This is a genomic window from Stutzerimonas chloritidismutans AW-1 (assembly GCF_000495915.1).
GTDB classification, from domain to species: domain Bacteria; phylum Pseudomonadota; class Gammaproteobacteria; order Pseudomonadales; family Pseudomonadaceae; genus Stutzerimonas; species Stutzerimonas chloritidismutans.
Window position 1 is genome coordinate 1 of sequence record NZ_AOFQ01000066.1, and the last position, 45742, is coordinate 45742.

General features: G+C 65.8%; 37 protein-coding genes and 2 pseudogenes. 18 read left to right on the forward strand and 21 right to left on the reverse strand.

Annotated features, from left to right (window positions below):
• Nucleotides 1-284, reverse strand: a pseudogene (locus F753_RS49875) (signal recognition particle-docking protein FtsY); the annotation flags it as partial.
• 229 nt (nt 285-513) lie between these two features.
• Between F753_RS49875 and F753_RS46185 the strand changes: the two are divergent.
• From F753_RS46185 to rsmD, 3 genes are read left to right on the forward strand one after another with little or no spacing between them, the layout of a single operon-like run.
• Nucleotides 514-1866 (forward strand): M16 family metallopeptidase, encoded by a 1353-nt coding sequence (locus tag F753_RS46185; protein WP_023446893.1) that lies wholly within the window; start codon nt 514-516, stop codon nt 1864-1866.
• Nucleotides 1859-3391: a M16 family metallopeptidase gene (locus F753_RS46190; RefSeq protein ID WP_023446894.1), complete on the forward strand. Its 1533-nt coding sequence runs from the start codon at nt 1859-1861 to the stop codon at nt 3389-3391. The genes F753_RS46185 and F753_RS46190 overlap by 8 nt, the downstream gene beginning before the upstream one ends.
• Entirely contained in the window at nt 3391-3993 is a 603-nt protein-coding gene (gene rsmD / locus F753_RS46195; protein ID WP_023446895.1) for a 16S rRNA (guanine(966)-N(2))-methyltransferase RsmD, read from the forward strand. Before F753_RS46190 ends, rsmD begins: the two co-directional genes overlap by 1 nt.
• Before the next feature lie 11 nt (nt 3994-4004).
• Here the strand turns inward: rsmD and F753_RS46200 are convergent, their stop codons facing one another.
• Entirely contained in the window at nt 4005-4409 is a 405-nt protein-coding gene (locus tag F753_RS46200) for a hypothetical protein (RefSeq protein WP_023446896.1), read from the reverse strand.
• A 172-nt stretch (nt 4410-4581) separates the two neighbouring features.
• On the opposite strand from F753_RS46200, the gene F753_RS46205 reads away from it, so the two are divergent.
• Nucleotides 4582-5559, forward strand: a complete 978-nt coding sequence (locus tag F753_RS46205) for a hydrolase (protein ID WP_023446897.1) — start codon at nt 4582-4584, stop codon at nt 5557-5559.
• Between the two features lie 2 nt (nt 5560-5561).
• Here F753_RS46205 and pelG read toward each other — a convergent pair whose 3' ends face one another.
• From pelG to F753_RS46245, 8 genes are all read right to left on the reverse strand, one after another.
• The gene (gene pelG / locus F753_RS46210; protein WP_023446898.1) at nt 5562-6932 is read right to left on the reverse strand and encodes an exopolysaccharide Pel transporter PelG; all 1371 of its coding nucleotides are present in this window, start codon (nt 6930-6932) and stop codon (nt 5562-5564) included.
• A gap of 1 nt (nt 6933) precedes the next feature.
• Entirely contained in the window at nt 6934-8445 is a 1512-nt protein-coding gene (gene pelF / locus F753_RS46215) for a GT4 family glycosyltransferase PelF (RefSeq protein WP_023446899.1), read from the reverse strand.
• Between the two features lie 5 nt (nt 8446-8450).
• Nucleotides 8451-9440 carry a tetratricopeptide repeat protein gene (locus F753_RS46220; RefSeq protein ID WP_023446900.1) on the reverse strand — a complete coding sequence of 330 codons (990 nt, stop codon included), beginning with the start codon at nt 9438-9440 and terminating at the stop codon, nt 8451-8453.
• Complete coding sequence (locus F753_RS46225) at nt 9418-10791, reverse strand: PelD GGDEF domain-containing protein (protein WP_023446901.1); 1374 nt, start codon at nt 10789-10791, stop codon at nt 9418-9420. The genes F753_RS46220 and F753_RS46225 overlap by 23 nt, the downstream gene beginning before the upstream one ends.
• Nucleotides 10791-11309: a hypothetical protein gene (locus tag F753_RS46230; protein WP_023446902.1), complete on the reverse strand. Its 519-nt coding sequence runs from the start codon at nt 11307-11309 to the stop codon at nt 10791-10793. Before F753_RS46230 ends, F753_RS46225 begins: the two co-directional genes overlap by 1 nt.
• A 22-nt stretch (nt 11310-11331) precedes the next feature.
• Entirely contained in the window at nt 11332-14853 is a 3522-nt protein-coding gene (locus F753_RS46235; protein ID WP_023446903.1) for a tetratricopeptide repeat protein, read from the reverse strand.
• Nucleotides 14831-17680, reverse strand: a complete 2850-nt coding sequence (locus F753_RS46240; RefSeq protein WP_041207390.1) for a bifunctional glycoside hydrolase/polysaccharide deacetylase family protein — start codon at nt 17678-17680, stop codon at nt 14831-14833. The genes F753_RS46235 and F753_RS46240 overlap by 23 nt, the downstream gene beginning before the upstream one ends.
• 126 nt (nt 17681-17806) lie before the next feature.
• Nucleotides 17807-18499: a TetR/AcrR family transcriptional regulator gene (locus tag F753_RS46245; RefSeq protein WP_023446905.1), complete on the reverse strand. Its 693-nt coding sequence runs from the start codon at nt 18497-18499 to the stop codon at nt 17807-17809.
• 130 nt (nt 18500-18629) lie between these two features.
• Here F753_RS46245 and F753_RS46250 point away from each other — a divergent pair, with 130 nt between their 5' ends.
• From F753_RS46250 to ggt, 6 genes are all read left to right on the forward strand, one after another.
• Nucleotides 18630-20042 (forward strand): coniferyl aldehyde dehydrogenase, encoded by a 1413-nt coding sequence (locus tag F753_RS46250; RefSeq protein ID WP_023446906.1) that lies wholly within the window; start codon nt 18630-18632, stop codon nt 20040-20042.
• Between the two features lie 15 nt (nt 20043-20057).
• The gene (locus F753_RS46255; RefSeq protein WP_023446907.1) at nt 20058-20588 is read left to right on the forward strand and encodes a hypothetical protein; all 531 of its coding nucleotides are present in this window, start codon (nt 20058-20060) and stop codon (nt 20586-20588) included.
• 16 nt (nt 20589-20604) lie between these two features.
• On the forward strand, nt 20605-22200 hold the full coding sequence (locus tag F753_RS46260) for a GMC family oxidoreductase (protein WP_023446908.1): 1596 nt from the start codon (nt 20605-20607) through the stop codon (nt 22198-22200).
• A gap of 105 nt (nt 22201-22305) precedes the next feature.
• Nucleotides 22306-22788, forward strand: a complete 483-nt coding sequence (gene coaD, locus F753_RS46265) for a pantetheine-phosphate adenylyltransferase (protein ID WP_014818712.1) — start codon at nt 22306-22308, stop codon at nt 22786-22788.
• Nucleotides 22789-22895: 107 nt separating this feature from the next.
• A complete protein-coding gene (locus tag F753_RS46270) occupies nt 22896-23147 on the forward strand; it encodes a YfhL family 4Fe-4S dicluster ferredoxin (protein ID WP_003303200.1) in 252 nt (83 codons plus the stop codon).
• Nucleotides 23147-24880, forward strand: coding sequence for a gamma-glutamyltransferase (gene ggt / locus F753_RS46275; protein WP_023446909.1), 1734 nt, complete (start codon nt 23147-23149; stop codon nt 24878-24880). The genes F753_RS46270 and ggt overlap by 1 nt, the downstream gene beginning before the upstream one ends.
• Here the strand turns inward: ggt and F753_RS46280 are convergent.
• The 4 genes and pseudogenes from F753_RS46280 to F753_RS46295 form a co-directional block, all read right to left on the reverse strand.
• Nucleotides 24864-26651, reverse strand: coding sequence for a Na/Pi cotransporter family protein (locus F753_RS46280; protein WP_051375911.1), 1788 nt, complete (start codon nt 26649-26651; stop codon nt 24864-24866). The two genes, ggt and F753_RS46280, sit on opposite strands and share 17 nt — an antisense overlap.
• 148 nt (nt 26652-26799) lie before the next feature.
• Nucleotides 26800-27141 (reverse strand): hypothetical protein, encoded by a 342-nt coding sequence (locus F753_RS46285; protein WP_014818709.1) that lies wholly within the window; start codon nt 27139-27141, stop codon nt 26800-26802.
• A 118-nt stretch (nt 27142-27259) separates the two neighbouring features.
• Nucleotides 27260-28094, reverse strand: a pseudogene (gene mutM / locus F753_RS46290) (bifunctional DNA-formamidopyrimidine glycosylase/DNA-(apurinic or apyrimidinic site) lyase).
• Between the two features lie 57 nt (nt 28095-28151).
• The gene (locus tag F753_RS46295) at nt 28152-29018 is read right to left on the reverse strand and encodes an HDOD domain-containing protein (RefSeq protein ID WP_014818707.1); all 867 of its coding nucleotides are present in this window, start codon (nt 29016-29018) and stop codon (nt 28152-28154) included.
• Nucleotides 29019-29147: 129 nt separating this feature from the next.
• On the opposite strand from F753_RS46295, the gene F753_RS46300 reads away from it, so the two are divergent.
• Together F753_RS46300 and F753_RS46305 are read left to right on the forward strand one after the other, a co-directional pair.
• Nucleotides 29148-29687 carry a type 1 glutamine amidotransferase domain-containing protein gene (locus tag F753_RS46300; RefSeq protein ID WP_023446912.1) on the forward strand — a complete coding sequence of 180 codons (540 nt, stop codon included), beginning with the start codon at nt 29148-29150 and terminating at the stop codon, nt 29685-29687.
• 101 nt (nt 29688-29788) lie between these two features.
• On the forward strand, nt 29789-30985 hold the full coding sequence (locus F753_RS46305; protein WP_023446913.1) for a class I SAM-dependent rRNA methyltransferase: 1197 nt from the start codon (nt 29789-29791) through the stop codon (nt 30983-30985).
• Between the two features lie 76 nt (nt 30986-31061).
• On the opposite strand, the gene F753_RS46310 is transcribed toward F753_RS46305, so the two are convergent.
• A complete protein-coding gene (locus tag F753_RS46310) occupies nt 31062-31910 on the reverse strand; it encodes a poly(ethylene terephthalate) hydrolase family protein (protein WP_023446914.1) in 849 nt (282 codons plus the stop codon).
• Nucleotides 31911-32408: 498 nt separating this feature from the next.
• On the opposite strand from F753_RS46310, the gene ilvD reads away from it, so the two are divergent.
• On the forward strand, nt 32409-34247 hold the full coding sequence (gene ilvD, locus F753_RS46315) for a dihydroxy-acid dehydratase (RefSeq protein WP_023446915.1): 1839 nt from the start codon (nt 32409-32411) through the stop codon (nt 34245-34247).
• Between the two features lie 67 nt (nt 34248-34314).
• Here the strand turns inward: ilvD and F753_RS46320 are convergent, their stop codons facing one another.
• Both F753_RS46320 and F753_RS46325 read right to left on the reverse strand, forming a co-directional pair.
• A complete protein-coding gene (locus F753_RS46320; RefSeq protein ID WP_023446916.1) occupies nt 34315-36048 on the reverse strand; it encodes a DUF4153 domain-containing protein in 1734 nt (577 codons plus the stop codon).
• Between the two features lie 98 nt (nt 36049-36146).
• On the reverse strand, nt 36147-37265 hold the full coding sequence (locus tag F753_RS46325; RefSeq protein WP_023446917.1) for an NAD(P)/FAD-dependent oxidoreductase: 1119 nt from the start codon (nt 37263-37265) through the stop codon (nt 36147-36149).
• A gap of 97 nt (nt 37266-37362) precedes the next feature.
• Between F753_RS46325 and F753_RS46330 the strand changes: the two genes are divergently transcribed.
• On the forward strand, nt 37363-37818 hold the full coding sequence (locus tag F753_RS46330) for a metallophosphoesterase family protein (protein WP_023446918.1): 456 nt from the start codon (nt 37363-37365) through the stop codon (nt 37816-37818).
• Here the strand turns inward: F753_RS46330 and F753_RS46335 are convergent.
• Nucleotides 37811-38458, reverse strand: a complete 648-nt coding sequence (locus tag F753_RS46335) for a YitT family protein (RefSeq protein ID WP_014818699.1) — start codon at nt 38456-38458, stop codon at nt 37811-37813. The genes F753_RS46330 and F753_RS46335 overlap by 8 nt on opposite strands.
• A gap of 87 nt (nt 38459-38545) precedes the next feature.
• Nucleotides 38546-39064: a dihydrofolate reductase gene (locus F753_RS46340; RefSeq protein ID WP_031298386.1), complete on the reverse strand. Its 519-nt coding sequence runs from the start codon at nt 39062-39064 to the stop codon at nt 38546-38548.
• 149 nt (nt 39065-39213) lie between these two features.
• Between F753_RS46340 and F753_RS46345 the strand changes: the two genes are divergently transcribed.
• The 3 genes from F753_RS46345 (at nt 39214) to F753_RS46355 (ending at nt 43182) form a co-directional block, all read left to right on the forward strand.
• Nucleotides 39214-40329, forward strand: coding sequence for a glycerophosphodiester phosphodiesterase (locus F753_RS46345; protein ID WP_023446920.1), 1116 nt, complete (start codon nt 39214-39216; stop codon nt 40327-40329).
• Nucleotides 40330-40421: 92 nt separating this feature from the next.
• A complete protein-coding gene (locus tag F753_RS46350; protein ID WP_023446921.1) occupies nt 40422-41816 on the forward strand; it encodes a DUF2868 domain-containing protein in 1395 nt (464 codons plus the stop codon).
• Nucleotides 41809-43182: a DUF3482 domain-containing protein gene (locus F753_RS46355; protein ID WP_023446922.1), complete on the forward strand. Its 1374-nt coding sequence runs from the start codon at nt 41809-41811 to the stop codon at nt 43180-43182. The genes F753_RS46350 and F753_RS46355 overlap by 8 nt, the downstream gene beginning before the upstream one ends.
• A gap of 30 nt (nt 43183-43212) precedes the next feature.
• Here the strand turns inward: F753_RS46355 and F753_RS46360 are convergent, their stop codons facing one another.
• Nucleotides 43213-44124, reverse strand: a complete 912-nt coding sequence (locus F753_RS46360; protein ID WP_031297159.1) for a DMT family transporter — start codon at nt 44122-44124, stop codon at nt 43213-43215.
• Nucleotides 44125-44212: 88 nt separating this feature from the next.
• Between F753_RS46360 and F753_RS46365 the strand changes: the two genes are divergently transcribed.
• A complete protein-coding gene (locus tag F753_RS46365) occupies nt 44213-45127 on the forward strand; it encodes a LysR family transcriptional regulator (protein ID WP_023443976.1) in 915 nt (304 codons plus the stop codon).
• Between the two features lie 118 nt (nt 45128-45245).
• Here F753_RS46365 and phoU read toward each other — a convergent pair.
• A partial coding sequence (phoU, locus tag F753_RS46370; protein ID WP_023446923.1) for a phosphate signaling complex protein PhoU occupies nt 45246-45742 on the reverse strand: 497 nt, incomplete at its 5' end.

Genomic DNA, 45742 nt, shown 5'->3' on the forward strand with positions numbered 1-45742 from the left:
GGCTCTGGCTCTGGCTCTGGCTCTGGCTCTGGCTCTGGCTCTGGCTCTGGCTCTGGGAGTATTTCGGCTTCGACGGGCGGTTCGGGCAATAGCTCGGGGGTGGTGATTGCCGGTTGCTCGCTCTCGGCCTCAGGCTGCTCGGCGTGCGGCAGGCTGTCTTCCTGCGGTTCGGCGGCAGGCTGCTCGGCCACCGGCTGCTGCGGTTTCTTGCGCAGCCAGCCGAACAGGCCTTTCTTTTCGCCGGGCTCGGCCGGTGTCTTCTTGTCGTCGTTGGAACCAAACATGGAGAAGGTATTCTCAAGGATGCGATACGCCGGCAGCCACGCTGCCGGCCAAACGGGCTCTATCCTAGCACCTCGCAAAGCGGGTGCGCTAAGCACGGGCTCCGGCATCAGGGCCGGTTCGGCTGCGGATATCCCGGCTTTGCCTGATTCGCACGCGCCAGTACCATGGCTGCCGTGTTGCCGCCCTGCCAGTCTGCCGTGGCGGACACCAACTGGACGAGTCCCGACTATGCCTCTGATGTTACGCCGCGCCGCCGCCCTGCTGCTCGGAGCGTTCTATCTGCCCCTGCTGGCAGCAGCAGACAGCCAGCCCACCCACGAGTTCTTCCTCGACAACGGCCTGAAAGTGATCGTGCGCGAGGATCATCGTGCGCCGGTAGTGGTATCCCAGCTCTGGTACAAGGTTGGCTCCAGCTACGAGACGGCTGGCCAGACCGGCCTCTCCCACGCGCTGGAACACATGATGTTCAAGGGCAGCCGCAAGCTCGATGCCGGCGAAGCCTCGCGCATCCTGCGTGAGCTGGGCGCCGAGGAAAACGCCTTCACCAGCGACGACTACACCGCCTATTACCAAGTCCTGGCACGTGACCGCCTGGCCGTTGCGTTCGAGCTCGAAGCCGATCGCCTGGCCAGCCTCAAGCTGCCGCCAGACGAGTTCGCCCGCGAGATCGAAGTGATCAAGGAAGAGCGCCGCCTGCGCACCGATGACAAGCCGAGCTCGCTGGCCTACGAGCGCTTCAAGACCATCGCCTACCCCGCCAGCGGCTATCGCAACCCGACCATCGGCTGGATGGCCGACCTCAACCGCATGCAGGCCGACGAGCTGCGCGCCTGGTACGAGCAGTGGTACGCGCCGAACAACGCTACCCTGGTGGTGGTCGGCGACGTGACCGCCGATGAGGTCCGCGGACTGGCCGAGCGCTTCTTCGGCGACATCGAGAAACGCGAAGTGCCAGCAGCCAAGCGGCCACTGGAACTGGCCGAGCCGGGCGAGCGGCGCCTCAAGCTGCACGTGAAGACCCAGCTGCCGACGCTGCTCATGGCCTTCAACGCACCGAGCCTGGCGACCGAGGAGAACGCCCGCCAGGTGCACGCGCTGCGGTTGATTTCCGCCCTGCTCGACGGCGGCTACAGCGCGCGCCTGCCGGAGCGGCTGGAGCGCGGTGAAGAACTGGTGACCAGCGCTTCGGCCTGGTACGACGCCTATGCCCGCGGCGACAGCCTGTTCGTCCTCAGCGCCGCGCCGAACATGCAGAAGGGCCGCACGCTGGAAGAAGTCGAAGCCGGCCTGTGGCAGGAACTCGATGCGCTCAAGCAGACACCGCCCTCGGCGGACGAACTCGAGCGCGTGCGTGCGCAGGTCATCGCCGGCTTGGTCTACGAGCGCGATTCCATCACCCAGCAGGCCACCACCATCGGCAAGCTGGAAACCGTCGGCCTGTCCTGGCGCCTGATGGACGAGGAGCTGAGCGCGCTGGAAGCGGTCACGCCCGAGGACATCCAGCAGGCCGCCAGCACCTATTTCACCCGCTCCCGCCTGAGCGTCGCCCATGTTCTGCCCGAGGAAGCCCGTGATGAGTGATTGCAAAGCGCTGCGCAACGGCCTGTTCGGCCTGCTGCTGGCAGCCGGTTTCGGCCTGGCGGGCTGCGATGAAGGCTCCACCGCCCTGCCACAACCCGGCGAGCCGGCGAAGCAGGATGTCGCCCGCGAGGCGACCCAGCCTGCCGTGCCGACCGCAACGCCGGAAAAACCTCGTCTGGAGTCGCTCGCCGAGCTAGGCGATCAACCCCTGGCCCGGCGCAAGCTGGACATCCAGAGCTGGCAGACCGCCGAAGGCGCCAAGGTACTGTTCGTCGAAGCCCGCGAACTGCCGATGTTCGACCTGCGCCTGACCTTCTCCGCTGGCAGCAGCCAGGACGGCGACGTACCCGGCCTGGCACTGCTGACCAACGCCATGCTCAACGAGGGTGTCGAGGGCAAGGACGTCGGCGCCATCGCCCGCGGCTTCGAAGGCCTGGGCGCGGACTTCGGCAACGGTTCCTACCGCGACATGGCAGTGGTCAGCCTGCGCAGCCTCAGTGCGCCGGACAAGCGCGAACCGGCCCTGGCGCTGTTCAATCAGGTCATCGGCCAACCGAGCTTCCCCGAGGACTCGCTGCAACGGATCAAGAATCAGCTGCTGGCCGGCTTCGAATTCCAGAAGCAGAACCCCGGCAAGCTCGCCAGCCTCGAGCTGTTCGAGCAGCTCTATGGCGATCACCCCTACGCCCACCCCAGCGAAGGCACCCCAGAGTCGGTGCCGACAATCAGCGTCGAGCAGCTGCGCGACTTCCACGCCCGCGCCTATGCGGCAGGCAACGCGGTGATCGCGCTGGTCGGCGACCTCTCCCGCGAAGAGGCCGAAGCCCTGGCCGCCGGCGTCTCGGCCGCCCTGCCGGAAGGCCCGGCGCTGCCAACGACGCCGACACCCGAGGCTCCGGTTGCCGGCAAGCACCACATCGACTTCCCCTCCAACCAGAGCCATCTGATGCTGGCCCAGCTCGGCATTCCGCGCGGTCACCCCGATTACGCGGCGCTCTATCTGGGCAACCAGATCCTCGGCGGCGGCGGTTTCGGCACGCGGCTGATGGAAGAAGTGCGCGAAAAGCGCGGCCTGACCTACGGCATCTATTCCGGCTTCAGCCCGATGCGTGCCGAAGGGCCGTTCATGATCAGCATGCAGACCCGCGCCGAACTCACCGATGGCGCATTGGATCTGGTGCAGCAGCTGGTCCGCGACTATCTCGCCGAAGGGCCGACCGAGGCCGAGCTGGAGCGCAGCAAGCGCGAGATCGCCGGCAGTTTCCCGCTGTCTACCGCAAGCAATGCCGACATCGTCGGTCAGCTGGGCAGCATCGGCTTCTACGACCTGCCGCTGACCTACCTGGAGGATTTCATGGGCGAGGTGCAGGCGCTGACAGTCGAACAGGTCAAGACGGCGATGAACAAGCATCTGCAGCAAGACGCCTTCGTCATCGTCACCGCCGGCCCCAGCGTCGAGCAGCAACCGCTGCCACCGCCCACCGATAAACCAGTCGAACAGCCCAGCGGCGTTCCGGAGCACTGATGGCCAATCCACCCATTCGCCCCAACGCCCACGGCGGCCAGGGCCAGTTGCGCATCATCGGCGGCGAGTGGCGCTCGCGCCGCTTCAGCTTCCCCGATGCCGAAGGCCTGCGCCCCACGCCGGACCGGGTGCGCGAAACCCTGTTCAACTGGCTGGCACCCTACCTATCCGGCGCGCGGGTGCTCGATCCGTTCACCGGCAGCGGCGCGATCTATCTGGAAGCCCTGTCGCGCGGCGCCAGCATGGCCCTGGCGCTGGACGTGAACGCCAACGCCATCGCCAGCCTGCGCAAGCATCTGGACACGCTGAACTGCGGCCACGGCCAGCTATTGCAGAGCGATGCCCTGCGCTATCTGGAAACCCAGACGCCGACCGCCTTCGACCTGGTATTCCTCGACCCGCCGTTCAACAAGAATCTGTTGCAACCGGCCTGCGAGCTGCTGGAGACAAAGGGTTGGCTGGCCGAGCACGCCTGGGTCTACACCGAAAGCGAGGCACTGCCGTCCAGCCTCGGCCTGCCGGGGAACTGGCGACTGCATCGGGAGAAGCAGGCTGGCAAGGTGCACTACGCGCTCTGGGAGCGCCACGCACCCGCCGCTTGAAGTCGGCGACTTCAGTAGAAGTCGACGGTCTGACCGTTGCGATCGAAGGCCAGAAAGCGGCCGACGTTGCCGGTCTCGATGGCGCTGACCATCATCTTCAGTGGCTGCTCGGCCTCGTCGGCGTTCGGCGTGATGCCGGCCTGGCCGGGCAGCGCCGCGGCGAACAGCAGATCCCAGGCCACGCCCGTGCGCTCGGACTCTTCACGCAGCGCGGCGAAGTCGCTCAGCTCCTCGGGCAGCTTGTCGACGCAGAGCACCGGTTTCAGCGAGCCGCCGGCGTTTTCCTCGAAGCGCTGGCGCTCGGCCTCGGTGGCATCCTCGGGCAGTTCGGCGCTGACGAAGACGAACAGCAGGCGCTGGGGTTCGCGCTCATGGCGCGCGGCAGCCAGCAGTTGATCGAAGGGTGTAAGCGTCATGGGCAGGGTTCCGGATAAGACTATCGCGTCACTCTCCACCCCTAAGGCGGCGCTGACCATATCCCCAAAGACATAAGTCGCCAGGCGGCCAGCATCATTCAACGCCTGCATCGTGCTTTTCTTCCCGCCGCCGAGGCTCTAACGTCGGAGCAAACGAGGAACCCGAGCAACCGTGTCAGAATCCTTCCAACCCGCCTGGTGGCTTCCCGGGCCGCACCTGCAGACCCTGTGGAACGCATTCTTTCGCAAGGCGCCGCGCCTCGAACGCCGGCGTGAGCGACTGTGGCTGGCCGATGGCGATTTCATCGACCTGGACTGGCACGGCCCGCATGAAGCAACAGCGCCGCTGGTTCTGGTGCTACACGGGCTGACCGGCTCGTCGAATTCGCTTTACGTGCTCGGTCTGCAGCAACAACTGAGCGCGCAAGGCTGGGCGAGCGTCGCGATCAACTGGCGCGGCTGCTCGGGCGAACCGAACCTGCTGCCGCGCGCCTATCATTCCGGCGCCAGCGATGATCTCGCCGAAGTGATCGGACATCTGCAGGCCTGCCGGCCCATGGCGCCGCTGCATGCGGTCGGCTACTCGCTGGGTGGCAACGTACTGCTCAAGTACATGGGCGAAATGGCAGCCAGTTGTCCGCTGCGCAAGGCCGTGGCGGTGTCCGTGCCGTTCCGCCTGGACCAATGTGCCGATCGCATCGGCCTCGGCTTCTCCCGCGTCTACCAGGCGCATTTCATGAAGGCGATGGTCGCCTACCTGAGGGACAAACAGCAGCGCTTCCAGCGCGAGGGGCTGCTGAACCACCTCGGTGCCCTGCAGAGCCTCGGACCACTGCACGGCATGCGTACCTTCTGGGATTTCGACGGCCGCTTCACCGCGCCGCTGCACGGCTACAGCGACGCCCAGGACTATTACCGCCGTGCCTCCAGCCGCTACTACCTGCCGACGATCACGACGCCAACCCTGCTGATCCAGGCCGAGGATGATCCCTTCGTGTTCCGCCACAGCGTGCCGGAACCAGGCGAGCTGTCTGCAACCACCGCCCTCGAGCTGCACGCCCACGGTGGCCACGTCGGCTTTGTCGAGGGCACGCCGCGTAGGCCTCGCTACTACCTGGAGCGGCGCATTCCGCAGTGGTTGGACGCCTAGTTTCAGCGGCCCAGCATGAAGGTTTCGTATTCCAGATCCTCGAGACTGCTGGACAGGCGAACCAGCCCCAGCAGAACACACGCCAGCACCGACAGCGTAAAGCCATAGCCGAAGAAGCTCGGGCCCATGTGCTGGCTGATCACCGTCAGCATCGCATTGAGCAGCACGAAGATCAGGCACAGCTCCAGCACGATCCGGCGCTTGTCCAAGTAGAAAAAGACGTTGAGCAGCGCCATGAACACGACCTGAATGCTCACGCCGATCAGGTCGACGTAGAACAGCGGCAGGTAATAGGCCGAAATCCCCAACCAAGCGAGCAGGTTGGGTGCAACGAGAAACAGCAGCACGACGGTCAGGCCCTGGACCTTGCAGATTTCCAGCAACCCCTGACGCACCGCCAGGATCATCTGCTGCTTGAGCTGGCCGATGTGCTGCAGCGTCTCGCCCCCACGAATGGCCGAGAAGAGCCGCTCATACCACTCCGCGAAGTCCGTCTCGATGCGCACGAGGAACACCGCCATGCCTGGAATGATCGCCAGGTAGGCCAGAAAGATCGGCAGGTCGTAGAGCATCGAAGCACGCAACGGCCCGATCACCTGACTCGACGTGCTGGGGTTGAACCAGAACAGGATCTTGTCGATCCAGATTCCCAGGTTGTAGCACAGCCCTGTGACCAGCAGGCTCAGGAAAACCTGCCGGCGCTCGAGGAAATCGAACGCCACCAGCCGCCGGGACGGATACTCCCGAAGGATGTCGAACAGGAACATGAAGAACAGACTCGCATGCCCGATCAGCAGGCCGAGGAGCAGCCCTTCGAGCTTCAAGAACCGGAGCAGATAGGCACACAACACCATCAGCGAATAGCCGATGACCATGACCAGCAGGATGCGGTTGTAGGCCTTCATGCCCGACAGGAAGATGATGGTCAGCCACAGGTTGCACAGCACGACGAAGTTGGCCAGCATCAGCAGCCGGTATCCGAACGGTTGATCGAACACCAGGCTCAGCAAGACGAATCCCAGCACACCCGAAGCCACCGTTACCATCAGCAGGATGCCCACCAGATTCGGCAGGATGCAGTCCTGTCGCTTCTCGAACAGCCGATCCGAAATGAACCGGGTGAAGAACAGCTGAGCGCCACCGGTAATGATCAGCGAAGCGGCCATCAGATAGGTCACGCTGACCAGGAACTGGCGAACCAGCAGCTCGGGCACGACGACCCCGAGGCTCATCACCCCGATCAGCATCACGCTGATGATCGACAGCACCCACGGGCCCGAACTGATCAAGCCGGCATAGACATAGGCGCGGAGCGTAGCCGTATAGGAATCGCGCGACAGGATTTTGCGCAGCTCGAAACCGATACCGGCCATGTCAGCGCCTCCCCGTGGCGTTGCGATAGAGATTGCGATAACGATCGAGCATCAGGGCCTCGGTGTAATAGCGATTCACCCGTTCGAGTCCCACCGCCTGGGCCGCCCGCCAGCGCTCGGGGTTGCCGAGCAGGCCGATGATCGCCCTGGCCGTCGCCTGGGGGTCGGCAATGGCGACCACCTCCCCGGCGCAACCCAGCGGTGGCGACTCGTCCGCCGCCCCGTCGATCAGCTCTCGGCAGGAACCGACATCGCTGCTGACCACAGGCGTTCCCGCTGCCCAGGCTTCGAGGATCACCAAGGGCTGGGCCTCGCTGATCGAGGTCAGCACCATGAGGCCGAGGTTGGGCAACAGGTCATGGATCTGCCGGAACCCGAGGAACTTCACCTTGCCTTCCAATCCGAGGCTGGCGACCAGACTCCGGCATTCGGCCGCATAGGCGCGATCCTCTTCCTCGGGCCCGACCACCCAACCCTCGGCCTCCGGTATGGCACTGGCCACGCCCCGCATCGCTCGGATGAAGGTCTTCACGTCCTTGATCGGGACCACGCGACCGACGAGCCCGACCACTGGCGCAATCCCCGCTGGGCGGCGCTGCAGGGCATCGATCCATGCGGCCATGGCGATGCCGTTCGGGATCACGCGGGTACGCGAGGGGTGCGCGCCATCCGCGATCTGGCGCTGCCGGTTGCCTGCGTAGAGCGAGATGATCGGGTCTGCCGCGCGGTAGGTCAGCAGGCCGATGCGCTCGAAAAAGCGGATCCATAGGTTGCGGATATAGCTGAACTCGGTGTCCAAGCCGGTACGCAAGGCCTCGTCCGGGCCTTCGGATATCCAGCTGGCCTGGGCCAGGTCGATCTTGCGTTCCTTGGTGTAGATGCCGTGTTCGCTGAGCAGGTACGCACACTGCCAGCGACGCTGCAGCATGGCCCCCAACAGCCCCGCATATCCGGTCGAGATCGAGTGCAGGGCCTGCGCCCTGGGTAGCCGGGCCGCGACCTGCGAGAGCATGACGAGTGGCGCGTGCATGGTGCGCAGTGTCCAAAAGTAATTGACGAACGAGGGGTCGCTGCAATGCCGGGTGTAACCCTCGGTGATGGCCTCCCAGCTCGATCGGCTGCGCAGCACATCCTCAAGACACAATCGACCGGAAGCCAGGGTGTCGAGCAGGCCTTCGCCAAGCGCTTCGTCCGGGGTGCCCGGGGCGTGGAGATAGCGGTGCATCTGCCGCATGGTCTCTGCCGCGCCTTCGTGCCCGACCCGGCCGAGCGCCTCGACCGGACGCCAGGCGCTTTCCAGGAAGTGCTCCTCGATATGCACGACGTTGGCCGGAATCCGGTACTGCCGTTCCCCGTACGCCTCACGCTGCCCGCCGATGAAAACCACCGAGAAGGTAAAGTCCGGCAGCCCCAGGATCAGCTGGTTCACCCAGCTGGACACGCCACCCCGCACATAGGGCCAGGTGCCCTCGAGCAGCAGGCAGATATCGGCGATAGGCGTTTCGGATCGCATGAGGGTCACAACCAGTACTTCGCAAGGGCAGCGAAAGGCGGACGCTGCAGGGTTTCGGACGGGAGCGCGGCCAACTGCTGGCGAACCTCGGCATAACGTCCCTGAAGAAAGGCGATTTCCGCACGGAAAGGAGCCAGCGTCGGCACCCCGACGCCGGCCGCTTCTGCGTGAGAGAAGTGGTCGGCCGCGGCTTCGAGCCGCCCCTGCTCCAGGGCGATCCGCCCCGCCAGGACATGCGCATAGGGATTGCCCGGGACGTCGAGCGTGCGCTGCGCATGCTCGCGTGCCTGCTCCAGGACATGGTCCAGGACGCTTCCCTGGGCCAGCCCAAGATAGGCCAGCTCCCAATACCAGCGCGCCAGGGCATCGTGCAATGCCGTACGGTGGGCGCCCTCCGCCACCGCAAGCTGTCGCAGAGCCGTCTCGATCCGCAGGTTGATCTCACTTTCCTGTTTGTCGAGCATCGAATAGGCCAGAAGCCGGACATCATCAGCCGAATCACGCAACGCCAGCTTGAGGATGGGGATGGCTTCGCGGGACGGCATGCGACGCGTAGCGAACAGCGCGGCCATCCGTTTCTCCGTATCTGGAGCATGACGCAGCACGTCCTGCAGGCCGCCGTCGTTGAACATCAGTTCCTTGCCGCGCTCCTGCGGTCGGAAAGGCAACTCCGGAAGCCCCATCGAGTCCCAGCTCTTCTCCTGCCGACGCCGGGGCAGGTACAGCGCCGGAAAGAGCGCAGCCGCCACCCCAACCGCGCCCAACACCGGAACGAAGAACGCCAGACAGAAGATGAATAACGGGCTCCAGGGCAGCGGAAGCTTGTAGCGACGCGGCAGGAGCAGCCAGATTCCGGCCGCCAGCAAGGCGCTGCTCGCGGCATGCGCACCCAGATACAGCGATGTCGCCTGCGCAACGGTCAAACGCTCGTGGAACGCCGCCCAGCTGCTCAGCTCGAACAGCAGCGCGCCACTAAACAGCCACTTGCTGATCATTCAAGCCACACTCGCTGTAGAGGAAATGACGCAAGGCTTCCTGCCCGTATTCCGCGCCGATGTCGTGCGCCAGCACCCGAACCTGCAGGCTGTCCAGCGTCTGCCCCTGGCCAAACCGCTCGCCCAGCAGCGTATTGAGGCGTAACAGATAGCCCTGAGCGCCTTCGGCGGAGGTCAAGGGCAGCAGCACCAGCACGCAGGTGTCGCCGTCCTGGTCGGTCAGCCTGAGCTGCAGATCCAACCCGCGACGGCTGTCCTCGATCAGGCGCAACAGCCTGTCGCTGTTGGTCGACGCCTTCACCTGCAGTGCGAACAGGCTGGCATCGAGCCCGTGAAGCCGTGCATCGCTGGCCGAGCGCTTGAGGTTCTGGCTGAAGTGCTGGCTGTCCATGTCCTGCAGATGGAGCAGCTCCGGATCGCTCAGGATCAGGTCCGCGATATGCCCAGCCAGGATGGCGAGCAGGCCGAACACCCGGTCGTTGAACGAGAAGAACGGCATCTGCTCGATGGCAAGCACTGCCAGGAAGCGTCCTTCGGTGTCGATCAGCGGGACGCACAGCTGGTAACGCGAATGTTGCCGATGCTCGCCTCGCTCGATCAGTTGCTCCCGGATGCTGACAAGCTCGCCGCGCTGCAGGCACATACGCATGAGCAAGTCGTCGTGGTCGAGCGGGGCGACATCGCCCATGGCACTCAGCGCGCCGGGCAGCGCAACGCCGTCGCGCACCCGATAGAGCGCCGCGGCGCGGAAGGCGCCGTACTGGGCCAGCAGACCCAGCACCGGTTCCGCCAGGGCCCGCAGCGCATCGTCGCCACGAGGCAGGTCGCGCAGCTGGTTGCGCAAGCCAAGCAGCGAGCTGCGCAGGCTCTGATCGTTACCCGCGACCCGCTGCTCCAGACGGTCATGAGAGATGCGAAGGATGTAATGGGCCCGGGTGAACTCGTCGAGCCGCAACTGGCGGTAGTCGTTGGCCAGGTCGAGCCGTTCCAGGCGCCGCTCCCAGATATCACGAAACTCCCCGACCAGCATGCCGCTGACGAGCACACCAACGATGAAGGACGCCGGCATCTGCGGGTACAGCCCGTCGCCGTAGCGGTGATAGGCGATAAGCGCGAGGATCAGCAGCACCGCGCTGACCATGCCCCGCATGAAGCCGTAGCGCATGCCGAGCAACAGGGGCGCCATCAGCGGCCAGGGAAACGAAGCCTGCACCATGAGCGGGTCTCCGGGGGACAACCAGTAACCCAGGCCGATCGCCAGGCCGGTGATCACCCAGGTTTCCAGCCACGACACAGCCGCGCCGGCGCGCGGCGCCAGCGTGAAGTCCTTGTGTGCCGACCCCACGGACATCATTCGAGCCGCAACGCGCCGGCCAGCTCGCGCAACACCTTCTGACCGGTGCCGGCGAGGCTCTCGCGTGACCAGCCGGCACGTGCACCGCTCTTGCTCCAGACGACCCGTCCCGTCGCCGGCTCGATCACCTGCAGGCTGATACCGACCGCAGGCTCGCCGTCCAGGCCGCTTTTGTACTGCCACTCCTCGACGCTGCCGCTGATGACATAGTCGAGCCGCTCCGACGCTGCCCAGGCCAGCGCATCGGCTAGCCGACTGCGGTCGTCGAGCATGGGCAGGTCCGACCGAGGTGCGGTCGGATAATGCCGCGGCTGCAGGCCCTGCTCGGCCAGCACGCTGAGCAGGATCTGCTCGACCCGCTCGCCCGCCTGCGGGGCCTGCGAGAAATTGACGACCGGCACCAGTCCCCACGCCGCCTCACGCGGCAGGGTCGCCGTATGGTGGTCGGTGAAGGTGCTGCAGCCGGTCGCCAGCATGGCCACGGCGAGCACGGCCAGATAACGAATGAATGACATGGATCGGTCTCCCTGTGAGAAATCAGCGCCCGAACCGGGTGCTGTAGGTCAGGCTCAGCGTGCCCCCTGGCTCGCCGTCGCCGTTGCGCGGCGCCGACTGATACCCCAGGGTGAACGCCAGTTCGTCGTCACCGAGCAGCCGCGTCCCGACACCCGCATTGATCGCGTAGCCGACCTGCTGCTCGGTCCACTGCCAGCCGGCAAGCACGTCGACCAGCCAGCTGTATTGGGGGGTTTCGCGGTTCAACGCACCGGGAAAGCCACGGCGCCAGGTGCTGGCGACATAGACCTGACCGAAGCGCTCCTGCAGGTAATCGGCCGGTTCTTGCAGGACTGAATGCAAGGGCCCGTCCGCCAGCTGATAGGCCGCATGGGTCAGGCCGCTGCGAAGTGTCCAGCTAGGCCCCTCGAAGAACAGTGCATGACTGAATTCCAGATTCAGCTGGCGCCCGTGGCCAAGCGCTTCGCCGTCCAATGTGCTGAACCGCTGCTGCGCGAGCGACCAGCTGAACTGGTCACGGGGTGTAAGGCCATGCGTCGCACTGACGCCCACCGAGTCGCGACGGGCGAGTGCACGAGCCAGGCCGCTCTCCTCAGCCTGGCGATGCCAGTCGGCGTGAAATTCAAGCGAATCGGTATCGGTGAGTTGAAGGCCGCCAAAAACACCAGCGCCCTGGCGATCGCCTTCGTCATGGTCGCTGATCTCGAGCGCCGCGCCGAGCCAGGCCGGCCCGAGCTCGCGGGTCAGCTGGAGCTCAGCGGACCGCTCGACACCGGGGCTGGCGTCAGAAAGGCCCGGCCCCGAATACCGCTGTCTGCTGAACAGGGCGCTGGCATGCCAGTCGCGCCCGAACTGGCGGGCGATCTCCGCCGTCTGACCACGCAGCTCCAGGGTGCCGAAATCCTGCCGGCGCAGGCCGATCTGCAGGCCTTGCGGGTGGCGCGCCTGGAGGGCCAGCGCCTGGCCCCGCAACTGGTGTTGCAACGCGTCCGGTTGGTCCGGCGAAAGCGCCGCCAGACTTTCGCTCAGCGCCCGATGGGACGCACCGAGCTGTTGCAAGGCTTCGACTCGTTGCGCCGGATCGAGCCCGCCGCCGGCGAGCAGGCGCTCCAACGCGCTGGCATTGTGGGCGCGCAATGCGTGTTGCAGCTCGGCATACCGATCGATGCGCAGGCCATTGCGACGCGCCCAGCCAAGCCATTCGTCCTTCAATGCCGGCTGGTTGAGCCGCTCGAGCTGCTCGCTGAACTGGTCGAACCAGATCTGCAGCATGGGGCGGGCATCGGGCCGCTCCAGGCGCAACACCATCTCGATGCCGGCCCCACCCGCACTGAGCAGGCGCAGGTAGGTCCGATAGGTGTCCGGCTCCGCCGTCGCAGGCCGGCCATCGAAGAGCCCAGCCAGATGGCGTCGCAACCGCAGCGCTCGGTCGAAATAGCCGGCGTTGTCCAATGCATCGGCGTAAGCGGCCTGCACCAGCAGGTCCTCGGGGTTGCGTCGCAGGAAGCGGTCGAACCACTGCAGCGCAAGTTCGTTGCGATTGAGCAGCAGGTAACCACTCGCATAGGGCAGCCACAGGCTGCTGCGCTTGTGCGCGAGCGGCTCCCAGCGCTGCAGCAGCGGGGTCAGGGCCGCCTTGTTGCCCGTGTCGATGTAATGCCAGAGCAACTGCTCCTTGACCGCGTCGGCGTGCGGGAAGCGCGCAACGGCCTCGACCAGCAATCGCTCGGCCTCGGCCTGTTCACCCGCCTGCACCGCGAGCCTGGCGCGGGCGCTCCATAGCGCGCCGACTCGTTCGCCTTCAGGTAGCTGCAGGCCTTGCTCGACCAGCAGGCGCAACCGTGGCAGGTCATCCAGCTGCATCGCCCATTGCAAGGCGCGGGTCAGATTCGCCGGGGTCCGCTTGCGCTCCCAGCTGGCCATCATGACGTCCAGCGCCCGCGCCGGAGCGTGACGCTCGTAAAGGGTGATGAGCCGCTCGTCGGCAGTATCGCTGTTGGCGACCCCAAGTTCCTGGAGCCGCTGATAGCCCTCCATTGCATCCTCATCACGCTCCAAGTCCCACGCCAGTTCGGCGCGCAAGAGCCAGTAGGCGGGTTCGCTGACCTGCTGCCGGTCGGCTGCATCGAGCACGGCCCAGGCGGCCTGGAAATCGAACAGCTCCCAATGCACGTGCGCCCAGGCCAATCGTTGCTCGAGGCTCACGCCGAACCTGCGGTCGCGCTCAGCCCAGAGCGCGACCTGCGCCTCGAGTTGCTGCGTCTGTTCCAGCAACTGCTGGAGGCGCTCCCAGGCCAGGCTGTGATCCGGATGGGCGCTGAGATACTGACGCAGCCAGCGCTCGGCCTGCTCTGGCGTGCCGCGCTGGCCATGGCTGTAGACCAGGGCGTCGAGCTCGGCATCGGACAGTTGACGGCTTTCGCCCGCACCGGCCAGCAACCGGATGGTGTTATCGAAATCGAACAGCTGGGCCGCCAGACGCCAGGCGTGCTCCCGCACCTGCGGACCATCCTGCTGCTGCAGCAACTTCAGCCAGTACTCCAGGGCCTCGCTGGGCCGCCCTGTCCATTCGCCGAGCTTGGCCATGGTTTCGAGCGTCTCGGCGGGCTGCGGTGCGACATTCGCCAGCTGCTGGCCGACCTCCCAGGCCTGCTCGAGCTGACCCGACGCGAGGCGCAGCTGCATTTCGCTGCGCAGCGCGGTCACGCCTTCGGGATCGAGCAGCCGCCAGCGTGCCAGGATTTCAGCGGCCAGGTCGTACCGCTGGCTGCCGATACCCGCCTTTACCGCCGCTTCAAGCAGCGCACCATCGGCTGCGTCCAAGATGTCCAGATTGGCATGCACCACGGTCGCTGCCTGTTCACCCTGGTCCGCGGCGAGGTATGCCGAAAACGCCTCGCTGACATAGCGCTGCCGGTCATCGGCACTGTCAACACGGGCGATCATTCCGCTCAGCAAGCGTGCGGCCGTTCCGGTTTCGCCAGCGGCGAGGTGGGCCGTTACCGCTTCGCCAAACCACTGCTGTCGTCTGGCCTCGTCTCGCTCAGCCAGGTCCAGGTAGACCTGCGCGGCCAGGCTCGGGTCGTTCACCGCCAAGGCATGGCGGGCAAGCCGGGCCAGTTGTTCGAGGCTAAGCCCTTCGCGCACCACGCCGCGTAGTTGGGCACTCAGCGCCGCGAGGGTCTGGGCGGAAACCGCTTTTTCAGTCGCCTGAGCCTCGAGTACGGCCAGCTCCGTTAGGAAAAAGCGGACATCGCCGGACGCCTCATTCAGCCTGAAGACGTGTGAGCGGGCGCGGACATGGTCGCCGAGGGCAATGAGCTGTTCGATGAGTTTGAGCCGCAAGCTGGTGTCATCAGGATGGGCTTCCAGCAGCAGTTCGGCGTAGCTGATCGAGACGGCATCAGGTTGCCGCTCGCTCGGCATGAAGACCTCGTCGCCATGGTAGGTGACGACCAGCAGGGTAACGACTAGCCCGCCGACGAGCAGCAGGGCCCAGGGACTGAGAAGCCGAACGGGTTCAGTGGCAGAGGAGTTGCGCATCGCTCACCCGCGTCTCTGCCAGCTCGAACTGCCACAAGCCCTGAACCTTCGCGCCCGCATGACGCTTGCCCGCAACTTCCAGCGAGCAGCGGCCGCTGGCGCGAACGGAAAACCGCAGCGGCATTTCTCCCGCGAAGGAAAGTTTCACTCGGTCGTCATCCAGATAGTCCCAGGCCAGCAGCGGCAGGTTCGCCTGCTCCAGGGCGGGCCTGGGGTCACGCTCGGGACGCAGCGCGAGCACGGCGTGCGCATCGCTCAGGTGCACGTAGCGACCCTGCGGCAGTTCGCGAACCCCGGCGACGCCCTGCGAGCGGCGCAGGTCCGGCCAACCGAGCGCTGGATCCAGTCGCAAGGTGCGGAGCCCATCCAGGCCACGAATCTGCCAGCGGCCATCGCCGAGCCGGGCCAGGCTCGACTGGTGCAAACCATTCATCCGTCGGATGTACTGGCTCATCCAGAGCGATATCGGCTGTTCGGCCTGCATCGATCGGTAGATGTCCTGCATGACCCGTATCGATGCCTGCTTGGTCGCAGAGTAAAAGTGGTAATACAGATGCAGGCCGCGCAGACGGCGGGGGGCATCGGTCAGCGCGAAGGTCTCGAGTACACCCCGGAAACCGTAATAGGGCCCCTGCCAGAGATTGGTATAGAGGTTCTCGTTGATGATCGGCGCGTAGTACTGGATGCCGCCGGCCGTCGGCCGGATTAGCGGCGATAGCCCGGTCAATGAAGGATGCGCGCGGGTCAGGATGGTCGTTCCGCCGTTGACGTTCTCCAGGCCGGCGTCATAAGCGAGCTTGATCGTAGCCGCATCCGGCAGTGCGTCGCCGGTCCAGAAGATCATCTTCACGGGCTTGTCGGCGGTGGTCAGCCGCTCGTTTATGTAGGCCGTCGAACCCACCACCTCCCGTGTGAAATCCAGCTTGTCATAGCCGGGAATGGCCATCGTCATGCCGTACTCGGCGGTAAAGCCTTCCCGGAGCTGGGCGCGCTCCGGCTGCCAGTAAAACGGATGGCTGAAACTGTGACTGGCCACCTCGACCTTACGATTGGCGAATATTTCACGCGCGATCGGCTCCAGCTCGCGGGCGAGATGGGGATAGCGGCCTTTGGGCCCGATTTCCCCTTCGATCACCGATACCGACGTCAGCAACCCATGCGGTTCGATGAACGCCTCGAGCACCTCGCGACCGGCATATGGGGAGCCGGCCACCTCGGCACGAGACAGAAAACCATCGCCATCGATATGCACCGTCGCGATACGCCGCCCGTTTTCGGTGGTCGCATCCGGGCGGGGCAACGGCGGCAACCGAAGGGCACGCTGCAAGAAGACGAACGGGTCGAGAATCCAGCGCTGGTAGTCAGGCCCCTCTTCAATGATGTAGGGCGTCAGCGCAACACCGCCGGCAGGCCCGGTCGCCACCGGCGTGTAACGGCGTTGCTCGCTATCGACCAGGCTCAGGCCTGCCTGTGCCTCGCCATCGATCGTGTCGAGCGCTACCAGCTCGCGAACTCGCACCGTAACCGGCGCTTCGAAACCGCCCACCAGGGTTTTGTCCTGCGCGAGGATAGTGACACCGGGCTTCGCCGGCTTGCCAACGTGGCGCATCCCCAACCGCCTGAGTACTGCCCGGCCGACCACGGGAACCCCTCCCATGATGGCCAGCGGAACGCCTTCGTCGAGCCGGGCCACGAGCCAGTCGTCGAAAGCGGCAGAATCGTCCGGCGGGCCATTGGTCATCCAGGTCACGATACCGGCATAGAGCCCGCCCATCGGGTTTGTCGGCAGCTGGTCAGCTGGTAGGTAGTCGACCCGATAGCCAAGGTATTCGATCAGCCCGCCCAGAAACATATGACCGCGGTTGCTCGAAAGCGGACCTTCCCGTGGGTCGTAGATCACCGCAACGCGTCGAGGCTGGACCTCCAGCGTGCTGATCCCGAGATAATCCAGCTCAGGCATGGTGACGAAGGGTATGAAACGCTCGCCACGTAGACGCTCGGCTAGCGCGCGCGCCTCCTCGCGCTGTGTGGATGGCAGGTAATCGATCGCGATCAACGGCACGCCTTGGGCACGCAATGGATCGAGGTGGATGTCGAGCCAGTCCCGGTCAGCTTGCGGCACTGCACGGTAACGTCCGCGACCGGCATCCCAGCCGGCGTGAATCGATTCGACCGCCACCGCGCTCGCCACGCCCGGCAATTCGGGAAGTACTTCGAACCCGCGATTGAAGATCAGCTTGAGCTCCGGCAGCTCCCGGTGCAGTTGCCGAAGAAAATCGCGCAGCGCGACGCGCTCGGCTTCGCGCCTGTCCTCGGGCAAAAGCAGGAAGCTGTCCAGCGTATCCAGGAAAAGACCGACGTAGCCCTGCTGCTCGAGGGCTCGGGCTTGAGCCAGCAGATGTTCGCGCCACGCCGGGGCACTCAACTGCATGACCTGACTGTTCCAGGCCTGGTTACGGACCTCGCTTGCGCTCCGGGCGATCTCGTCGCCACCCTCGGAGAGGTCGCCGTCGTACTCGCCAACGGAAAGATAGGCAAAGGGCGAACTGCCCTGAGCGCGAAGAAACGCCACGTCTCGTCGTGAGAGATGGCCAGATTCAAGAACCGCCCACTCGAACTGTGCCAGTTCTTCCAGCGGCGGAGAGGAGGCGTACCAGAAAGCGACACTGCCCGGACGGGCCGTCGAGCTAGCATCAGCGTGAACAGGCAGGGCTAACAGCAGACCATGGAGCAAAATGGCGTACGCCGAACGGTGCGGCCCTAATAATGCAAAAAATCGGATTGCCGTTGCCGTCAACCTACGGGCAAATACTTGAACGATCCACATGGATTCACCGTAATAAACGACCTACCGCCCACCGGTATTAATCCATAGCGTCTGGCTCTATACAAGCATAATGCCATCATCACCGATGAAAGGTTGACCCTGTCGGCAGATGGCGCCAATTAAATGTCAATCCAGCTCGAAATCCAGGTGCCATACTTCCCTTACAGTTACGTCTAACGGCACCCGAAACCGCCGACACAGCTCGCCATAATTCACCCGCGCAGCGTCGGCGACAACGCCCTCCTCCAATACCAGCACCTGATAAACACCCCGACACAGCAAGGCCTCGCTCAACCGGTCCGAACGAATGCCACTAGTGGAAAGGAAGCGCACCCAAGACGTGATTATGATCCAGGCGTTAAGCGCGATGTCCTCAACCTGGGCGGGATCCATCAGCAGAATGCCGGCATCGACGAACCCCTGATAGATCGCCCGGGCATGCCGCAGGCAACGGCCGGCGAACGCCTGGTAGCGCTGGGCGAGCTGCGGATTGGCATCCAGCAGGCCTTCCAGATCACGATGGAGAAATCGGTAATCCCACATCGCGCCCAGCAGCGCTTCGAGGTAAAGCGCCTTGTCCTGGACTTGCATTTCCCGCTCCGGCGGCAGGCGCAGGAACTGGTCGACACGCGATTCGTACTGCCCGAACAGCTCTGCGACGATCGCCTGCTTGTTGGGGAAGTGGTAGTACAGATTGCCCGGCGAGATGCCGAGATGGGCGGCGATGTGGTTGGTCGTAACGTTCCGCTCGCCCTGGGCGTTGAACAGCCCCAGGCTGGCTTCGATGATGCGGTCACGGGTCTTGGTGCGGGATGCCATGAGGCGGCGAGTTCTCGGCGGCGAAGCGAAGGAAGTAACGGTACACGCCAGCAGGCGGGTAAGCACGTCTCGTTGACAGTTTAGAGTAATTACTCTAGAAATCCTCCAGCACATCGCATCAGGAGCCCGCATGTCAGCCGAAATCCCGCAAGCGCTGGTCGCCATGGAGGCCCTGTTCGCCCGCCAGCGTTTGGCCTTCACCGCCGCACCGATGCCTTCGGAAGAGGATCGCCTGCGTTGGCTGGACGCCCTGCGCGATGTGCTGGCCAGCCATCAACCGGCGCTGATCGAGGCAATCGCTGCGGATTTCGGTCATCGTTCGGCCGACGAAACCCTGCTGGCGGAAATCATGCCCAGCCTGCACGGCATCCGTTACGCCAGCCGTCACCTGCGGCGCTGGATGAAACCCTCACGCCGGCATGTCGGCCTCGCCTTCCAGCCAGCCAGCGCACGGGTGGTCTACCAGCCGCTGGGCGTGGTCGGCATCATCGTGCCGTGGAACTATCCGCTCTATCTGGCCATCGGGCCGCTGATCGGCGCGCTCGCCGCCGGCAATCGCGTGATGCTGAAAATGAGCGAGTCGACGCCTGCCACCGGGCAGCTGCTCAAGGAGCTGCTGGCGCAGATCTTCCCTGAAGATCAGGTAGCGGTGGTGCTCGGCGATGTAGAGGTCGGGCAAGCCTTCGCCCGGCTGCCGTTCGATCACCTGCTGTTCACCGGTTCGACACACATCGGCCGCGAGGTGATGCGCGCGGCAGCGGAGAACCTGACACCGGTGACGCTGGAGCTCGGTGGCAAGTCGCCGGCGATCGTCTCGGCCAGCGTCCCGTTGGCCGATGCCGCCGAGCGCATCGCCTTCGGCAAGTGCATGAACGCCGGGCAGACCTGCGTCGCGCCGGACTATGTGCTGGTGCCGCGCGAGCGTGTCGAGGGCTTCGTCGGTGCCTACCGTGAGGCGGTACAGCGTCTGTATCCGAGCCTTGCGGACAATCCCGACTACACCGCGATCATCAATGCGCGTCAGCTGACGCGACTGCAGGACTACCTCGACGATGCGCAGGCCAAGGGCGCGCATGTCGTGCCGCTGTTTGCCGAGGCGCAGCAACGGCGCATGCCGCACTGCCTGCTGCTGAACACCACCGACGACATGCGCGTGATGCAGGAGGAAATCTTCGGCCCGCTGTTGCCGATCGTGCCGTACGCCGATCTGGACGAAGCGGTGGCTTACATCAATGCACGCCCACGACCGCTGGCGCTGTACTACTTCGGCTACGACCGCAGCGAGCAACAGCGCATGCTGCAAACCACCCACTCCGGCGGCGTGTGCCTGAACGATACCCTGCTGCACGTCGCCCAGGACGACCTCCCCTTCGGCGGCATCGGCCCGTCCGGCATGGGGCACTACCACGGCCACGAAGGCTTCCTCACCTTCAGCAAGGCCAAGGGTGTGTTCATCAAGCAGCGCTTCAATGCTGCCCGGCTGATCTACCCGCCCTACGGCAAGTGGTGGCAGAGGCTGATCTATGCGCTGTTCATCCGCTGATGCGTGGCTGAAGCAATGCACGACCTGTCTCTCAATCGCCGCGGCCTGCTCAAGGTCGGACTGCTCGGCGGCGCGCTCCTGGCCGGCGGTGGCTTGCTCAGCCGGACCCTCAGCGCCTCGGCGGACGGCGCGGCGAGCGGCTTCTCCGTGCTGCGTGACAGCGATCTGCCCATGCTGCGCCGACTAACGCCGTTGCTGCTGGAAGGCTCGACGGCGCCCAGTGACATGCCGCAGGCCGTGCAGACCACCCTCGTCAGCCTTGACCTGGGCCTGCACCACTTGTCGCCCGCGCTGCTAAGCCAGGTACGCCAGCTGTTCGACGTACTCAGCCTGCCACTGACCCGCGGGCCGCTGACCGGAATCTGGAGCGGCTGGGAGGTCGCCTCCGATGATCAAATACGCGCGTTCCTGCAGCGCTGGCAAAACAGCTCGCTCGCCCTGCTGCGCCAGGGTCATGCCTCGCTGCTGCAGATGCTCCTCATGGCCTGGTACGCCAGCCCCGCCGCCTGGGCGCACTGCGGTTATCCCGGACCGCCGAAGGTCTGACTGACAGGAGGCATTCGTGCCCGTTCCCGACTTGTTTGCTGCAGGCCTTGCCCGTGGCTGGACCACATACGACGGGTCGCGACTGGAGGACGATCTGACCCTGGAGGCCGACGTCGCCATCGTCGGCAGCGGCGCAGGCGGCGCCACAAGTGCGGAGGTGCTGAGCGCCGCGGGCTACAAGGTGCTGCTGATCGAAGAAGGTCCGCTGCGCACCAGCAGCGACTTCGACATGCAGGAGGCCCGCGCCTACCGCTCGCTCTATCAGGAAGCCATCGGCCGCACCAGCAAGGACGGCGCCATCACCATCCTGCAGGGCCGCGCGGTCGGCGGCACCACGCTGGTGAACTGGACCTCGAGCTTTCGCACACCGCCGCAAACATTGCAGCACTGGGCCAGCGAGCACGACGTCAGCGGGCTGTCGGTCGAGGCGCTGCAACCCTGGTTCGAACGCATCGAACAGCGCCTCGGCATCGCGCCCTGGGCCGTGCCGCCGAATGCCAACAACGCGGTGTTGCAGCGCGGCTGCGAAAGCCTCGGCCAGCACTGGGCGGTGATCCCGCGCAACGTGCGTGGCTGCTGGAACCTAGGCTATTGCGGCATGGGCTGCCCGACCAACGCCAAGCAGTCGATGCTGGTCACCAGCATTCCGGCGCTGCTGGATAAGGGCGGCGCACTGCTCTACCTCGCGCGCGCGGAACGCCTGTTGATGCAGGGCGAGCGGGTCGTCGGCCTGGACTGTCTGGGCATGGACGACCGCTGCGTGGAACCGAACGGGCGGCGCATCCGCGTCGTCGCCAGGCACTACATACTCGCCGGCGGCGGCATCAACACACCGGCACTGCTGCTGCGCTCGCAGACGCCCGACCCGCACCAACGCGTCGGCAAGCGCACCTTCCTGCACCTGACCAACTTCTCCGCGGCGCAATTCGACGAGCGCATCGACGCCTTCAGCGGCGCGCCACAATCGATCTATTCCGACCACTTCCAGTGGCGCGACGGGATTGCCGGGCCGGCGGGCTACAAGCTCGAAGTACCGCCCATCCATCCCGCGCTCGCGGCCACCCTGCTCGGCGACTTCGGCCCGGAGAATGCGCAGCGCATGGCCGAGCTGCCGCATACCCACGCGATGATCGCCCTGCAGCGCGACGGCTTTCATCAGGACAGCGCCGAGGGCACGGTCGAGCTGCGCAGCGACGGCAGCCCGGTGCTCGACTACCGCATGACCGACTATGCCTGGAACGGTATCCGCCGCGCCTTTCTGAGCATGGCCGAGATCCAGTTCGCCGCCGGTGCGCGCGCCGTGCTGCCCCTGCATGCCGACGCCCATTACGTGCGCACGCCCCGCGCCGCCCAGGAGCTGATCGAGGGTCTGGACCTTGCGCTGTACCGCACCCGTCTTGGCAGCGCCCACGTCATGGGCGGTTGTGCCATGGGTGATGACCCACGCTGGGCCGTGACAGACAGCCTCGGTCGGCACCATCAGCTGGCCAACCTGTCGATACACGACGGCTCACTGTTCCCCACCAGCATCGGCGCCAATCCCCAGCTGTCGATCTATGCGCTGTGCGCCAAACTCGCCACGGAACTGGGTGATCGCCTGCAGAAGTCCTGAGATTGACTGTCATTCACGACAGATCGCGGCATGGCATTCAGGCTTTACGCTGTCGACACCGAGCCGCTACCATCCACACCCCCACGCATGCGTCAGGACGCCGCGATGAATCGAGTGTTGTATCCGGGAACCTTCGATCCCATCACCATGGGCCACGCCGATCTGGTGGAACGCGCTTCGCGCCTGTTCGACGAGGTCATCATCGCCGTGGCGGCCAACCCCAAGAAGAACCCGCTGTTCCCGCTCGAGCAACGTGTGGCGCTGGCTCAAGAGGTCACCAAGCACCTGCCGAACGTGAAGGTCATGGGTTTCTCCACGCTGCTGGCGCACTTCGTCAAGGAGCAGCAGGCCAATATCCTGCTGCGCGGGCTGCGTGCGGTTTCGGACTTCGAGTACGAGTTCCAGCTGGCCAACATGAACCGCCAGCTGGCGCCCGATGTGGAAAGCCTGTTCCTCACGCCGTCGGAAAAGTACTCCTATATTTCCTCGACGCTGGTTCGGGAGATTGCCTCGCTCAAGGGTGACGTATCCAAATTCGTCCACCCGGCGGTGATGAGCGCCTTGCACGAGCGCTTCGGCCAGAACTGACGATGCCCGCCGGACCGCGTCGAGTGCACGCTGGCCGGCGATGCGGCACAATTGCCCGGTCGTAATATTGCTGTGCCGTGGTTCGAGCCACGGCAGGAGTTCGCTGGATGTCCCTGAAAATCACCGATGACTGCATCAACTGCGATGTGTGCGAGCCAGAGTGCCCGAACAGCGCCATTTCCCAGGGCGAGGAAATCTACGTCATCGACCCCAACCTCTGCACCGAATGCGTCGGCCACTACGACGAGCCACAGTGCCAGCAGGTCTGCCCGGTGGACTGCATCCCGCTCGACGAGAACAACGTCGAGAGCAAGGACGAACTGATGCAGAAGTACCTGATCATCACCGGCAAGGCGTGATGCTCTCGCGGCGACCGACCCGAAGGACCCGCCTGCTCAGGGGCCTCCAGGGTTGTCTCGCCGCCCTCCTGCTGCTGGCCTGCGCGGCCCAGGGCAACCCTCTTGCAAACGGCGCCGTCGCCACGGCCCATCCGCTGGCCAGTGAAGTTGGCCGGCGCATTCTCGAAGCCGGCGGCAACGCCTTCGATGCCACCGTTGCAGTCAGCGCCGCCCTGGCGGTGGTCGAGCCATACGGCTCCGGACTTGGCGGCGGCGGCTTCTTTCTGCTGCGCGAAGCCGGCGAATCCCCCCACCACAGTTTCCTCGACGCCCGCGAGCGCGCACCCGCCGCTGCCACGCCGGACCTGTACCTGCGCGAGGGCAAGATCCGGCGCGAACTTTCGCTGAATGGCCCGCTGGCCGCGGCGATACCCGGCACGCCGGCCGCACTGGTCGAGCTCGCGGAGAAGCGCGGCCGCCTGCCCCTGAAGACCACCCTGGCGCCGGCCATCGCCTTGGCCCGCGACGGCTTTGCGGTGGATTCCGTCTATCGCCAGCGCGCCGGCTGGCGCCTCGCGGCGTTGCGTGACGATCCGGAGAGCGCGCGGCTGTTTCTCCACGACGGCGACCTGCCCGCCGAAGGCCATCTGCTGCGCCAGCCGGAGCTGGCGCAAACCCTGGAGCGCCTGGCCAGGCACGGTCACGACGGCTTCTACCGCGGCGAGTTCGCGAAGAAATTGGTGCAAGGCGTTCGCGCCGCCGGCGGCATCTGGTCGCTGGAGGATCTGGCCGACTACCACACCGTCGAGCGCGAGCCACTGCGCTTCACCCTCGCCAATGGTCGTGAGCTGATCGGCGCGCCACCGCCGTCAGCCGGCGGCATGATCCTCGCGCAGAGCCTGGGCATTCTCGAACGCCTGGCCTGGCGCGACGCCGAACCGCTGCAACGCAGTCACCTGGTGGTCGAGGCGTTGCGCCGGGCCTATCGCGACCGAGGTCTGCTGGGCGATCCGGATTTCGTCGTGTCACCACTGCGACATCTACTTTCAGACCAGTATCTGGACCAGCTCGCCAGCTCCATCGCCCCTGATCGGGCCACGCCGAGCAGCGCATTGCCGCCAGCGCCACGCTGGCGCGAGGGCGAGCACACCACCCACTTCGCGGTGATCGATGCCGAAGGCAATGCGGTGGCGGCGACGCTATCGCTGAACATGATGTTCGGTGCCGCCTTCAGCGTGCCCGGCACCGGTGTGCTGCTCAATGACGAGATGGACGACTTCGCCGCCGACATCGACGGCAGCAATGCCTATGGCCTGAAGGGCAGCAGCGCCAACGCCATCTCCGGCGGCAAGCGTCCGCTGTCGAGCATGAGCCCGACTTTCATCGAAAGCGTCGAGGAGTTCGCCGCCTTCGGCACGCCCGGCGGCAGCCGCATCCCGAGCATGGTGCTGCTTTCGGCACTGTCTTACCTGGATGGCGAACCGGTGCAGGCCTGGCCAGCAGTGCCGCGCTATCACCACCAGTACCTGCCCGACGTACTGCAGTACGAAGCCGACGCGTTCACCCCGGCACAGCTGGACACCCTGCGCGCGCGCGGCCACCAGCCCAGGCTGATCGAACGCGACTACGGCAACCAGCAGGTGCTCTATTGGCACAAGCCGAGCGGCACGGTCGAGGCGGCCAGCGACCCGCGCGGCATCGGCCAGGCACTGATGGTGCCAGCACGCCGCGAGCCGGTTACAGCTGCAGAATGACCGGGCCTTCGTCCTCAGCGAGCTGACGCAGCTGCCGCGTCAGCTCATGGCCCTCGCCGAGCAGCAAGGCGTTGCGCAGGCTCTGGATGATGCGGCTGGCGTAGCCCAGGTCGTTCATCAGCGAACTGCTCTGCAAGCCGTCCAGCTTCTGGTTGCGGATCGACTCGAACAGTCGCCGGCGAAACTCAGCATCGAACTTCGCAGCGCGCTCGTCCAGCCAGTTCAAGCGCTCGCGCCATAGCTCATCGGGCAGCTCCGAGTGGTTGAGCGCGCGGATCTCGCGCAACGACTCCAGCAAATGCCAACGCAGCTCGACATACGCCTGGCGCGCCGCGGATTCGTCGGTGCGCAGGTAGTGTCCGAGGTTCTTCTGCAGGTGCTTGGCATCCTTGACCGCGTCCACCAGCTGCAGCGCCGCAACCTGGCAGCTCAGCCAGAACGCCTGGTGGCTCTCGTCCAGCGGCAGCTCCAGACGCCCCATGAAGGTCAGCAGATCGGAATACACGCCCTTTATGTGCCGCTGATACAGCCGCTCGGCATCCAGGGCCTGGGCGTCGGGCTTCGCGTTGATCAGCGCCTCGTCAATCCGTCCCTGCTGGCGCAGCTGGTCCACCGGCAGATAGGTGGCATGGCAAATCACCTCGAGACTCAGGCGCGCCAGATGCTGCAGCTCCTGCGCCACGGCGCTGGCGGCAGCATCCGCGGAGTCCAGCGCACGGTCATTCAGGTAGCGCGCGCGGGTCGGCTCCTCCGGTCGAGCAGGCGAAAGCTCGGTGATCAGCACCGTCGGTTCGACTCGCTCAGGCAACACGCGCAACAGCAGGTTTGCCAGCTGCGCCTGCCACGGCCAGAACAGCAGCACACCCATGGCGTTGAACAGCGTATGAAACAGCGCCAGCTGAATCAGACGGTTTTCAGCCAGGCCCAGCGGCGCGACCAGCCACTGGACCAGCCAGGTCAACGGCGGCAGCAGCGCGATGGCCAGCACGGCGGTAGTCACGTTGAACAGTACATGGGCCAGCGCCAGGCGCTGACCACTGCGGTTGCCGCCGAGCGAGCCGACGAACGCAGTGGTGACGCTTGTGCCGACATTGGCGCCGATCGCCGTCGCCAGCGCCTGGCCGAGATCCAGCTGGCCGGTAGCCAAAGCGGTCAGCGTCAGCATCAATGTGGCATGGCTGGACTGCAGCACCACCGTGGCAAACAGGCCGATCGCGACGAACATCAGCTGCCCGGCCAGACCGCCAGCGTGGTACTGCGACAGGTCCATGCCACCGAAGCTGGAGAAACCGGTCTTGATCTGATCGATGCCGAGAAAGATGAAGGCGATGCCGAGCACGATACGCCCGGCCGCCTTGCCCTTGTCGCCGGTGAAGCTGGCCAGCACGCCGAAAACCAGCAGCGGCAAGGCCAGCGGACTCAGGCTGACGTTCTGCCCGGCCAGTGCCAGCAGCCAGATACCCGTGGTAGAGCCGAGATTGGCGCCGAACAGAATGGCGATACCGCCGGCAAGCTTGATCAGCCCGGTGCTGATGAAGGCGATGGTGAGCAACGAGACCAGCGTGCTGGACTGCAGCAGCATGGTGCCGCTCATCCCGAACATCAGGCCCTTGAGCGGCGTCGCCGTACTGCGCGTCAGCAGCTGTTCGAGCTTGCTACCGGCCAGTTGGCGCAGCCCCTCTTCGAGGCATTGCATGCCGAACAGGAACAGGGCGAGTCCCGCGCACAGCTCGAGCCATCCGTCACTGGCCCAGAACGACCAGGACAACATCAGCAGGCCCACGATGGGCAGAAATGTCTTGAAGAAGCGGCTGTTCAAGGAGGGGGCTTCGCGGCGCGGGATGGGAGGCGAAGCCTACTGCAGCAACACCGCGACCGGAAGGCTCAGGCCCTGCCAGTCGCGATGCGGATGACGCCGATCAACGCTGGGCGTTGTAACCGCTGGTGGTGCAGCCCAGGCAGCGTACGAACGCCGCTTTGCCCGGCTCGACGACCAGCGCCTTGCCAGCCTCGCCGACGTTGCCGCCCAAGGCGGTGAACGGCAGGCTGACAACGAAAACACCGGCGCCGATGGCAGTCGCGGCGATCAGCAGCGGGCGGGCGATGATCAGGTCACCGACCATGGAGTAGGCCTTGGGCGCTTCTACGGAGTACATCGGATCACCACTGGCGTTCTGCGGGACCGACTCCGCATGTGCCGGCAGCGCCAGCAGGCCAGTGGTCAGTGCCAAGACAGCAGCGGTAGAGCGGAACAGATTCATGGTGTGGTCCTTCAGATGTGCGAAACGCGGCAATTTTTAGTTGTGGCGGCCACTATAGCAGTGGCCGGGGCACGCTGAGCGTGAACGCCGTCAACGCATGCACAGTTCCGCCAGCCGCTCAACGCTGGCAGCGAGCGCAATACACGCTGGCGCGCTGACCGAGGCGAATCTCACGCAGCGTGCCGCCGCAGTTCTTGCAGAATTCGCCGGCCCGCCCGTAGACGAACAGCTCCTGTTGAAAATAGCCGGGCTTGCCATCGCCGCCGACGAAATCGCGCAAGGTCGTGCCGCCACGCTCGATGGCCATCGCCAGTATCCGCCGGATTTCCTCGCCCAGTTTCAGGTAACGCGCTCGCGAGATGCTCCCGGCCGGCCGCCGCGGATCGATCCCGGCGGCGAACAGTGCCTCGCTCGCATAGATGTTGCCGACGCCCACCACTACCGCGTTGTCCATGATGAACGGCTTGACCGCCATGCTGCGCCCACGCGACAGCCTATACAGACGGTCACCGTCGAAATCCTCGCCGAGCGGCTCGGGCCCGAGACTGGCGAGCAACACATGGGCGAGCGGCTCGTGGCTCCAGAGCATCGCGCCGAAGCGCCGCGGATCGGTGTAGCGCAGCGCCTGGCCGGACTCCAGCAGGATATCGACGTGCTCGTGCTTGGCCGCCGGCAATGCCGCGTCAACCAGACGCAGGCTTCCGGACATGCCCAGATGAACGATCAGCGTGCCGCTCTCGGCCTTGATCAGCAGGTATTTGGCGCGACGCTCGACGGCTTGGATGCGTTGGCCGGACAGACGCACATCGAGGTCTTCCGGGATCGGCCAGCGCAACCGCCGGTCACGCACCAGCACGCGGCTGACACGCTGACCAACAAGGTATGGCTCCATACCACGGCGGGGGGGTTTGGATACCACGGCGGGTAGTTTCGACTTCGGGAAGTTCGGGCATGGCGGGACGTTGGATACAGCGAAGGGATGCCGACCTTAGCAGGCCGGCGCCGGGCCGTCAGCCCACGCCAAGCTCGCGGATGCTTTCCTTGAGGCAGACGAAATCGTATTCCGACAGCCCGACGTACTCGAGCACCAGCTGCGACACGCTGTCCCACTCGTGATCGTCCGGCTGCGCGCCGAGCACCCGATGACAGGCGCAGATGTGCTCGGCCATCTTGAGGATCGCCAGCAGCGTCTTGATCGGCGCGTCGCGCCCCGAGTCGTCGGCGAACAGCGACAGCGCGTTATGGTGATTGGCGATGGCATCGCACAGGTGCAGCGGCAGGTTCCACGATTTGGCGGTGAAGTAGCCGACCACCGCATGGTTGGTGCTGAGCACGCGATTCTCGATATCGACGATGCGCTGGCCGTCTCCGGTGCTGGCGTAGGCCTCTTCCAGCACACTCATGTAGCCGGGGAAGCGCTTGAGCATCAGCGGGATGCCGCAATTGTGGAACAGCCCGAGGGTGTAGGCCTCGTCCGGCGACTGGTAGCCGATGCGCTTGGCCAGGGTCAGGCAGGCCATGGCCACGTCCTGCGCGCTGTCCCAGAAGCGGCTGAGCGTGACGATGGTCTCGTCGCTCATCTCGCCCTTGATCGACTGCGCATTGATCAGGTTGATCACCGAATTGCAGCCCAGCAGGTTCACCGCCTGCTGGATGGAAGCGATGCGGTTGGCCAGACCGAAATGCGGCGAGTTGACCAGCTTGAGCAGCGCCCCCGAAAGCCCCGGGTCCTGACTGATCAGCCGGGCGATGGCTTTCAGATCGGGCACCGGCATGACCTGCTCCATCTGCAGGTCGACCATGATCTGCGGTTGCGGCGGCACGCTGATGCCTTGCAGCACCCGGCGGATCTGTTCGGCGGAGAGTTCAACGGCCATGAGGGGGACGCTCGACTAGAAGGCAAAGTGCCATCGGCACGAAAAGGCGAACTTTGGCTGAGATGCGGGTCCCATTTCAAGTGACTCGCATTCGGCGAGCGTTACCGACAGACAGACGGAGGCATGCTCATGACCCAATCCCTCAACGGCAAGCGCGTGGCAATCCTGGTGACCGACGGCTTCGAGCAGGTCGAGCTGACCGGCCCGCAGGAGGCGCTGGAAAAGGCCGGTGCGACCGCTCAGATCGTCTCCGCCAAGAATGGCGAAGTGACCGGCTGGAACCACACCACCCCGGCCAGCAAGTTTCATGTGGACAAGACCTTCGACGACCTCGATATGAATGACTATGACGCCGTGCTGCTGCCCGGCGGGGTGGTCAACTCCGACACCATTCGCACCGACGAAACCGCACAAAAGCTGGTACGCGACGCCGCCGCGGCGAACAAGCCGATCGCGGTGATCTGTCACGGCGGCTGGCTGCTGATCTCGGCCGGACTGGTCAAGAGCAAGCGCATGACCAGCTGGCCGTCGCTTACCGACGACCTGAAGAACGCCGGCGCCGATTGGGTGGACCAGGAGGTGGTGGTGGACGGTCAACTGATCAGCAGCCGCAAGCCCGATGACATCCCAGCGTTCAGCCAGGCGCTGATTCAAGCCCTGTCCGCCTGACCGGTGATGCGTGGCGGGCGCTGCGAGGAATTTCCGGCAGCGCCGGCGCGCGTGGCCTGCCGCTCGTTTAGAATGCCCGTCTTTTTCCCGGAGCCCCGCCGATGACCCTGCCCAGCCTGCGCCTCAAAGCCAATGCCGATCGCCGCCTGCGCGCCGGCCATCTGTGGGTCTACAGCAACGAGGTGGACACCGCGGCCACGCCGCTGGCGGGCTTCGTTGCCGGGGATCAGGCCGTGCTCGAAGCCGCCGGCGGCAAGCCGCTGGGCATCGTCGGGGTATCGCCGAACAACCTGATCTGTGCGCGCCTGCTGTCACGCGATCTCAAGCACAGCCTGGATAAGTCATTGCTGGTGCACCGCATTCAGGTCGCCCTATCGCTGCGTGATCGCCTGTTCGATCAGCCGTGCTACCGCCTGATCTATGGCGATTCCGATCTTCTGCCGGGCCTGGTGGTGGATCGCTTCCACGACCATCTGGTGGTGCAGCTGGCGTCGGCCACCATGGAGCGCAACAAGGATGCCGTGCTGGAGGCGCTGGTGCAGGTGCTCAAGCCGCGCGGCGTGCTGTGGAAAAACGACTCCAGCGCCCGCGATGCCGAAGGCCTGGAGCGTTACGTCGATACGGCGTTCGGCGTGGTGCCGGAGTGGGTCGCGCTGGAAGAGAACGGCGTGAAGTTCGAGGCGCCGGTGCTGCAGGGCCAGAAGACCGGCTGGTTCTACGACCACCGCATGAATCGCGCGCGCCTGGCGCCCTACGTGAAGGGCAAGCGCGTACTCGATCTGTTCAGCTACATCGGCGGCTGGGGCGTGCAGGCGGCGGCCTTCGGTGCCAGCGAGGTGTTCTGCGTCGACGCCTCGGCTTTCGCCCTGGATGGCGTGGAGCGCAACGCCGCACTCAACGGCGTGGCGGAGAAGATGACCTGCGTCGAGGGTGATGCCTTCGAGGCGATGAAGGAACTGAAGAACGCCGAGGAACGCTTCGACGTGGTCATCACCGACCCGCCGGCCTTCATCAAGCGCAAGAAGGACATCAAGAACGGCGAGGCCGCCTACCGCCGCCTCAACGAAGCCGCGATGCGCCTGCTCAACAAGGACGGCATTCTGGTCAGCGCCAGCTGCTCCATGCACCTGGAAGAAGATCACCTGCAGAACATCCTGCTCGGCAGCGCGCGCCATCTGGACCGCAATATCCAGCTGCTCGAACGCGGCGCCCAGGGCCCGGATCATCCGGTGCATCCGGCGATCCCGGAAACCCGCTACATCAAGAGCCTGACCTGCCGCATCCTGCCCAACAGCTGAGGGGCGGCACGCGCGCCTACCGTATCGCCATGAAACCTTCGCCCGGCAGTGCGGGCGAAGGTTTCAACGTGCGGTGCTACTCGATGCCCTTGCGCTGATCGCTCCACAACAGGCTGGTGCACAACCCACAGAAACGTCCGTAGAAGGTGCCACGCGCACTCTCGTCGTCCATCAGGTGATAACGGAACCAGGCCGTCGTCGGTCCGCGATAGGCCCCGCCATCACCCACTGGCTCGAAGTGGCTGACATAGCGCCTTTCCCCCCAGAAGATCGGCACATTGGCGCGGGTATAGACCGGCTGCGCATTCAGATAGGGGATGGCGATCGTGTCGGCACCGCCGGACATCAGGAACATCGGCCCGCGCTGATTGCGCTGCGACGACGAGTCATGGCCAAGACCGATGGTGTACGGCTGGATCGGCGCGGTGACCTTCACGCGATCATCCTGCCCGGCCATGATCGAGCCACCGCCACCCTGGGAATGGCCCGATGTGGCGACGCGTCCGGTGTTCAACACGCCGACGTAGGTGCCGTAGGTGCGATTGCTTTCCTGTACCAGGTAATCGAGGCAGGCCAGCATGTCGCGCCCGGTGCCGGCATTCGAGGTTTCCGCCGCGGCCACCACGAAGCCATGGCTGGCCCAGTGGGTCAGCAGCCCTGAATAAGTCGTCGGCCCGGTGCCGGTACCATTGCCCCAGAGGATGACCGGATGCCTGACGCCATCCTGGCCCAGCGTGCGTGGCCGGTAGATGCGGCAGCTCGGCCCTTCGCTCTGACTGGTGACGGCGTAGGGGCCGGAATTGTCGAAGCTCGAAACCGAGGGGAATGGCGCTCCGGGTGTGTCCGGCAGGGGTGCGGCGACGGCGGTTGCGGATAGGGCCACCAGAGCAGCGGCGCTCAGGTATAGACGTGTGAATTTGTGCATCTGCATTCCTCGTTCTTATCGTTGGTATAAGGACGCCTCGCCCATCATCGGCTGCCCGCTACTCCGCAGAACGCGCACCCATGGCGAGGCGACCGCTCGCTGGCCAGCGGCAAGACAAGGTGCAGTCACCAGCGAAACGGTCGGGTTTGGACTCTAGCGAGCGATCCTCGACCTGCCAGTCAAGGGGACCGGCGGTCATACGCCGAAAAAGGCGGCCGATGCGCAGGCCTCACGCCCTATCCAGCCGCTCCGGGCCGCTGGCATGCGGGATAGCGCAGGACCGGCAATCGTCCCGCCTGGCCCGGCTGCCGGAACGTGCGTAGAATCGGTGATATCTCGCCATTCACCACACGGCGGACTCTGAGCCCAGGCCCTACGAGCGTCTACCCGCCTCGACCCGGCCCCTTCCGAACGCACGGTCATCCTCCGTTGCATCCGGCACAGGCGTTGCTCACCATACGCAAACCTCCGATTACCTGATCAGCCGCAGGAACCGTCATGCCTGATTACCGCTCGAAAACCTCCACGCACGGCCGCAACATGGCCGGCGCCCGCGCGCTGTGGCGCGCCACCGGCATGAAGGATGAAGACTTCAAGAAGCCGATCATCGCCATCGCCAACTCCTTCACCCAGTTCGTGCCCGGCCACGTGCACCTGAAAGACCTGGGCCAGCTGGTCGCTCGCGAGATCGAAAAGGCCGGCGGCGTCGCCAAGGAATTCAACACCATCGCAGTCGATGACGGCATCGCCATGGGCCACGATGGCATGCTCTATTCGCTGCCTTCGCGCGAGATCATCGCCGATTCGGTGGAGTACATGGTTAATGCGCATTGCGCCGACGCCATCGTCTGCATCTCCAACTGCGACAAGATCACCCCCGGCATGCTGATGGCCGCCCTGCGCCTGAACATCCCGGTGGTGTTCGTTTCAGGCGGTCCGATGGAAGCCGGCAAGACCAAGCTGGCCAGCCACGGCCTGGACCTGGTCGACGCCATGGTTATCGCGGCCGATGAAAGCGCCTCGGACGAGAAGGTCGCCGAATACGAGCGCAGTGCCTGCCCGACCTGCGGCAGCTGCTCCGGCATGTTCACTGCCAACTCGATGAACTGCCTGGCCGAAGCCTTAGGGCTAGCCCTGCCCGGCAACGGCTCGACCCTCGCTACGCACAGCGACCGCGAACAGCTGTTCCTGCGCGCCGGCCGCACCATCGTAGAGCTGTGCCAGCGCTATTACGGCGAGGGCGACGAATCAGTCCTGCCGCGCAACATCGCCAGCCGCCGCGCGTTCGAAAACGCCATGACGCTCGATATCGCCATGGGTGGCTCGACCAACACCATCCTGCACCTGCTGGCCGCAGCTCAGGAAGCCGAGGTCGATTTCGACCTGCGCGCCATCGACGCCCTGTCACGCAAGGTGCCGCAGCTGTGCAAGGTCGCGCCGAACATCCAGAAGTACCACATGGAAGACGTGCACCGCGCCGGCGGCATTTTCTCCATCCTTGGCGAACTGGCTCGCGGCGGCCTGCTGCACACCGACGTGCCCACCGTGCATAGCCGGACGCTCGCCGAAGGCATCGCCCAATGGGACATCACCCAGACCCAGGACGAAGCGGTGCACACCTTCTTCAAGGCAGGCCCGGCGGGCATCCCGACGCAGACTGCATTCAGCCAGTCGACCCGCTGGGACACCCTGGACCTGGACCGCGCCGAAGGCTGCATTCGCAGCGTCGAGCATGCCTATTCCCAGGAAGGCGGCCTGGCCGTGCTCTACGGCAACATCGCGCTCGATGGCTGCGTGGTGAAAACCGCTGGCGTGGATGAATCCATCCACGTCTTCGAAGGCACCGCCAAGATCTTCGAAAGCCAGGACAGCGCCGTGAAGGGCATCCTCAATGACGAAGTGAAGGCTGGCGACATCGTCATCATTCGCTACGAAGGCCCGAAGGGCGGCCCGGGCATGCAGGAAATGCTCTACCCGACCTCGTACCTGAAGTCCAAGGGACTGGGCAAGGATTGTGCCTTGCTCACCGACGGCCGCTTCTCCGGCGGCACGTCGGGCCTGTCCATCGGCCACGCCTCGCCGGAAGCGGCTGCGGGCGGCGCCATCGGGCTGGTGCAGGACGGCGACAAGGTGCTGATCGACATCCCCAACCGCAGCATCCAGCTGCAGGTCAGCGATGAAGAACTGTCCCACCGCCGCATCGAGCAGGACAAGAAAGGCTGGAAGCCCGCCCAGCCACGCACCCGTAAGGTGACGACGGCGCTCAAGGCCTACGCCCTGCTCGCCACCAGCGCCGACAAGGGTGCGGTGCGCAACAAGGCGATGCTGGACGGCTGATCGCCAGGCTTGCTCGCTGTAAATGAAAAGCCCGACCTTCGCGTCGGGCTTTTTCATGCTCAGCAGACTATTCGGTAATCGCCGGTTCCAGACGGATGCCGTCGATTTCCAGCGCCTTGAAGCGCGGCGCTACCACCTGCAAAGCGCCACGCTCGATCTGCTGCTTGAGGGTCTCGCCGTCGAGGGTTTGCTGATCGGTCGTGCGAAGGTGCCCGATCCATCGCCAAGTACCGGTATCGCCACGCCCCAGCACCGTCACGATCCGCTGCCGCGCACCGCGTAGCAGCAGCACCTCGGGCTGGCTGTCGTCATCCAGATCGACGGCAAACAGGGCGCAGTCCCCGTCACAGCCCTGGGTCGCGATGGCCTGTGACAACGCGCCACCGGCATCCTCGAGAGGCTCGCCGATCCAGGGCACAGGTGCGGTGTTGGCCATGTCGTGCTCGTGTCGCCAGTTCCAGTAGCTGTCGGCCTTGTCCAGTCGCTGCAGGTCTGCCTGCAGTTGCTCCCGTCGCGCGTCTGCGAGACCAGGCTCGGCCACGCGTTGGCGCAGCTTTTCGAGATGGTCGCGACCGGGTTGCCCCAGCTGGAAGCGCAGCGCACCTAGATCGGTGCGTTCTGTCGGTACCTGCTCTTCGAGCAGGCGCTGGTACTGGTTGGCCGCGCTGAGCTGCAACGGGCTCAGCGGCGGCAGATGCATGAGCAGCAACAGTGCCACCGAAACCAGCGCCAGCAGCGGATTGCTCTGGCGCAGGCCGGCCAGCCATCCATCCCGCCGTTGCAGCACCGCTGCCATCAGCGCCAGCGCATGCAGCAGGGCAACCAGCGTCGCACCGACCGCCACCACCCGATCAGGCGTGAGCCCGTACTGGCCGATCCGCAGCCAGAGCGCGTAAATCGCAAGACCTGCCAGAAGCGGCAGGCACAGGGAGCTGGCGTCGACCAGCACGCGCAGCGCTCGCGGGTAATGCACCGCTTGCCGGCCATCCTGAATGACGCCGTTGAGCAGCGCGACATGGGCGAACACCATGGCCAGCAGGATCGGCGTCGCGTGGCGGGTCTCCCACAATGGCTGCAGGCCGGTAAAAGGCAGGCAGACCACGAACAGCAGCAGGATCAGCACCGTCAGCGGCAGCAGGAAGCGACACATGGCCTGCAGCACATTGCGCAGCGCATCGACCACCTGGCCGCGCTCCAGCCCGATCCACAGCCCGATGGCGACAACCGTCGCGCTGGCGATCCAGATAAAGCCGGAGGACTCGAACAGCGTTGCGAAAATCCTGATGCCGACCAGCTTGAACAGGCCGGCCCAGAGCCAGATCAGCAACCAGAACGCCGCCAGCATCAGCAGCGCCATGAACAGCAGCAGCCCGTTGTTGATGGCATGCCGATACAGCGCGGCGTAGTCGACACGCCAGCGATGATTGGCATCCCGCGCCTGGATGAAGGGTGTCAGCACATAAGCCACGATCAGGTTGCTCCAGAGCAGCAGCGTGCCGACGGATTCACCCAGGTAATACCAGCGCGGCTGGTCGAACTGCAGTGCGAGACCGCCCGCCAGCACGGCCGGCAACAGGGCTGCGGCAAGGACCAGGCGCCAGCGCCCGGCCGCGCGCAGATCGCCCCAGAGCAGCTGCACCTGCCAGCCGCCAATCACCGTGAAGGCCAGCAGTGCCGAGCACAGCACGCGCCAGCCAGCAGCGTGCGGCCACGCCTCGCTGGCCGCCCAGAGCGCCAAACCCTGGAGCAATCCGACCGCCAGATAGACTTTCAGCGGTCGAGCTTCGCCTGTCTGTTCCATGCACATTCCTTTTGCCGGTGATTGCGCCGTCCGATCGCGGCGGGTTGCAGTGTGCTACCCGCCCGGACGGGCCGCAACGCAGGTGCGACAGCGCGTGATCAGGTCGCCAATGGCTCAGGGTCGAGCAGCCCGCATACGTGTTCGGCAATCGCCAGACAGGCGGTCAGTCCCGGCGATTCGATGCCGAACAGGTTCACCAGGCCGGCGATGCCGTGCTGCGCCGGGCCATCGATGCGAAAGTCCGCGGCCGCCTCGCCGGGCCCGCTGATCTTCGGGCGGATGCCGGTGTAGGCCGGTTGCAGCGAATCGTCCGGCAGCCCCGGCCAGTAACGGCGGATCGCCGCGTAGAAGCCATTGGCCCGCTCCGGCTCGATGCGGTAGTCCAGGTCCTCGACCCACTGCACATCCGGGCCGAAACGCGCCTGACCCGCCAAGTCCAGGGTCAGGTGCACGCCAAGCCCGCCGGGTTCCGGAAGCGGATAGACCAGATGGCCAAACGGTGTGCGCCCGGCCAGGCTGAAATAACTGCCCTTGGCAAAGTACTGCCGCGGCCGCGCCACCGGGTCCAACCCCACGGTGTTCGCGGCGAGGATGGGCGCGCCATGCCCGGCGCAGTTCACCACGGTGCGGGCCAGCAGCTGCAGCGGATCGGCGCCGCCCACCTCGACCTGCAAGCCTTCGCTGCCAGCCGTGATCGCCGTTACCGACGCGTTCAGCGCCAGCACCGCGCCGTGGCGCTCGGCATCGCCCAGCAGTGCCAGCATCAGCGCGTGGCTGTCGATGATGCCGGTGCTTGGCGAAAGCAGCCCAGCCACCGCATGTAGCTGCGGTTCCAGCGCCAGCACCTCGTGGCCATCCAGACGCTGCAGATCGTCGACCCCATTGGCCTGCGCGTGCCGCTGCAATTGCTCCAGCGCAGCGATCTGGGCCTCGTCGGTGGCAACGATCAGCTTGCCGCAGCGGCGATAGGCCACGCCATGGCTGTCGCAGAAACCGTAGAGCTGGCGGCGCCCGGCGACGCACAGCCGGCCTTTGAGCGAGCCCTGCGGGTAGTAGATGCCAGCGTGGATGACTTCGCTGTTGCGCGCGCTGGTAGCGGTGCCGAAGGCCGCTTCGGCTTCCAGTATCAGCACCTCGCGGCCGGCCAGCGCCAGCGTGCGTGCCACCGCCAGCCCGACCACTCCCGCACCCACCACCACGCAATCCACTCGATCCATGCCAGACTCCTCGACCCGAGGGTCCCAAGCCTGCCGCAACCACAGCGGCCGGCCAAGGGTCGGATGTCCTAACGATGTCTTTTCAAGGAAAACCGGTATGCGCATCGGCCTGATCTCCGACACCCACGGCCTGCTCCGCCCTGAGGCGTTGGCGGCGCTGCAGGGTTGCGCGCAGATCATTCACGCCGGCGATATCGGCAAACCGCAGGTGCTCGATGGGCTGCGCGCCATCGCGCCGCTGGAGGCGATTCGCGGCAATATCGATACGGCTGACTGGGCGCTAGAGCTGCCCGAGCGACTGGATCTGCGCATCGGCGGTCTCACCCTGCACGTGCTGCACGACCTCAAGCAGATGGATATCGATCCGCTCGCCGCCGGCATCGACGTGGTGATCGCCGGCCACTCGCACAAACCGAAGGTCGAGCGGCGCGACGGCGTGCTCTACATCAACCCGGGCAGCGCCGGTCCGCGACGCTTCAGCCTGCCGATCAGCCTGGCGCTGCTGGAGTTGAACGACGGTGATGCACAGGTCGAGCTGATCAGCCTCAGCTGACGCCCATGTAGCGATCGGCGCGGTGATTGATCGCCAGCACCAGATTCAGCGCCACGGCGCCGAGTACCGACAGCAGCACCTTGTCCGCCGGCACGACGAACACCGCGGCCATGACGATCAGCGCGTCGATACCCATCTGGAAGGTGCCGGCGCGCAGGCCGAAACGCTCCTGCAGGAACAGCGCGAGGATGTTCACCCCACCAAGACTGGCGCGATGGCGGAACAGGATCAGCAGGCCGATGCCGATGGCGAACCCGCCGAACACCGCGGCGTAGACCACATTCAGCTCGGCGAAGCGCACCCATTGCGGGGTCAGTTCGGCGAACAGCGAGACCAGCCCCACCGCGCAGACGGTGCGCAGGGTGAACTGCCAGCCCATGCGCCAGATCGCCAGCGCGTAGAACGGCAGGTTGAGCAGGAAGAACACTGGGCCGAACGACCAGCCGGCCAGGTACTTGAGCAGGAACGCCAGCCCAACGGTGCCGCCGGTGAGCAGCCCGGCATGGCTGTAGAAGGCAATGCCAAGGGCGACCAGCGCGGTGCCGGTAAGCAGCGCCAGACCATCCTCCCACAGCGGGTGGCGGACGAAGATCGCGGCAACGCGCTCGGCTTCCGGGGCGTCGGATTTGTCAGGTTGCATGAGATTTCTCGTTACGACAGCGACGGGCCAGCATAGAAGCTGCGGCCCGCGAAAGATTTGGCGCCGATCAAGCGAAGAGGGTGCCGGTCAGCTCTGTTTTTGCCAGGTTTCGAAACGGTAGCCTGGTGCCTCGCCCTCAGCCGGATGTGGCTGGCTTTCGACGCACTGCCACTCAGCCTCGTCGAAGGCCGGAAAGAATGCATCGCCTTCGGGAGACGCATCGATACGCGTGAGGTACAGCCGCTGCGCCTGCCCCAGCGCCTGGGCGTACAGCTGCGCACCGCCGATCAGCATCAGCTCGTCGACGCCCTGCTCACGCGCCCACTGCTCGGCACGCACCAGCGCGGCATCCAGGTCGGTGAAGGTTTCCGCGCCGTCGAGCTGCAGATCCGCCTGGCGACTGACCACTAGGTTGAGCCGCCCCGGCAGCGGACGGCCGAGCGAATCCCAGGTCTTGCGGCCCATGATGATCGGTTTGCCGAGGGTCATGGCCTTGAAATGCTTGAGATCGGCGGGCAGGGGCCAGGGCATGCGGTTGTCGAGGCCGATCACGCGGTTCTGCGCGAGGGCGGCAATCATGGCGAGGGGAAGGCGGGTCTGATTCATGGCGGCGAGAATAGCAGAGCGATGCGGCTTGCCGAAGCTGCCAGCCGTTCGTCGGCTTCATCGCTTTGCAATACAAGCGGCGCAGCAGCGTCAAAGTCCGGTCATGCAAGTGCCTCAGGCTGTGACATCCAAACCGAGGAGATGCCGAAATGGCCCGCAAGACCACCGCTCCCCTTCGCCGCTGGCTCACCGCCTGCACCCTGCTGCTTCCACTGGCCGGCTTCGCTGCGGCGGATGAACACACCGCGAAACACCAGGCCGCGCGCGCCGAGCCGACCCCGCTGGTGATCGCCCACCGCGGCGCCAGCGGCTACCTGCCTGAGCACACCCTGGCCGCCTATGCGCTGGCCGTTTTCCAGGGCGCCGACTATATCGAGCCGGACCTGGTGATGACCCGCGACGGCCAGATCGTCGCCCGACACGACAACGAACTGGGCCTGACCACCGACGTCTCGCAGCGCCCCGAGTTTGCCGATCGCAAGCGCACCCAGCAGGTCGATGGCGCGACCCTTACCGGCTGGTTCAGCGAAGACTTCACCCTCGCCGAACTGAAGACCCTGCGCGCCATCGAGCGCATCCCGGATATTCGCCCAGGTAACGCACGCCTCGACGGCAGCCTGGAAATCCCGACCCTGCAGGAGATCATCGACCTGGTGAAAACCCTGCAGCTCAGTCAGGGCCGGCGCATCGGCCTGTACCCGGAAACCAAGCATCCGACACACTTCCAGCAGCTCGGCCTGGCGATGGAAAAGCCGCTGGTGCGCATCCTCACCCGCAACGGCTACGTCGGGCGGCAGGCGCCGGTGTATATCCAGTCGTTCGAAGTGGACAACCTCAAGACCCTCAGCCGCCTGACCCAGCTGCGCCTGGTGCAGCTGTTCAGCTCCGGCCAGCCGTACGACCAGCAGGTGCGCGGCAGCAAGCTGACCTATGCGCAGATGGCCACGCCGGCCGGGCTCAAGGACATCTCCCGCTACGCCGCCGGCGTCGGTCCGGAGAAGAGCTACATCATCCCGCGTGATGCCAACGGCAACCTCGGCACGCCGACCGGCTTCGTCGCCGCCGCCCACGCCGTGGGCCTCAAGGTCCACCCCTACACCTTCCGCGCGGAAAACGCCTTCCTGCCGGCCAACCTGCGCAGCAGCGACCAGCGCCATGAGCGCGGCGACAGCGAAACGGAGATTCGCGCCTTCCTCGACGCCGGTATCGATGGGCTGTTCATCGACCAGCCGGACATCGCCGTGCGCCTGCGCAACGCCGACTGAGGGCCCCAGCGGGGAGCCACAACGGCTCCCCGTTTTCCCGTTCCCCACGGCAGCGGTTATCCTCAAGGCACGACCCGCCAGCGAGATGCCGTGTGATAGCCCGCCCCGCCCCTGATCTCGATACGCTCGACCGTCTCTGGCTTACCGAAGCCGTGCGCCTGCGCGAAGAACATGCCGGGCCGCTGGACGACGACGAAGCCAACCGCCAGGCCCGTGCCCAAGGCGGTGATCTCCCCGTGCTGATCGAGCAGCGTGCACTCTGGCTGGCGCGCCGTGACGGGCTGGTCGAAGCGCTCCTGCACTGGCGCCAGGGCGCACGGCTGGGTGGGTTCGCGCTGGCGCTGCTCGCGGTCTTCACCGGCGCCGGCCTGGCCTTCGCTGCACTGGGCGACGGGCAGCGACCGGTCAATGTGTTCTGGGCGCTGGGCAGCCTGCTCGGGCTGAACCTGCTGACCCTGCTCGGCTGGCTGCTCGGCCTGCTCTTCGCTGGCGACAGCGGCGGTGCGCTGGGGCGGCTGTGGCTCTGGCTGAGCGAAAAGCTCGCCCGCAACGCCCGCGCCGCGCAACTGGCACCAGCGCTGCTGAGCGTATTGCACCAGCACCGGCTCGGTCGCTGGCTGCTGGGTGTCGGCGTGCATGGCCTGTGGCTGCTGGCGATGGGCAGCGCGCTGCTGACATTACTGGCGCTACTGGCTACGCGGCGCTATGGCTTCGTCTGGGAGACCACCATTCTCGGTGAAAGCGCCTTCGTCGGCCTGACCCAGGCCCTGGGCGCGCTGCCGGCACTGCTCGGTTTCAGCGTGCCGGATGCCGGGCAGATCCGCGCCAGCGGCGCACTCGGCGGTGATCTGGAAGGTGCCCGCCAGCTCTGGGCCGGCTGGCTGGTTGGCGTGCTGCTGATCTATGGAGTGCTGCCGCGGCTATTGCTGGCGGGGTTCAGCCTGTGGCGCTGGCGCCGCGGCCGTGCCGCGTTGAAGCTCGACCTGAACCTGCCGGCCTATCGTCTGCTCCGCGAACGCCTGCAGCCGCCGAGTGAGCGGCTAGGCATCAGTGATGCGGCACCGGCCCTGCTGCACGCGCCGAGCGCCGGCGCTCAGCTCGACGGCAGCGAGGGCGCCGTACTGGTGGCCATCGAGCTGGACGGCAGTCGCCCCTGGCCACCGGCTCTGTCCAAGGGCATCGCCGATGCCGGCATCCTCGACGACCGCGAGGGGCGCCGGCGCCTGCTCGATCAGCTCACCCGCTTTCCACCGGCGCGCCTGGCCATCGCCTGTGACCCCCGACGCTCGCCGGATCGCGGCACCCTGGCGCTGATCGGCGAGCTGTCGCGCTGCGCCGCAGCCACTCGCGTCTGGCTGCTGCAGGCGCCGCCGGGCGAGGCGCTGGACAGCGCGCGTCTGGATGACTGGCACCAGGCACTGGACAGCCTTGGCCTTCCCCACTCAAGCGCTGCGCCTCTGGGCTGGCTGGAGAGCGGACATGACTGAAGCCCTGAAGCTCGCCGTGGTCGGCCATACCAATGTCGGCAAGACCTCGCTGCTGCGCACCCTGACCCGTGATGCAGGCTTCGGCGAGGTTTCGCACCGTCCCAGCACCACCCGCCATGTCGAAGGCGCACGGCTGTCGGTGGACGGCGAGGCGCTGCTGGAGTTGTACGACACCCCCGGCCTGGAAGATGCCATCGCCCTGCTCGATTACCTGGAACGCGTGGAGCGGCCCGGCGAACGCCTCGACGGCCCGGCGCGAACCGCACGCTTTCTCGACGGCAGCGAGGCGCGCCAGCGCTTCGAGCAGGAAGCCAAGGTGCTGCGCCAGCTGCTCGCCAGCGATGCCGGGCTCTACGTGATCGATGCCCGCGAGCCGGTACTGGCCAAGTACAAGGACGAGCTGGCGGTACTCGCCGGCTGCGGCAAGCCGCTGCTGCCGGTGCTCAACTTCGTCGCCCAGCCCGGCCATCGCGAGGAGGAATGGCGTCAGGCGCTGGCCCGCCTCGGCCTGCATGCGCTGGTGCGCTTCGACAGCGTGGCGCCGCCCGTGGACGGCGAGCGCCGGCTGTACGAGAGCCTGGCGCTGCTGCTGGAACAGGCGCGGCCCAAGCTGCAGCGGCTGATCGAGGACCATGAAGCCCAGGCCGCGGCGCGCCTGGTCAGCGGCCAGCGGCTGATCGCCGAGCTGCTGGTGGACGTCGCCGCCTGCCGACGCAGCGTGGCCGCACAGCCGGAGCTGGAGCGCGGCGCCATACGTGAATTGCACGACGCCGTGCGTGGCCGCGAACAGCGCTGCGTCGAATCCCTGCTGCGCCTGTATGCCTTCCGCAAGGAGCAGGCGGCAGCCAGCGACCTGCCACTGCTCGACGGCCGCTGGGGCGACGACCTGTTCAATCCGGAAACACTCAAGCAGCTGGGCGTGAAGATCGGCAGTGGTATGGCCGCAGGCGCGGCCGCCGGTGCCGGAGTCGATCTGATGGTCGGTGGCATCACCCTCGGCGCGGCGGCACTGCTCGGCGCCCTTGCCGGCGGCGGCGCGCAGACCGCGCGGCACTATGGCAATCGCCTACTGGGCAAATTAAAGGGCCAGCGTGAACTGAGCGTCGATGACGCCGTGCTGCGCCTGCTCGCCCTGCGACAGCGCCAACTGCTCGCCGTGCTCGCCACCCGAGGGCACGCTGCCACGGAAGCGATCCGCCTGGCCACTCCGCAGGATCAGGGCTGGCGCGAGGGCAAGCTGCCCGAAGCCCTACAACGCTGTCGCGCGCATCCGGAGTGGTCCTCGCTCAACCCCGGCGCCCGCCTGCAGGACGGCGAGCGCCAGGCGGCGCTGGATGAGCTGCAGGCCGAACTGCGACAGAGCTGACCGGTCTGCAGGCCCCGCCGTGCGTACGCGCTAGGCACGGATCGGCGCACCATCGCCAGCCGCGCTCGGCGCGGGCTGGCGGCCGATGCCCAGGGTGCACAGCGTTGCCAGCATGATCAGCGACCCACCCGCCCAACCCATCGGCCCCAACCGCTCACCCAGCCAGAGACCGGCGATTATCGCGCCGAACAGCGGTTCGGAGCCCATCAGCAGCGACACCCGCGTTGCACTGCTGCGCCCCAGCGCGCGGTTCTGCGCGAACATGGCGAACAGCGTGGCGAACAGCACCAGATACAGCATGGCGAACCAGAAGCCCGGCTCCACTGGCAGCGCCGGCAGTCCGCCCGGCAGCGACACGCCGAGCAGGATGCAGCCCGCCGCAACGACTCCGCTCTGCACCGCGGTCAGCGCCAGTGCCGGGATTTCCCGGCCGGCCGTCAATCGCCGGGTCAGGCAGACCAGCACCGCGCGCAGCAACGCGGCGGCCAGCATCAGCGCATCGCCGAGATTGAGCGACAGCTGCGGGCCGCCGGTCAGCAGCCAGACGCCCGCCAGCGACATCGCGCAGGCTAGGAACAGCGTGTTGTGCGGCCGCTGGCGCAGCAGCAGCCATTCCATGAACGGCGTGATCACTACGCACAGGCTGATCAAGAAGGCGGCATTGCTGGCGCTGGTCAGCATCACGCCCCAGGTCTCGCAGAGAAAGATCGCCAGCATCACCAGCCCCAGCGGCAGACCGGGGCGCAGCGCCCGGCGGCCGACCCCGCGCAGTTGCGGCAGCAACAGGACGAAGGTCAGGCCGAAGCGAATCGCCAGGAAACCCAGCACCGGATAGAACAGCAGCGCCTGCTTGGCCACTGCATAGCTGCTGCCCCAGATCAGCGCCACCATCAGCAGCATGCCATCGGCCAGCCACAGCCCCTGTCTCAACGTGCCTTTCATGTTCGAATCCCCGCACCAATCAGGCGCTGATTGTCGGGCCCGCCGCCACGGTCGATAATCCAGCGAAACAGCACAGGACCTGTTCCGCATGGGAACGAATGACAGCACAGCTCTGCTGCCCTACATGGCCGTGTTCGTGCGGGTGGTCGAGGCCGGCAGCTTCTCCGGCGCCGCGCGGCGGCTGGGCAGCACACCGTCGGCGGTAAGCCGCCAGGTGGCCCGGCTGGAGCAGGCTCTGGCACTGCGCCTGCTGGAACGCACGACGCGCCAGCTGCGGCTGAACGAGGCCGGGGCGGAGTTCTACCAGCATTGCCGGGATATGCTCGATGCGGCCGACGCGGCCGTCGCCATCGGCGAACGGCTGATGCGCAGCCCAGGCGGGCTGGTGCGCCTGAGCGTACCCAAGGCCTATGGCAAGTTCGTCGTCGGGCCGTTGATGCCGGCCTTTCTGCAGCGCTACCCCGAGGTCGATGTGCAGCTGCGGATCAGCGACCAGAGCCCGGACCTGATCGAGGACGGCTTCGACCTGCTGGTACTGGTCACCGACAACCCACCCGAAGGCCTGGCCGGCAAGCCACTCGGACCGGTACGCCAGCTGCTCTGCGCCAGCCCCGAATACCTGCAGCGTCACGGCGAGCCGCAACATCCGCAGGACCTGCTGCGCCATAGCTGTCTGTATCTGGGAGAAACGGCGGGAGACAATCGCTGGCACCTGCGCCGCGGGGAGCAGCAGGAGACGGTGACGGTGCGCGGTCGCTACATCAGCAACCACAGCGAGGCGCGGCTGCTGGTGGCGCTGGAACACCTGGGCATCACCTGCCTGCCACACTTCACCGCGGCCCAGGCGCTGGCTGAGGGTCGTTTGCGCGAAGTGCTGCCGCAGTGGCGCTACACCGGTTCATACCAGGGCGCGGCCTGGCTGCTGTGGCGGCAGAATCATCATCTGCCACCGAAGACGCGGGCACTGATCGACTATCTGAGCGAGGCGCTGATCCGCACCTGAGCGGCATCCGTGCGGGCGAACCGATGCAGGTGGATGGGTCGAGCCTCAACGCCAGCGGCGGCTCTGTCCGCAGATTTTGGCGCCGGGCGGACATCGCTGCCCGCCCCGCGACCGCGAATCAGCGCTCCTTCGAGCCTTCCACTTCCTCGGCCATGCGCGCCAGGCCCAGGTGGCGCACGTCGGTGCCGCGCACCAGGTAGATCACCAGTTCGGCGATGTTGCGTGCGTGGTCGCCGATGCGTTCCAGCGAGCGCAGCGCCCAGATCACGCTGAGCACGCGGGAGATCGAGCGCGGGTCTTCCATCATGTAGGTGACCAGTTCGCGCAGCGCGGTCTTGTATTCGCGGTCGACGGTCTTGTCGTACTGCGCCACCGACAGCGCGAGGTCGGCATCGAAGCGGGCAAAGGCGTCGAGCGCTTCCTGCACCATCTTGCGTACCTGGTCGCCGATGTGGCGCACCTCGACATAGCCCTTGGGCGACTCGCCTTCCTCGCACAGCTGGATGGCGCGGCGGGCGATCTTGGTCGCCTCGTCACCGATGCGCTCAAGGTCGATCACCGACTTGGAAATGCTGATGATCAGGCGCAGATCGGAGGCTGCCGGCTGACGGCGGG

What these genes read in the sequence shown, in the direction of transcription:
- pelF (WP_023446899.1), bottom strand. Translation starts at nt 8,445, where the DNA reads ATGCGATCCGAAACGCCTATCGCCGATATCTGCCTGCTGCTCGAGGGC.
- F753_RS46200 (WP_023446896.1), bottom strand. Translation starts at nt 4,409, where the DNA reads ATGACGCTTACACCCTTCGATCAACTGCTGGCTGCCGCGCGCCATGAG.
- F753_RS46280 (WP_051375911.1), bottom strand. Translation starts at nt 26,651, where the DNA reads ATGTTGTCCTGGTCGTTCTGGGCCAGTGACGGATGGCTCGAGCTGTGC.
- F753_RS46305 (WP_023446913.1), top strand. Translation starts at nt 29,789, where the DNA reads ATGACCCTGCCCAGCCTGCGCCTCAAAGCCAATGCCGATCGCCGCCTG.
- F753_RS46285 (WP_014818709.1), bottom strand. Translation starts at nt 27,141, where the DNA reads ATGAATCTGTTCCGCTCTACCGCTGCTGTCTTGGCACTGACCACTGGC.
- F753_RS46355 (WP_023446922.1), top strand. Translation starts at nt 41,809, where the DNA reads ATGACTGAAGCCCTGAAGCTCGCCGTGGTCGGCCATACCAATGTCGGC.
- F753_RS46325 (WP_023446917.1), bottom strand. Translation starts at nt 37,265, where the DNA reads ATGGATCGAGTGGATTGCGTGGTGGTGGGTGCGGGAGTGGTCGGGCTG.
- F753_RS46185 (WP_023446893.1), top strand. Translation starts at nt 514, where the DNA reads ATGCCTCTGATGTTACGCCGCGCCGCCGCCCTGCTGCTCGGAGCGTTC.
- F753_RS46240 (WP_041207390.1), bottom strand. Translation starts at nt 17,680, where the DNA reads ATGTGGATCGTTCAAGTATTTGCCCGTAGGTTGACGGCAACGGCAATC.
- F753_RS46360 (WP_031297159.1), bottom strand. Translation starts at nt 44,124, where the DNA reads ATGAAAGGCACGTTGAGACAGGGGCTGTGGCTGGCCGATGGCATGCTG.
- F753_RS46330 (WP_023446918.1), top strand. Translation starts at nt 37,363, where the DNA reads ATGCGCATCGGCCTGATCTCCGACACCCACGGCCTGCTCCGCCCTGAG.
- ilvD (WP_023446915.1), top strand. Translation starts at nt 32,409, where the DNA reads ATGCCTGATTACCGCTCGAAAACCTCCACGCACGGCCGCAACATGGCC.
- F753_RS46220 (WP_023446900.1), bottom strand. Translation starts at nt 9,440, where the DNA reads ATGATCAGCAAGTGGCTGTTTAGTGGCGCGCTGCTGTTCGAGCTGAGC.
- ggt (WP_023446909.1), top strand. Translation starts at nt 23,147, where the DNA reads ATGCTCTCGCGGCGACCGACCCGAAGGACCCGCCTGCTCAGGGGCCTC.
- F753_RS46190 (WP_023446894.1), top strand. Translation starts at nt 1,859, where the DNA reads ATGAGTGATTGCAAAGCGCTGCGCAACGGCCTGTTCGGCCTGCTGCTG.
- F753_RS46335 (WP_014818699.1), bottom strand. Translation starts at nt 38,458, where the DNA reads ATGCAACCTGACAAATCCGACGCCCCGGAAGCCGAGCGCGTTGCCGCG.
- F753_RS46365 (WP_023443976.1), top strand. Translation starts at nt 44,213, where the DNA reads ATGGGAACGAATGACAGCACAGCTCTGCTGCCCTACATGGCCGTGTTC.
- F753_RS46300 (WP_023446912.1), top strand. Translation starts at nt 29,148, where the DNA reads ATGACCCAATCCCTCAACGGCAAGCGCGTGGCAATCCTGGTGACCGAC.
- F753_RS46340 (WP_031298386.1), bottom strand. Translation starts at nt 39,064, where the DNA reads ATGAATCAGACCCGCCTTCCCCTCGCCATGATTGCCGCCCTCGCGCAG.
- F753_RS46310 (WP_023446914.1), bottom strand. Translation starts at nt 31,910, where the DNA reads ATGCACAAATTCACACGTCTATACCTGAGCGCCGCTGCTCTGGTGGCC.
- rsmD (WP_023446895.1), top strand. Translation starts at nt 3,391, where the DNA reads ATGGCCAATCCACCCATTCGCCCCAACGCCCACGGCGGCCAGGGCCAG.
- F753_RS46255 (WP_023446907.1), top strand. Translation starts at nt 20,058, where the DNA reads ATGCACGACCTGTCTCTCAATCGCCGCGGCCTGCTCAAGGTCGGACTG.
- F753_RS46235 (WP_023446903.1), bottom strand. Translation starts at nt 14,853, where the DNA reads ATGCGCAACTCCTCTGCCACTGAACCCGTTCGGCTTCTCAGTCCCTGG.
- F753_RS46320 (WP_023446916.1), bottom strand. Translation starts at nt 36,048, where the DNA reads ATGGAACAGACAGGCGAAGCTCGACCGCTGAAAGTCTATCTGGCGGTC.
- F753_RS46270 (WP_003303200.1), top strand. Translation starts at nt 22,896, where the DNA reads ATGTCCCTGAAAATCACCGATGACTGCATCAACTGCGATGTGTGCGAG.
- F753_RS46230 (WP_023446902.1), bottom strand. Translation starts at nt 11,309, where the DNA reads ATGTCATTCATTCGTTATCTGGCCGTGCTCGCCGTGGCCATGCTGGCG.
- F753_RS46250 (WP_023446906.1), top strand. Translation starts at nt 18,630, where the DNA reads ATGTCAGCCGAAATCCCGCAAGCGCTGGTCGCCATGGAGGCCCTGTTC.
- pelG (WP_023446898.1), bottom strand. Translation starts at nt 6,932, where the DNA reads ATGGCCGGTATCGGTTTCGAGCTGCGCAAAATCCTGTCGCGCGATTCC.
- F753_RS46295 (WP_014818707.1), bottom strand. Translation starts at nt 29,018, where the DNA reads ATGGCCGTTGAACTCTCCGCCGAACAGATCCGCCGGGTGCTGCAAGGC.
- F753_RS46225 (WP_023446901.1), bottom strand. Translation starts at nt 10,791, where the DNA reads ATGTCCGTGGGGTCGGCACACAAGGACTTCACGCTGGCGCCGCGCGCC.
- F753_RS46345 (WP_023446920.1), top strand. Translation starts at nt 39,214, where the DNA reads ATGGCCCGCAAGACCACCGCTCCCCTTCGCCGCTGGCTCACCGCCTGC.
- F753_RS46245 (WP_023446905.1), bottom strand. Translation starts at nt 18,499, where the DNA reads ATGGCATCCCGCACCAAGACCCGTGACCGCATCATCGAAGCCAGCCTG.
- coaD (WP_014818712.1), top strand. Translation starts at nt 22,306, where the DNA reads ATGAATCGAGTGTTGTATCCGGGAACCTTCGATCCCATCACCATGGGC.